Consider the following 43,373-nt stretch of genomic DNA (forward strand, 5'->3'; position numbering starts at 1 on the left):
GCGCGGCTTGAGCGGTACGGGGACCTGCTGGGGCCACTGCTCAACCCGAACCGGGCGCGGGCGCTGCCGCGGGTGGCGGGTCGCGGGCGTAGCGCGGGGCCGGTAGTCAGGTACGTGAGCCCGTGACCGGGGTGACCGGGTGTTACGCCCGTAGCCAGGTGTGGCGGTCGCGGGCGGATGCGTACAGGGACTCGATGTCGGCCGGTTTGAGTACGCCGCCGAGGCGGGCCAGGGTCGTACCCGTTTCGCCGTCGCGCAGGAGCTGTACGTCGCCCGGGGGCGGGCCGCCTTCGATGCGGGTCGCCCCGACGACGGCGAGCACCGGGCGTACGGCCGCGGCGAGGGCGAGCGCGGCCCGTTCGGCGTCGTGGGCGGCGCGGCGCAGGTGCGGGGCGTTGGCGGGGGCGTCGAGGCGGAAGCGGCGGTTGCGGGCGGGGACGGTGTGCACGGTGAGGATGCCGGCGGGGCCGACCAGGAGATGGTCGAGGTGGGACCGGCCGGGCAGCGGCACGCAGTGCAGGATGCGCCAGCCGACGCCCTCCAGGCCGTCCAGCTCCTCGCCGATGCGCTGGAGGGCGGCGAGGGTCTCGCGGCGCGGGTCGGAGCGGAAGCGGCGGACGGGCGGGGCTTCGTCCAGGGCGGTGTGCAAGTGCTCGCCCGGCCGGTTGGGAGCCAGGTCGTCGTCCGGGTGGAGGGCGAGGCGCACCAGGTCGGCGGAGGTGGGGACGGGCGGCGGACCGACGGTGAGGGGGCCGGTGACGTACGGGGCGAGGGCGGTAAGGACCTCCTCGCGGCGCCCTTCCGCCAGCAGGCTGACGCGGCCGGTGTCCCGGTCGTACCAGGCAATGCTCCGGCCGGTGGCGAGACTCACGTACAGTCGCGCGCCTCCGTGGCCGAAGACCGGTGTGACTCGCAGTGGCTTCATCGTCCATCACCCCCTGCCATGGGAACAGGCGAAGGGCCTCCTGGGCAACAACTGAACGTATACGGGTGGGAGTTGTCCGGGAGGAGATGTGGTGGGAACCCGTCGGGGGCGCCGGACGTTGCATCAGTACGGCCGGGGCTGTACCGGCCACGGGGGCGGGCGCGGGGCCCGCACCTGGGAAACGGGGGGCGCGCAATGATCATTTTCGGCACCAAGGGATATGTGTACCAGCTGGCGATGCTGATGCTGCTGTGCGGGCAGTGCGGCAATCCCGCGGCGCACACGCTGCGCAAGCGGGTCACGAAATTCACCCTGTTCTTCGTCCCGCTGTTCCCGGTCTCGTCGAAGTACGTCACACAGTGCACGTTCTGCGGGGCCGAGCGGCGGGTGGAGCCGGCGGAGGCGGAGCGACTCCAGGCACAGGGTGGGAACCCGGCGTACGGACAGGGGCCGGGTCCGGGACAGGGGCAGGGTCCGGGGCCCGGGGGGATAGGCCAGCAGCAGAATCCGTATCAACAGGGGTTCTGACCTGCGGTGCTGCTTGCCGTCGGGCGGCCGTTACACGAACGATGAACCTCCGCAATAGCGGACATTTAGGATTCATCACATGAGTACGACGACCAAGTCCGGCTCGACGACCGGGCCCAGCAAGCAGCAGCCCCGCACGGCCAGGTTCGTGGCCGCGTCCGCACTCACCCTCGCGCTCGGCGGTGGACTCGTCGCCTGCGGAGGCGGTTCCTCCACCGCACTGGCGCCGGAGGTGAACGTCAAGAACGTCGCGGCCCAGCCTGCCGACCCGGGGCGGCCACAGGGCCGGACCGGCGCCGGGACCCCCCTCAAGGCGTCGAAGCCGACCGGGCTGACCATCCCCTCGGCGGGCGTGCGGACCCACAGCATGCTCGACCTGGGCCTGGACAGGAACCAGGAGCTGGAGGTTCCGTCGGTCGCCGACGCGGAGAAGCCCGGCTGGTACACCGGCGCGGTCACTCCCGGCGAGAATGGCGCCTCGATCCTGGTCGCGCACTACGACACCGCCAGGGGTCCGGCCCTGCTGCGCAACGTCGCCAAGATGAAGGTCGGCGATGCGATCGAGGTGGGCCGGGCGGACGGCAGCACCGCCAAGTTCAAGATCCGCGAGGTTCAACAAGTGGACAAAAAGGACTTCCCTACGAATAAGGTCTATGGCAAGACCGAGCGTCCGGAGCTGCGCCTCATTACTTGCGGGGGCCCGATCCGCGACGGCCACCGTTCTGACAACATCATCTTCTTCGCCGACCTCGTGAAGTAGGGGTGGGCAGGGAGGGGAGTACTTGTTCCTCCGCCGACCCGATCGACGCGATCGGCCCGATGGCCGCGACCGGCCCGAGGGGCGCGGGGCCCCGGTCCGAGGACCGGTGGCGTTCCCCGGCCTGCCCCGCGCGCTGCCGGCCCGGACGGCCTGCGCCGCTGTGCTCGTGGCCGTGGTGTGCGGCGCGGTTTCGGGCTGCGGTCAGGCGGGCGAGCTGAAGAGCTCGGGGCCCGTGCGCACGGCCGTCGGGCCGGTGCGGCTGTGGCCGACGCTGCCGCCGGCGAAGGCTCCGGCCGAGGACTTCGGGATGGCCGAGACGGAGACCGCCAAGGGCATCAAGGTGCGGGACGGCGATGTGCACAAGGTCGATCCGGTCGCGGTGGTGCGGGCCGAGGTGGCCGCGCACCCGGACACGTACAGTGGATCCAGCGGGCTCTACGCGGAGACGGTGGCCAAGCTCAGCACCTGTGGCGAGAAGCGCGGGGAGTGCCCGGTGCTGCCGCCGTACTACCGCGATCTGACGGGCGACGGACGTGACGAGCTGATCCTCGGCATCACCATGCCGGAGGGCCAGCTGGCGATCCGCGCCTACCTCGCCGAGAAGGGCGGGCTGACCCGGATCATGGGCACGTCGGAGGCTGTGCTCAGCGTGGCATTCGCGGGCCGGGACCTGGTGCTGCGGGTGCCGTCCGGGATCACGGGCTACGAGTACCGGACCTCCTGGACCTGGGACGCGCGCCAGCACGCGATGCTGCCCACCCAGGACCAGATCGTGCACACACCGGGAGGCCCGCACCCCCAGCGCACCGGGCCGGGTACGGGGCCGGGCACAGGACCAGGCACGGGCCCCGGGACCGGCACGGGAGCAGGCCGCGGTACGGGCGCGGGCACCGGCACCGGCACCGGCACCGGCACGGGCACGGGCACGGGCACGGGCACAGGCCGCGGCACGGGAGCGGGAACGGGCCGCGGTTCGGGCGCGGGCCTGACCCCGGAAGCAGGAACAGGCTTGGACTTTGACTTGGGCCTGGGCTCCCACAAGGGCTCGGTGTCCGGCACCGGCTCTGGCCCTGGATCCGTCGCGGTATCCGGCACCGGAACCAGCGCCGGCTTGGGCTTGAGCTTGGGCTCGCGATCCGGCTCGGGCTCAACCACCAGCACCGGCGCCGGCTCGGGACCCGGCTCAACCACCAGCACCGCCACCGGCTCGGGACCCGGCACCGGCACCACCACCGACCGCACCCAAGCCACACCCCTCGCCCCCACCCGGCGCTCCCCGTGAAGCGCCTCCGTTTGCGGTTTCCCGCCTGGACCGCCTCGCTCACCTGGAAGGCCCTCGCCTTCCTCACCGTGATGTGCTGCGCCCTCGCCTTCTTCCTCGGTGCCCTGGTCCACGTGTCAGTGACCCACCAGACCGTCGGGCAGGCCCGCGAGAAGGCTCTGGAGAAGCTGGACCGGGCCGTCGAGGCGTACGAGGCGGGTGACGCCCTGCCGCCCGGCGCCGGGCTCGATCTCCCCGGGCTGCCCGACTCCCTGCAGGCCCTCGCCCGGGACGGCCAACAGGGCACCGTCGTGGAGAACGACCTGACGGGCCACCCCCGTATGTGGGCCGCCCGCCCCGCCGACGGCCGCGCCCTGGGCGTCGCGCTGGACTACGGCCCCAGCGCGGAAACCATCACCGGGCTCGACCGGGCCATCCTCGGTTCCTCCGTCCTGGCCATCGGCGCCACCCTGCTGGTCGGCGCCTTCGCCGTCACCCGCGTCACCCGCCGCCTGCACCAGACCGCCCGGGTCGCCCGCCGGATCGGCGCGGGCGACCTCGACGCCCGGGTGAACGACCCCCGCAACCGGGACCCCGGCCGCCACCAGGACGAGGTGTCCACCGTCTCCGGCGCCCTCGACACCATGGCCTCCACCCTCCAGGGCAAGCTGCTCAGCGAGCAGCGCTTCACCGCCGACGTCGCCCACGAGCTGCGCACCCCGCTGACCGGGCTGACCGCCGCTGCCGGGCTGCTGCCGCCGGGCCGGCCGTCCGAGATGGTGCAGGAGCGGGTGGACGCGATGCGGCGGCTGACCGAGGACCTGCTGGAGATCTCCCGGCTGGACTCGGGCACCGAGCAGGTCGAGCTGGACGTCCACCAGCTGGGCCCGCTGGCCGAGCGTGCCGGGCGCGGGGCGGGTGCGCCCACCGAGGTACGGGTCGTCAGGAGCGTCGGCGTGGAGACCGACCGGCGCCGTCTCGAACGGGTGCTGGGCAATCTCGTCGCCAACGCGCACAAGCACGGCCGGGCCCCGGTGGTACTGACCGTCGACGGTCAGACCCTCACGGTGCGTGACCAAGGTTCCGGTTTTCCCGCCTACCTGGTGGAGCACGGGCCGCAGCGGTTCCGCACCGAGGCGGGCGGCAGCAACGGCGGGCACGGCCTGGGTCTGACCATCGCGGCGGGCCAGGCGGAGGTGATCGGGGCCCGGCTGACGTTCACGAACGCGCCGGACGGCGGGGCGGTCGCCACGCTCGTACTGCCGGAATCCCCCGAGCTGGACAACTCACCAAAACGCAACACAAAGTGACGCATTGCGATCATTAAGTGACGATTTTAGGGTGAGCGGGCGAGTTGAGGGCCGCATTCCGCAACGGGACGCGGCCACTCCCTCCCCAGGAGGCAGCATGCTCACCCCCAAGAAGCCCGAGAAGCCCGAGAAGCTCAAGAAGCCCATGAAGTGCGCCCTGTACGTCGCCGCAGGGGCGCTGACCGCAACCCTCGCGACCACCCCCGCCCTGGCCGAACAGCGTCCCGCCGCCGACCAGTGGCCCGCCGCCGAGCAGCGTCCCGCCGCCGGCCAGCAGCCCGCCGCCCAGCACCCCCGGCACACCGAGGGCCGCGTCACCGCAAGGAGCGGCCTCAAGCTCCGCGACAAGCCCACCCGCAGCAGCCGCCTCATCCGTATCGAGCCCTACGGTGCGACGGTCCACATCTTCTGCAAGACCACCGGCGACCACGTCGAGGGCAACGATCACTGGTATCTGCTCACGGACGGCACCTGGGCCTGGGGATCCGCCCAGTACATCGTGGTGAGGGACGGGCACAGCCCCCGCTGGTGCTAGGTGCACCGGGGGGCGTCGGTGAGGTGCGGCGCCGTCGTGGCTGGTCGCGCAGTTCGCCGCGCCCCCATGGGTGCCCCCTGGTGACATATGCCGACATTCAGCACAAACGCTTGCTACGTTGCCGAGCATGACGGACACGCCGACGGGCAAACCGACGGGCAGGCTCACGGACGCGCCCCCACCCGATCTCCGCCTCCCCAAGCGTCGCGGCGTAGAGCTCTCGCTCCTCGTCGGCGCCGTCCTCATCGCCGTGCTCGGCTACTGCGCCACCGGCTTCGGCAAGACCGGCACCGCACCACCCGACGCCCTGAGCTACGGGGCGGGCCTCGGCGTCCTCGCACTCCTCGCCCACTTCGCGGTCCGCTTCCGCGCACCGTACGCCGATCCGCTCCTGCTCCCGATCGCCGTCCTCCTCAACGGCATCGGACTGGTCCTGATCTACCGCCTGGACCTCGAAACCCCCGCCGACCAGGCCGCGTTCACCCAGCTGACCTGGTCCACACTCGGTGTCGGCCTCTTCATCGCGGTGGTCGTGCTGCTCCGCGACCACCGGGTGCTCCAGCGGTACGCGTACCTCTCGTGCGCCGCCGCCCTCGTCCTGATGGCCGTCCCGATCTTCTTCCCGGCGATCAACGGGGCCAAGATCTGGATCCGGGTCGGCGGACTCTCCTTCCAGCCGGGCGAGTTCGCGAAGATCCTGCTCGCCGTGTTCTTCGCCGCGTACCTGGCCGCCAACCGCAACGCCCTCGCGTACACCGGCCGCACCCTCTTCTTCAAACGCCTCCAGCTCCCCACCGGCCGGGTGCTCGGCCCGATCGTCGCGATCTGGCTGCTGAGCGTCGGCGTCCTGGTCCTGGAACGGGACCTGGGCACCTCCCTCCTCTTCTTCGGTCTCTTCGTGATCATGCTGTACGTGGCGACCGGGCGGACCGGCTGGATCGCGGTGGGACTGCTGCTCGCCGCGGTCGGGGCGTACGCCGTCGGCTCGATCGAACCGCATGTGCACAGCCGGGTCACCGACTGGCTGAACCCCTTCGCCTCCATCGAGGCGGGCCAGGGTCCCGGCCAACTCGCCCAGTCCCTCTTCGCGTTCGCGGCGGGCGGCATGCTCGGCACCGGCCTGGGCCTCGGCCACTCCATCCTCATCGGGTTCGCCGCCAAGTCCGACTTCATCCTGGCGACGGCGGGCGAGGAGCTCGGCCTGTCCGGGCTCACCGCGCTCTTCCTGCTGTACGCGCTGCTGGTCGCCCGCGGCTACCGGGCGGGCCTCTCGCTGCGCGACCCGTTCGGCCGGCTGCTCGCCATCGGCCTCGCGTCGATCGTCGCGCTGCAGGTGTTCGTGATCGCGGGCGGTGTGATGGGGCTGATCCCGCTGACCGGCATGGCGATGCCGTTCCTGGCGCAGGGCGGCTCGTCCGTCGTCACCAACTGGATCATCGTGGCGCTGCTGATCCGGGTCAGCGACTCGGCCCGCAGCCCACGGCCGACCACCGCCGACACGGGGCAGATCGCGGCGGTGACGGTCACCGGCCTGGCCGAACTCGAATTCGTACAGGCAAGGCTGGAGGAGAAGAAGCCGTGATCCGCTACATCCGCCGGGCCGCCGCCTGCTGTCTGATCCTGCTGGTCGCCCTCCTCCTGAACGCCGCCCGCGTCCAGGTCTTCCAGGCCGACTCCCTCGACGACAACCCGGCCAACCGCCGCAAGAACATCGCCCGTTACGACCAGGCGCGCGGGAACATCCTCGTCGACGGGAAGCCGGTCACCGGCTCCAAGGACACCGGCGAGCAGCTCCGCTGGGAACGCACGTACACCCAGGGCCCGTTGTACGCACCGGTCACCGGTTACGCCTCGCAGACGTACGGCACCGCCTTCGTCGAGGCCGCCGAGGACGACGTCCTCTCCGGCACCGACCCGATGCTCGCCCCGTTCCCCTTCTGGGGGGAGATCACCCGCAAGCGGCAGCCCGGCGGACAGGTGGCCACCACGATCCGGGCGGCGGCCCAGCAGGCGGCGTACCGGGGTCTCGGTGGGCGGCGCGGCGCGGTCGCGGCGATCGAGCCGGCGACCGGGCGGATCCTCGCGCTGGTCAGCAGCCCTTCGTACGATCCGGGGCGGCTGTCGGGTACGGGGGCGTCGGTCGCCGACACCTGGTCGGGCCTCAATTCCGCGACCGGCCGGCCGATGCTGAACCGGGCGATCCGGCAGACGTACCCACCCGGCTCCACCTTCAAGATCGTGACGGCTGCGGCGGCGCTGGACGCGGGGGTGGTGACGGACGTCGACGCGCCGACGAACACTCCCGACCCGTACGTCCTTCCCGGCACGCGCACCTCGCTGCCCAACGAGGCGAGCGGCTGCGAGAACGCGTCGCTGGCGGAGGCGATCCGGGTGTCGTGCAACACGGTGATGGCCCACCTCGGGGTGAAGGTCGGGCTGGCCGGGATGCTGGACACGGCCGGGCGGTTCGGCTTCAACGACACGGGGATCCGAATCCCGTCGCCGGTGTCGGCGAGCAACTTCGACAAGAAGATGAGCGACGACCAGCTGGCGCTGTCGTCGATCGGCCAGTTCGACACGAGGGCGACGCCGCTGCAGATGGCCATGGTCGCGTCGGCGGTGGCGAACGGGGGCGACCTCAACAGGCCGCGCCTGGTGGAGAGTACGGCGACGGACGCGGGCAGCGTCGTCTCGCAGACGGCCACCCGTTCCTACCAGCAGGCGATGAATCCGGCGACGGCGATGCGGCTCCAGAAGATGATGGTCGACGTCGTCGAGAACGGCACGGGCGGCAATGCGGCGATCCCGGGCGTGACGGTCGGCGGCAAGACGGGCACGGCGCAGCACGGGGTGGGCAACGCCGGTATCCCGTACGCCTGGTTCATCTCCTGGGCGCAGAAGCCGGACGCCGGACAGGCCGGGGTGGCGGTCGCGGTGGTGGTCGAGGACTCGCAGGCGCGCCGCGGGGACATCACGGGCGGCGGCCTCGCGGCGCCGATCGCGAGGTCGGTGATGGAAGCGGTGCTGGGAGACTGATCGGCCCGATCACCGATCACCTGATCCACAGGGAGGTTCCAGGTGGACGTGAAGCAGTCTCTGAGCCGGATCGCGGAGCTCGATCCGCAGCTGTGCGCTTTCCTGGAGGTGTGGCAGGACGCGGCGCCGGCAGCCGCCGACCCCGAACTCCCGCTGCACGGGCTTCCGTTCGCGGTCAAAGGGCCTTCGGGGATACGTTCCTACGCCGCGCGGCGGCTGATCGCGGCGGGTGCGGTCCCGGTGGGCTCCACGGCGGTGCCCGGCCCGGGAACGTACTGGCAGACCTGGGGTCTGGGCGCACGCGGCCGCACCCTCAACCCGTACCGCGCCGACCGCACTCCCGGCGGCTCGTCCGCCGGGTCGGCGGTGGCCGTCGCCGCGGGGATGGTGCCGCTGGCCACCGGGAGCGACGGGGCGGGGTCGGTACGGATCCCGGCGGCCTGGTGCGGGGTGTTCGGCCTGCGGACGACCCGGGGCCTGCTGCCGTCGCCGGACCGTACGGGACTTGCGACGGCCGGGGTGCTCGGCAGGTCGGCGGCGGAGCTGGAGGTGTACCTGGGGTGCGTGGTGGACGGGTACGCACCCGTGGCGGAGCTGCCGAGGAGCGCGGTGTGGTCCGCCGACCAGGGTTTCGCGGCGGGCCCCGACCTCGACCCGGAGGTGGTGGCGGTGGCGCGGCGCGCGGCGGAACGGATCCTGACACTGGAGGAACCGCCGGAGGGCTTCGCGCTCCTTGACCCGAAGGAGGAGTGGTTCGCGATCCGGGCGGGGGCGCGGCCGGGAGCGGTGGCGGCGGAGAACACCGCCCGACTCCAACAACTCTTCACTCACACACGGCTGTTGGCGTCCCCGACCACTCCCTTCCCGCCGCACGGGCACGACGGGCCGGCCGGACGCTTCTCCACGGCCCTGACGTGGGCGTTCAATGTGAGCGGACATCCGGCGGTGAGCATTCCGGCGGGCTTCACGGCGGACGGCTGCCCGGTCGGGCTTCAACTCGTCTCGGAATTCGGATCGGAAGCACTGCTCGCGCGGGCGGCGGCTAGCGTGCCGCCATGGCCGATACCTCGTTCGAACTCGCGCAAGTGAACATATCCAGGCTCAAATTCCCGCTGGACTCACCGGAGTTGAAGGACTTCGTGGACGCGCTGGAACCGGTGAACGCGGTTGCCGACGCGGCGGACGGATTCGTCTGGCGCCTCCAGACGGACGGCGGTGACGCCACCGAGCTGCGGGTCTTCGGCGACGACTGGCTCATCATCAACCTGACGGTGTGGCGTGACGTCGACTCACTGAAGGCATTCATGTACGCCGGCCGCCACCGGGAGCTGCTGAAGCGGCGCAACGAGTGGTTCGAGCGGATTACGGAAGCGATGACCGCTCTGTGGTGGGTACCGGCGGGGCACCGCCCGAGCGCGCCGGAGGCGGAGAAGCGGCTCGTACACCTGCGTGAACACGGGGCTACGGAGCGGGCGTTCACGCTCCGGGCGGAGTTCCCGGCTCGGTAGGGCGGACATCAGCGGTCAGCGGCGCCGGTCGACGGCCGTCAGGTCAATGTCGACCGGGAACGGGACGGACAGCTTGAGCCGGTCGTGGAAGATTCCGGCCGCTCCGTAGGCGTGGGTCGCGGGGTCGAGTTCGTAGACGTAGACGACGGGGAGGCCGTGGTTCTCCTCGACGCGCCAGAAGTGGGGGATGCCGGCGGCGGCGTACTTGCGGGGCTTGGTCTCGCGGTCGCGTTCGGTGGATTCCTCGGAGACGATCTCGACGGCCAGCAGGAGGTGTTCCGGGGCGTACCAGGTCTGCGACGGCCCGGTGAAGCCCTCTTCCCGCACCAGCATGAGATCGGGCTCAGGCCGGTCACGCTTGGCGAGCTTGGTGGTCATTTCGCGTACGACGCGCCACTCCTCCGGAACCTGGCTCCACAGGGCGTTCTCCAGCACGCGCAGAGTAACCATGTGGAAGTAGGTCTGCGGACTCATGAAGACGAGGCTCCCGTCGATCAGCTCCGTGTGCGGAGGAAGATTCGGAAGCCGGTCCAGATCGTCAGCCGTCCACCCGCCGACAGGCGGACGGGCCCACTCGTAGCTCTCGTCCAGCCCGTACTCGCGTGCGGCGCTCATGATTGCTCCCATGGGGCGGAGTCCTCCTGACACTGAAAGCCTACCCAGAGTGATTGCCGATCCGCCCCTCGTACGAGTGGCCGACGCGTCCGCATTGACGAGGCTCCTCACCCCAGCCCCTCCCTCCTCTCCAGCCACTCCCCCGGCATCCCGCCCACGCCCACCCGCGCCCCCACGATTCCGCCCGTGATCGCGCAGGTCGTGTCCACGTCGCCGAAGCCCTCCGCCGTGGCCCAGAGGGCGTCCTCCAGGTCGTCCGGGTGGCGGGCGGCTGCCCACACCGCGAAGGGGACCGTGTCGTCGGCGCGGACGCGGGAGCCGTTGCCGAGGAGGTCGGCGGCTTCTCGGGGCGGGGCGGTGAGGGGCAGGGCGGCGGCCTTCAGCAAGCCGTCCCGTACGGGCCCCGGCGGGGTGCGGTCCGCGACCGCCGGGAGCGAGAGTTCGCCCCGTACCGAAAGAGCCGCAGCGATCGCGACGGCCACCGCGCCCGCGATTCCCTGTGGGTGCGCATGCGTGACTGCGGCCGACAACTCGGCTTGTGCGGCGGTCAGTTCGAGATCGTACGAGAACCAGGCGCCGAGCGGCGCCACCCGCATCGCCGCACCGTTGCCGAGGCTGCCGCCGCCTTCGAAGAGGGCGGGGGCGAGGGTGCGCCAGTCGGTGGGGCGGGCGAGGAGTTCGGGGAGGAGCAGGTGCATGCCGTGGCCGTAGCCGCGGCCCTGGTCGGCGTCGAAGGCGCGCGCGAAGCAGGTGGCGAGGCGGTCCTGGTCGATGCGGCCGTGCTCGGTTTCGGTGAGGACGCGGTGCAGGGAGAGGGCCATCGCCGTGTCGTCGGTCCAGGGCCAGAGCGGGCCGGCCGGGAGGCGACGGGCGCGTACATCCTCGTACGCGTCGTCGGGTACGAGGCCCTCGCGGAAGCGGAACAGCGGGAACCAGCGCTCCCCGAAGGCGTCCCCCAGGGCCAGCGCTTCGAGGCTGTGGCGGGCGGCGCGGCGGTTCGCGGCGGGCGCGGGCGGGATGCGGTCGGTGTCGGCCATGGTCACCATCGTGCCCGGAGTGCGAAAGGGCGTACATCCATTATGGGCCGGGGAACGGGCGGATTCCGTCGTCCGCGCGAATGATCTTCAACTCCCGCTCCCCGCCCTACCGTTGACGCCATGAGCAGCACACCACTCCACGTCCACGACCACGGCGGCGAAGGCCCCGCCCTCCTCCTCCTGCACGGCGCCGGCCGCTCGCACGCCGACTGGGACGCCGTCGTACCGTTCCTCCTCCCCCACCACCGGGTCCTCGCGGCCGATCTGCCGGGGCACGGCGGTTCGGCCGCCCCTCCCGCCGGCGGCTGGTCCTTCGAGTCGGCCGCCACCGCGATCGAGACCGCGCTCCGCGACCACGGCGCCCCGGACGCGGCCCTCGTCGGACACTCCCTCGGCGGCATGACCGCCGCCTTCTGCGCCGCGACCCGCCCCGGCACCCCCGCCGCCGTCAACCTGGACGGCTTCTGGTGGGGCACGCCCGGACGCTACGAAGCCGACGCACGCGTACGCGAGACCGTCCGCGCGGCGGCGGGTGCCGTCATGCCCGCCGAGTACATCGCCCAACAGGCCGCATACGCAGGGAAGTTCGGGATTCCGTACGGGAGGGCCGAGCGCGCCGCCCGCGCCGCCGCGCGCGAACTCCCCGACGGGCGGTGGCAGACGCTGCCCGAGCGGGACATCTCGCTCGCGATGTACGACGAGATGGACGCGCTCGATCTCTTCGCCCTGTTCAGGAAGGTGGAGTGTCCACTGCTGCTCGTCCGGGCGGGGCGGGAGCAGCCGCCCGGTCCGCCCGGGATGGAGTGGTTCGACGCTTTTCTGAGCGAGTACGGGGCAGGGCTGACGGACGACCTCGCCGCCCTGCGCGCGTACCGCCCGGAGACCGTCACCGTCGAGCGCATCGACGCCACGCACGCCCTGCTCCTGGAGGAGCCGGAGGCGGTCGCCGCCCTGGTGAGGGGCTTCGTCACGCGGCCTGGCCCACAGGGGAGCTAGGCAGCCCCGCCCGCGGCCCGACCGTCAGTCGCACCCGCCACCCCTTCACCGTCCTCCGCTGCCTCCGCTCCCTCCGCAATCGCGTCCCGTACCTCCTCCACCCGTACCCGCTCCTCCACCGCGAAGCGTTCCCGGTCGAGTTGTTCGGCGATTTCTTCGTCCTGGGTCATCAGGAGGTCGAGGTTGGAGTTGCCGAGTTCGAAGACGCCCATGTCGACGTACGCCTTCTGGAGGCGTTCGCCCCACAGGCCGATGTCCTTCACGCACGGCACGATGCGGCTGAAGAGCAACTTCCTGAAGAGGTGCAGGAATTCGCTCTGCTCGGTCAGTTCGTGGGCCTCCTGCTTGGGGACGCCGAAGTTCTCCAGGACCTCGACGCCGCGCAGGCGGTCGCGCATCAGGTAGCAGCCCTCGATGACGAACTCCTCGCGTTCCTTCAGCTCGGCGTCGGAGAGCTGCTGGTAGTAGTCGCGCAGGGCCATGCGGCCGAAGGCGACGTGGCGGGCCTCGTCCTGCATGACGTACGCGAGGATCTGCTTGGGCAGCGGCTTGTTGGTGGTGTCGCGGATCATGCCGAACGCGGCGAGGGCGAGGCCTTCGATGAGGACCTGCATGCCGAGGTAGGGCATGTCCCAGCGGGAGTCGCGGAGTGTGTCGCCGAGCAGCCCCTGGAGGCTGTCGTTGACGGGGTAGAGCATGCCGATCTTCTCGTGCAGGAAGCGGGAGTAGATCTCGGCGTGCCGGGCCTCGTCCATGGTCTGGGTCGCGGAGTAGAACTTCGCGTCCAGGTCGGGGACCGACTCGACGATCCGGGCCGCGCACACCATCGCCCCCTGCTCGCCGTGCAGGAACTGGCTGAACTGCCAGGCCGTGTAGTGCCTGCGCAGATCACCCTTGTCCTTGTCCGTCATGCGGTCCCAGTAGCGGGTGCCGTAGAGGTTCAGGGCCTCGTCGGGGGTGCCGAGGGGGTCCTGCGGGTCGACTTCGAGCGACCAGTCGATGCGGGTGGCGCCGTCCCACTGCTTGTCCTTGCCCTTCTGGTAGAGGGCGAGGAGGCGCGCGCGGCCTGCGTCGTAGTCCCAGCTGAAGCGGGCGGCGCCGGTGGCCGGGACCTGCCAGACCGGCTCGGACGGGCTTTTCGTGTAGAGCTCGTGCGTCGACATCCGCGACCCCTTCGCATCCCCAACAGCCTTGTTCGTACAGATAGTTGGCAGGCTCACACGTGGGTAGACGCACGGTCAACAAGCCGGACACAGGCCGCACAGGGGCCTGTCAAGAAGTGCCGCGCAGGGGATTGACGGCCTTGCTGACAGGGAGTCTCATAAGAGGTGACCCCCGGTAACCCCAATCACGAGGTGCTCCGACGATGACGACCGCGCCGAGCAGGACAGCAGAGCCGACCGAGACCGACTTCACCGCCCTTCGTGACGCCCTCGGAATGCTCAAGGACCGGGAGCAGGTCGCCAAGCGGCTGTTGGAGTCCTCGGCGAAGCACTCCTTCGACCCGGACAGGGAACTCGACTGGAACGCCCCTGCCGACGAGGGCAAGTGGTACTGGCCGCCGGAGCTGGTGTCCCTCTACGACACCCCGCTCTGGAAGAAGATGTCCGAGGACCGGCGGATGGAGCTGGCCAGGCACGAGGCCGCGGCCATCGCCTCGCTCGGCATCTGGTTCGAGATCATCCTGATGCAGCTGCTGGTCCGCCACATCTACGACAAGTCCGTGACCAGCAATCACGTCCGTTACGCACTCACCGAGATCGCGGACGAGTGCCGGCACTCGATGATGTTCGCGAAGATGATCCAGAAGAGCGGGACACCGAGCTACCCGGTCCCCCGCGTCTACCACAACCTCGCCCGCGTCCTGAAGACCGTTTCGACGACGCCTGGCTCCTTCGCCGCCACCCTCCTCGGCGAGGAGATCCTCGACTGGATGCAGCGCCTGACCTTCCCGGACGAGCGCATCCAGACCCTCGTACGCGGCGTGACGCGCATCCACGTCATCGAGGAGGCCCGCCATGTCCGTTACGCACGCGAGGAGTTGCGCCGCCAGATGGTGACGGCGCCTCGCTGGGAGCAGGAGTTCACCCGGCTGAGCTGCGGGGAGGCGGCCCGCGTCTTCTCCACCTGCTTCATCAACCCGAAGGTGTACGAGAACGTCGGCCTGGACCGCCGCGAGGCGATCGCCCAGGTGAAGGCGAGCGGACACCGGACGGAGGTCATGCAGAACGGGGCGCGGCGCCTGACGGACTTCCTCGACGACATCGGGGTGTTGCGGGGGGCCGGGCGCAAGCTGTGGGTCAGCTCGGGACTGCTGGCGCGCTGAGGTTCCTCCCGGGGGCGGGTGACTCGCGGGGGCGGTGACGTGTGATGCTCCGCCCCCGCACGAGCCCTGGACGTTTCCTCGGTTGGCCCTGGACCTCCCCGCACGAGCCCTGGACGTCCCCGGGTGTCCTCTGGGACCGTCGGTGTGCGCCCCCGCGTGGCGGGGAAAATCAGAGGGACGGTGAGGTCCGTGTCGGGGATCTGGATCGTGGGGCTCGCGGCGGCGGCACTCCTGGTGGCCTTGATCGCCATCGTCGAGAAGGCCAGGAAGAGGTCCGCGCGCAGTCCCGGCGGGTCCGCGCCGAGCGCGGTGCACCAGGGCAGTGCCACGAGCTGGGTCGCGGGCGGCGCGGTGGCGGGCAGCACCGCCTGGTGGCCCGGCCAGAGCCAGGCGCACGACAACGACTCGCCGTGCGACAACCACTCATCCTCGTACGGTGGATGTGGCGGATGCAGTGGATGTGGCGGGTGCGGTGGCTGCGGCGGGTGAGCCCGGGGCCGGCACTCCCCTCGTGCCCGCCCCGGTGGAGATCCCGCTCTCCCCCACCCCACCCCACCCCACCCCACCCCACCCCACTCCACCCCACCCCTCAGCGCAGCGCGCTCAGCCGCTGCCAGTCGGCCCACGGCAGGTTCCACAGGCCGAAACCGTTGTTCAGTGCGACGACGCCCTTGGTGTCCTTGCCGGTGATCTCGAACGGGTCGCCCGGCCGTACCTGGTCGTAGAACCAGGCCGCGTCGGCGCTGCTCATCCCTATGCAGCCCGAACTCTGGTTGGCGTTGCCGAAGTAGCGGGCGTTCCAGGGGGCGGCGTGCGCGTACATGCCCGACCAGGTGAGCCGCATCGAGTGGTCGACCATCTTGTCGTAGGCGTTGCCGAGGCCGACCGTCTCGGAGTTCATGTTGATGGTGCCTTCCTTCGCCATGAGCACGGCGGTCCCGCGCCAGGAGCGCCGGTCCCCACCGGGCGTGCCGCCGGAGACCGGGATGCGCCGGACCGTCCTGCCGTCACGCTGGAGCGTGAGGTGGTGGCTGTCCAGGTCCACCTTGACGATCTGCTGCGCGCCGATGGTGAAGGTGGACGTGTAGTCGCGTACGAACCAGCCACCGGCGCCCGAGTCGGTGCCGTTCAGCTCGGCGTTCACGGTGACCTTGGTGCCGGGTTTCCAGTACGCCTTGGGCCGCCAGTCCACCCGGTCATTGCCCGACCAGTCGCGCATCCAGCCCCAGGAACCCTCGGTGGGGTTCGAGGTGGTGATCTTCAGCTGCTTCTCGACCTCGGAGCGGTTCTTGACCGGGCGGTCGAAGACGAGCGAGACCGGCTGGGCCACGCCGACGGTGGTGCCGGTGCCGGGGCGCCAGTCGACCTTGTTGACCTTGGCGGCGGGGGCGGTGGTGAAGGAGGTCCGGCTCGTGGCGGCGGTGCCGCCCTGCGTCCGGGTCTCCGCCGAGACCGTGTACGCCGTGCCGGGTACGGCATTGCGCGCGGAGGTCCAGGTGCGGCCGTCGGCGGCGGCCTTCCCGGCGAGCGCGCGGCCCTTGGCGTCGGTGACGGTCACCGAGGTGAGACGTCCGCCCGTCGCGGTGACCTTCACCGGCTCCCCTGTCACGGCCTGCCGGCCCGTGGGGGTGACCTGCACGGTGACGGGGCGGTCGTTGTTCTTCGCTGCCGTGCCGGCGGCGTTCGTGGTGGCCGGCACGGGGTTCGCCGAACAGGCGGCCGTGAGCGGTACGAGCAGGGCCGCGGCGACGGCGGTACGTATCGAGGGACGGACGCGGACGCGTGTGCGGTGCAACAGGACCTCCGTGGCGGAAGCGGAAAGGGCGGCAAGAGCGGGAAGGAGCCTCAGAGGAGGCAGGGCCGGCAAGGAAGGCGCCGGCGGCCGGTGTTGCGACTGTAGGACCGGAGAAGCCCAGGTCAGCGGCTGCGGAGCGAGATGACGGCGACTGGTGAGAAACGGTCATGCTCCGGTCACATTCGTCGCGCGGGACGGTCACGGGCGGCTGTGAGCATCTCGTCCGACCCCGCGAACAGTCCGGGGAGAAGGAGAGGCCCAGACCGTGTCAGCGCTGCTCGTACCGACCCCGTCTCCTTACGCGGAGGACCGCCGGGCCCTCCGGCTGGGTTGCATCACCGCCGAGGCCTACCGTGCCTTCCTCGCCTCTTCCGAAGGTGCGGCGCTCGGCGCCGCGTTCCTGCAGTGCCCTTCCTGGGCCGACGTCAAGGAGGGCTGGCGTGCTCAGCTGCTCGGCTGGGGACCCGACCCGCAGGGCGGCCGGCTGACCGGGGTGGCGCTGGTGCTGCTGCGGCAACTTCCGGGCACCCGCAAGTACTTCGCGTACCTTCCCGAAGGGCCCGTCGCCGACTGGGCGGACCCGGACGTCGACAGCTGGCTCGGTCCGCTGCTTGAACACCTGCGCGGCGCGGGCGTGTTCGCCGTACGCATCGGGCCCTCGCCCGCTTACCGGCGCTGGAACGCGGCCCTGCTGAAGCCGCTCAGCCATCCGGGCAGGCGCCTGGGCGACGTCCTCGCCAGCGAGGTCGACCCGCTCGGCGCCGCGGTGGCCGAACGGCTGCGCGCCCGCGGCTGGCGGCGCTGCGGCGACGACGGTTCGGGGGGCGGCGGGGACGACGGGGACGCCCAGCCGCGCCACGTCTTCCACGTGCCGCTCGCCGGGCGCAGCACCGAGGACCTGTGGTCCGGGCTCAACCAGGAGTGGCGGCGCAATGTCCGGCGCGCCCGGAAGGAGGGCGTGGAGGTGGTGGTGGGCAGCGCCGCCGACCTGCCCGAGTTCTACCGGCTGCTGCGCATCACCGAGGAGCGCGACGGATTCCGGCTCGGCCGCTCGCTCGCGTACTACGAGCGCCAGTACGCGGCGCTCAACGCCGAGGAGCCGGGCCGGATGAAGCTCTACCTGGCCCGCCACCACGGGGAGGTCCTCGCCGCCCACACCATGATCACGGTGGGCCGGAGGGCCTGGTACCAGACCGGCGCCTCCGCCGACCACCGCCGGGAGGTACGGCCGTCCAACGCCCTCCAGTGGCGCATGCTGCTGGACGCCCACGCCCTCGGCGCTGACGTCTACGACATGCGGGGGGTACCCTCCACCCTTGACCCCGGCGAACGTGCGTACGGATTGCTGCGGTGGAAGCTCGGCACCGGTGGACAGGTCGTCGAGACGTTGGGGGAATGGGAGAGACCCTTGGGCGGCACCGCCAACCACACGCTTTACCGCGCCTTCCAGGCGTACCTGAACCGCCGGTGAGGCCGCCGGTGAAGCAGACGGCCACGGCACCGGACGGGGAGCGCGGTGCGGAGAGCCGCCCCGGAGACGGTACGGAATGCCGCCCCGGAGACGGTACGGAGAGCCGCCCCCGAGCCGTCCCCGACGGCGCCCCCAAGGCGGTCTCCGCAGCGCGCAGCAGTGCCGTCATGGCCGCGGGCTCCCTGGTGTCCCGAGGCACCGGCTTCGTGCGGTCCGCCGTGGTCGCGGCGGCGATCGGCACGATCGGGCTCGTCCCCGACGGCTACGCGGTCGGCAACTCGCTGCCCACCATCGTCTACATGCTGCTCCTCGGCGGCGCGCTCAACGCCGTGTTCGTACCCGAGCTGGTCAGGGCGGCCAAGGAGCACGCCGACGGCGGCGCCGCGTACACCGACCGGCTCATCACGCTCTGCGTCGTCGCCCTGCTGGCGCTCACCGCGGCCGCGGTGTGGGCGGCGCCCGCGATCGTCGGCGCGTACACCGACTACGGCGGCGCGCAGGCCTCGATGACGATCGCCTTCGCCCGCTACTGCCTGCCGCAGATCTTCTTCCTCGGCGTCTTCACGCTGCTGGGGCAGGTGCTCAACGCGCGCGGCCGGTTCGGCGCCATGATGTGGGCCCCGGTCCTCAACAACGTCGTCGTCATCAGCGTGTTCGGCCTGTTCCTGGCCCTGTCCCTCGGCGGCGGCGACACCCTCACCCCGTCCGAGACCGCGCTCCTCGGCTGGGGCACCACCGCCGGGATCGCCGTCCAGGCGCTCGCCCTCGTCCCTGCGCTGCGCGCGGCTCGCTTCCGCTGGCGGCCGCGGTTCGACTGGCGGGGCAGCGGGCTGACCCGGCCCCTGCGGGCGGCCGGCTGGCTGGTCCTCCTCGTCCTGGCCAACCAGGCCGCCTACTGGGTCACGACCCGGCTGGCCACCACCGCGGGCCGCGAAGGGGGCCCCGGGTACGGCGCGTACAACAACGCCTATGTCCTGTGGGTCGTACCGCACGGCATCATCACGGTCTCCCTGCTGACCGCGCTGCTGCCCCGGATGAGCGCGGCGGCGGCCGACGCGGACACCGCGGCCCTGCGTCGGGACGTCTCGCACGCCCTGCGCTCCTCGTCCGCCGCGATCGTCCCGGCCGCCTGCGCGTTGCTCGTGCTCGCCCACCCGGTGATGTCCCTCGTCTACGGCCACGGCAGGACGAGCGCGAGCGACACGGCCGCCATGGCCGGGATCATGATGGCGTTCGCGCCGGGACTCCTCGCCATGTCGGGCCAGTACGTGCTCTCGCGCACCTTCTACGCGCTCGGTGACACCCGTACGCCGTTCCTGCTCAACCTGGTGATCGTCGCCCTCAACGCGGGCCTGTCGGTTGCCGCCGCCCAGCTGCTGCCCGCCCGCTGGGCGGTGACGGGGATGGCGGCGGCGTACTCGGTGGCGCTGTTCGCGGGCTGGGTGGTCACGGGCCTGGTGCTGAGCCGCCGGCTGGCCGTGGGCCGGCCGTGGCGTTCGTCCGCCGTCGTGGCGCTGGCGCGGCTGCTGGCCGCCGCCGTCCCGGCCACCGTGCTGGCCCACTTCGCGGCGACCGGGGCCGCACGGGCGGGCGCCCTGGCCGCCGCGGCCGCCGGAGCAGCCGTCATTCTGCTCACCTTCGGGCTGCTCGCCCGGCCGCTGCGGCTGACCGAACTCGACGCGCTGATCTCCGGCCTGCGCCGGCGAGCGGCCCGGCGCTGAAACACCACCGACCCGGCGCTGAAACACCACCGAGGAGACTGCTGATGCCCCGCGTACTGCTCATCGAGGACGACCCCGCCGTGCGCGAGGGCGTCGAACTCGGTCTGCGCCGCCGCGGCCACGAGGTGCGGTCGGCCGCCACCGGCGAGGCAGGACTCGCCGCGCTGGGCGATTTCCGCCCCGATCTGCTGCTGCTGGACCTGATGCTCCCCGGGATGAACGGCGTACAGGTCTGCCGGCGCGTCCGCGAGGACAGCCAGCTGCCCATCATCATGCTCACCGCACGCGGCGACGACTTCGACATGATCGTGGGCCTGGAGGCCGGCGCCGACGACTACATCGTCAAGCCCGCCCGCCCCGACGTGATCGAGGCGCGGATCCGTGCCGTGCTGCGCCGTATCGAGGTCACCGGCACCGACCGGCCGGCCGTCGAGGTCCACGGCGACCTCACCGTAGACCGGGCCGGACTGACCGTCACCAAGGCCGGCCGGCGCCTGGCACTGGCCCCCTCCGAGCTGAAGCTCCTGCTGCACCTCTCCGCCGCCCCCGACCGGGTCTTCAGCCGCCAGCAACTGCTGGAGCACGTGTGGGAGCACGGCTACCACGCCGACGCACGGCTGGTCGACGCGTGCGTACGCCGCCTGCGCAACAAGATCGAGGACGATTCGGGCACCCCCCGGTACGTCCAGACCCTGCGCGGCTTCGGCTACCGCTTCGGGCCGCTGTGAGCGGGAAGCCCCTCGTGGACCGGGTGCCCCTCGTGGACCGGGCACCCCTCGTGGACCGGGCACCCCTCGCGGGCCGGGTACCCCCCGCCACCCGCGGGCGGCGGCTATGGGCATTCGGTCTGCGCACCCGCCTGGTTCTGGCGTTCCTGCTGGTCGCGGCCGTCGGCGCCGGTACCACCGCGGCGCTGACCTACCGGGAGGCCCGCAACGCCCTGCTGAAGACCGCCCAGGACACGGCCGTCTCGTCGTTCCGCGACCACGTCCAGCAGACCGGCTTCGACCTGCCCGTGCAGGCCGAGGGCATCGAGGAGGTCCTGCGCGACCTCGCACGCAAGGGCAAGCCGCGCCCGTGGGTCGTCTTCGCCGAGTACGGCTCGGTCCGTGCCTCGTCCGGCACCAGCCCCGTCTCCACCGTCATCACCCCGGAGCTGCGGAAGGCCGCGCTGGCCGACCCCCGCGGCAGCTTCCAACGGGTCGTCAAGGACGGTGTCCCGTATCTGACCATCGCCATGCCCACGGTCTTCCGGACCGGCACGCAGGGTGTGCTGCCCACCGGGCTGATCCTGTACGCCGTCATGCGGATGAGCGAGGAGCAGATCAACGTCGACGCGCTCCTGACCGCCGCCCGCGACGGGGCCCTGCCCGGACTCGCCGTCGGCCTGCTGCCCGGCCTGCTCGCCGCCCGCAGCGTGCTGCGTCCGGTACGGGAGCTGCGGCAGGCCGCCCGCAGCATGGGCAGCGGCAGGCTCGACACCCGTATCCGGGTACGCGGCAACGACGAACTGGCGGACCTTGCCCACACGTTCAACGAGTCCGCCGGCAGCCTTGAGCACTCCGTACGGGAACTGCGCCTGGCCGAGGCACGCGCCCGCCGTTTCGCGTCCGACGTCTCGCACGAGCTGCGCACCCCGCTCGCCGGCATGCTCGCCGTCACCGAGGTCCTCGACGAGGACGCGGGCCAACTGGACAGCGACACCGCACGGGCGGTGCGGCTGATCAGCGCGGAGACCGGAAAGCTCGCCGTCCTCGTCGAGGACCTGATCGAGATATCGCGCTTCGACGCGCGTGCGGCCGAGCTGAACACCGACGAGGTCGACGCGGCCGAGGCCATCCGCAAGACGCTGGCCAACCGGCACTGGACGGACGGCCGGGTCCTCGCCGAACTGCCCGACGGGATCCGGGCGCGGCTCGACCCGCGCCGCTTCGACATCGTCGTCGCCAACCTCGTCGGCAACGCGCTGCGGCACGGCGCAGCGCCGGTCACCGTACGGCTGCGCAGCGGGACGGACTCCGAAGGGGTGCCCGTACTGGTCACCGAGGTCGCCGACAGCGGACCCGGCATCCGGCCCGAGGTGCTTCCGCACATCTTCGACCGCTTCTACAAGGCCGACGCGGCGCGCACCCGCTCGGCAGGCAGCGGTCTGGGCCTGGCGATCACTCTGGAGAACGTCAGGCTGCACGGAGGGACGGTCCGCGCGGGGAACCGGCCCCAGGTAGGTGCCGTCTTCACCGTCGAGATACCGCTGCACACGGAGACGGGAGGGGACGACGAGTGAAGCAGGCGCACCTACGCCGCTGGGCGCTCGCCGCCGTTCCTGTGACCGCACTGCTGCTCGTCGGATGCGGCATCCGGGAGACCGACGTCATCGAGGCGGGCGATCCCGGCAGGGTGCAGAACTTCGTCAATCCCGACGGCGACGCGCTGCTGTTCTTCCGGCTGCCGCACGGAGAGCTGACACCGGTGCCCAGGCGCTTCAGACTCTCGGGGGCTTTCGGCGACGAGTACCGGCAGCCCGAAGGGGCGACCCGGCGCATGTCGACGGAGGAGGCGATCTCCGCGCTGCTCGGCGGCCCGGGGAAGGCCGAGAAGGCCGCCGGGCTCGGCACCGCCCTGCCCAGGATCACGACCGGCGGCATCCGGGTCCGGACCTCGGGTTCCGCGGGCGGTTCCGGGGGCGGTTCCGTGGCCGGTTCCGCGGCCGGGGAGGTCGTACTGACCCTCCCCCTCGCCGTCGGCCGGCTGGACGCGACAGCCGTACGCCAGTTGATCTGCACCGCCGCGTACAGCAGGGACCGCGACGGCCGGGCCACCGTGCGGATGACGGGCCAGGACGGTGTGTCGGCGTCCGGCACCTGCGACCTGGACCCTCAGCACGACGAATAGCGGAACGGTGCCAAAAGGACAGGACCGCACCGCCCGCCGCATGGGCGGGTCAGCCGCCCTGGCCCGCGCTGCCCATCGGGCCGATCTTCACCTGGGAGCCGCCGCCCTCCGTGACGGGCAGCGTGCCGCTGCCCGGCCAGGCGAGGGTGACCGACTTGGTCTCGTCCGGCGGGGTCACGACGAGGCCCGTGATGCGGACGCCGGAGCCGCCCGACTTGTTGACCGGGTAGTGGATGCCGAAGTACGTCGACTCGCCGCTCTTGAGGATGGCCGCAACGACCGGCTCACCACTGCGCTTCGCAGACAGCGCCCCCGAGTTGGTCTTGAGGTCGACGCCCGCGTACCCGGAGATCGCACAGTCGCTGCCGCCGGTGTTCTTCAGCTCCACGGCGACGGTGTTCTCGGCGTCGCCCCCGACGGTGGCGTCCGCCGCCGTGATCTTCAACCCGTCGGTACGGCACTTGTCGACCTTGCTGCCCCCGTGGGAACCGGACCCGGAGGCCGAACCCTTCCCGGCGGAGTCCTTCCCCGAGGAGTCCTTCCCTGCGGAGTCCTTCCCTGCGGAATCCTTCCCACCGTCCTGACCCGAACCGCCCGCGCCCGAACCGCCGTTGGACGAGGGCGCGGTGGGCGCGGTCGACGGGTCCTTCTGCCCCGTGACGTCATTGCCGTTCTGGCAGGCCGTGAGCGAGAGACCCGCGGCAACGGCCAGGGCGGCAAAGGTGAGCTTGTGAACGCGCATCGTTATTTCCTCAGCATCGGTGGGGGTGCCAGCCGCTCGGTACGGGTCGGTACGAGCGAGCGTCTCTGTCCACCAGGACCCACCCGACCCGGTGAACCGTTCCTCCCAACCACCCCCTAATACACCCCTGTTACACGCACAGTCAGCCACGAAGCACGCCTCCACCGGGCACACCGCGCCTGTATCGGCCCCACTCCCGTCTGCACACCTGTTCGCAACCGGCAACCGCTGGGACAGACCTGTAACCCGGCGGATCTTGACCCAACCGGTGGCATGCCCTCCTCAACCCGCCTCGCCGCGTGACCCGCATCACTGGAACTCGGTCGGGGGTTGCGGACAACTGATGACGTGACCCCCTCTTCTCTTCACGCCCGCATCCGGGCCGGCGACCCCGAGGCGTTCCGGGAAGTCTTCCGCGAGCACTCTCCGTTGGTGTACGGCCATGCCGTCCGCTACTGCGGCGACTGGGCCACCGCCCAGGACTGCGTATCGCTGACCTTCCTCGAAGCGTGGCGGCTGCGCGAGAAGCTGCGCGACGAGGGAGAGAGCGTGCGGCCCTGGTTGATGGGCATCGCCACGAACGTGCTGCGCAATACGAACCGGGCCATCCGTCGGCACCGGGCGGCCATGACCCGGTTGCCCGCCGTCGAGCCCGCCCCCGACTTCGCCGAGGAACTGGTCAAACGCATTGCCGACGCCGATCAACTGGCCGCAGCCCAGCGTGGGTTGGCACGGCTCCGGCGCGCCGATCGGGAAGTGTTCACGCTGTGCGTGTGGTCGGGGCTGGGGTACGCAGAGGCCGCCGAAGCGCTGGGCGTACCCATCGGCACCGTCCGCTCCCGGCTGTCCCGGGCCCGCACCCGGCTGCGGAAGCTGGCCGCGGAAGAACTGGCGGGCGTACGGAAGGAACCGGCCGCGAGTCGCGGACAAGTACAGGGTGGCCGCATCGGTGCGGCCCGGTCGGCTGAAGGGCGAAACCGATGAATCTGCACCCGTGGCGACGCGGCACCCGCAAGACGTACGGCCGCACAGAAGCCGACCTTGCGGAATTGGCCCGACTGCTCCCCGCGCCGGACTCGCCGGTTCTCCCCCACGACCGTCAACTCCAGCTGGAGGAACGGTTGATGAGTCACATCGAGGCACAAGAACGACCGGCTCGGTTCCGCAGCCGGGCCCGGTCCCGGTTTGTCATCGCGCCGATCGTGCTGCTCGCCCTGGGCGGCGGGGCAGTCGCCGCGCAGCGGCTGCTCCCGGACACACCCGCAGAGGCTACTGGTCTGGTCCGATGCTTCCCGACGGCTTCGCTCAAGGGGCCCACGACCCATTCCGAAGCGATGCCGGAGGACGGCGGGCTTGAGAGGGACCCCAGCAACGCGGTCGGAGCCGCGGTGCGTACCTGCGCACGGCTGTGGGAGGCGGGCCTGATCAACCCTTCGGGCAGCGTCGACACTTCAGGCTGGAAACAGCCCATCGTCATTCCGTCCGCGACCCCGGGCCGGGGCAAGGTTCCCCCGCTCGCCGCGTGCGTTCTCAGCGACGGGCAGGCCGCCGTCTTCCCGGGCGACGAGCGGCGCACCTGCCCGAGCTTGGGACTCGCCCGCCTGACAGACCGGTAGTACGCCTGGACTGCCGCTCAGATCAAGCGCCGTACGTCCGTGATGAAGTCGGCCCATGCCTGCGGTGCGTGGAACTGCACACCGTCAGCAGGCGGAACGACTCGACGAGAGAGGCGCCCCCAAGCCGAGCCGACTGCGCCCGAGCACCCGTGGCAGGGTGGGCGAATGACGACGAACCGCGACCACCCGTCCGATCTCCGTCCCCCACCGTGGTCGGACACCGCCCCGGCCCACGGAGATCTCATTGCGGCGAAGACGCTCGTCTACGACCCCTGTGGGTTCACCTGCTCGCAGCCGGTGCCCGAAGCCGAGGGCGCCGCTTACGCCGCCCACGAATTCACCCTTGACGGCCTCTCCGTCCGGTTCCGCGCAGCCAAGACGACCCCCACCAAGGTCGGCCAATTCGTCACCGTCTGGAAGAGGTCCCCGGCCGGGCCCATCCAGCCCTTCGACGCCACGGACCCCGTCGACCTCTTCGTCATCAGCACCCGTGACCATCACCGCTTCGGCCAGTTCCTCTTTCCCATGGACGCGCTCCGCCGGCACGGTGTCGTATCAGCAAACGGTTCCGGCGGGAAACGAGCCTTCCGCGTCTACCCTCCCTGGGTGACCACTGCCAACCGCCAGGCCGGCAGTGCGCAGGCGTGGCAGCTGGACTTCTTCCTGCACCTGCACCAGGACGGGCCTGTCGACCTGGCCCGCGCCCAGAAGCTCTACCACCCTCAGGACGGGAGCTGACACCACCACAAGACCGGTTGGCCCCTCGCACGCTCACTGATCACCTGGCCGACGATCACGCGCATTGCCTGCATCACGCCTGGTGGGCGCGGCTTCGTGCTGCCCCCTCCCGGCCTCAGCCAACAGGGCGCCGTGTCCCGGACCAAAAGGCTCGGCCATACTGGCGCGCGTATCGCGAGGGGAGGCGGGCAGCGCATGGCATTCGGAGTGGAACTGCCGGAGCATATCGGTGTGTACGCCGTGGAGCGGGAACTGGGCGCCGGCGGTATGGGGATGGTCTATCTGGCACGATCACGCGGTGGTCGTGCCGTGGCCGTCAAGGTGGCGCGCCCCGAGTTGGCCGCTGATCCTCATTTTCGTCAGCGGTTCCGGGCCGAGGTCGATGCCGCCCGCAAGGTCGGCGGATTCCACACGGCGCCGGTTGTCGACGCCGACCCGGACGCGGAGGCGCCCTGGCTGGCCACTGCGTACATTCCGGGACCCACGCTGTCCGGGCTGCTCGCGGACCAGGGACCGATGGGCGGACACCAACTGAGGCTGCTGGGTGCCGCCCTGGCGGAGGCGCTGCAGGCCATCCACGCCTGCGGCCTCGTCCATCGCGACCTCAAGCCGGCCAACATCATCATGGCCGAGGACGGCCCGCGGGTCCTTGACTTCGGTATCGCGCGGGCTGTGGAGTCCACCCGGCTGACGTCCACCGGCACGGCCTTCGGTACTCCCGGGTTCCTGGCGCCCGAGCAGGCGCAGGGCCTCGAAGTCGGCGGCGCCGCCGATGTGTTCGCGCTCGGTGCGGTCCTGGTCTCGGCAGCCGGCGGCAGCGCGTTCGGCGCCGGTACGCCGATGGGGCTGATGTACCGCTCGGTGCACGAGCCCGCGGACCTGTCCGCGGTGCCGCAGGACCTGCGCCCCGTGGTTGCCGCCTGCCTGTCCAAGGACCCGGCTCACCGGCCCACCCCGGACCGGCTCCTGGACCTGTTCGCACCCGGCTCGGACCCGTCCACGCCCACCCTGGCCGCCCCCGCGGAGCACGTTCCCACGACACCGTTGGTCTCCGGGGACCGGGCCGAGAAGGGCGGCGGTCCGGCCAGTACCGAGATCGCCTTCACTGCCCCGCCCACCCCGGCCGGGCGTTCCCGCAGGCGCATGGTCTCCGTGGCACTCGCGGTCACGGTCGGGATCGGTGCACTCGTCGGCGGCACGGTCTACCTCGCGACCAAGGACGACACCCCCGGCAGGCCTCCCGCCTCCGCGCCGCAATCACCGCAGTCGCCGCGAGCGTCGTCGGCCGACCCGGCACCCACCCCCGCAGACAGCCCGACCGCCGACTCGCCCAAGGACAAGGACAAGGGCGGGGACAGGGACAGGGACAAGGTCACGGTGCTGATCAGCCACAAGGGCCCGGACAGCTGGATCTCGGCCAAGGAATCCCACGGCCGACTGCTCTTCGACGGGATGCTCCACCAGGGCGAGACCAAGACCTTCACGGACAAGGAGCGAATCGACCTCGTCCTCGGCGACGCGAGCGCCGTCCAGCTCGTCGTCAACGGCAAGAAGATCGAAAGGGGCCAGCCAGGTCAGGTAGAGCGCTTGACGTATACGAAGCGCTACTAGGGCCCGGCCGGCGGGCAGCTCGATGCACAGGAGTTCCACACCACCGACTCCGCCCGCCGACCACCCGATTACGCTGCGAAACATGACCACCGCCGCTTCCTCCCCCGCGTACCGCCGTCTCAGCGTGGAACAGCGTCGCCTTCAGCTCATCGGTGCGGCGCTGTCGCTGTTCGCGCACCGGGCGCCCGAGGACGTGTCGCTCGATGACGTGGCGGAGGCGGCCGGGGTGTCCCGGCCGTTGGTGTACCGCTACTTCCCCAGGGGAAAGGTCCAGTTGTACGAGGTGGCGCTCGGGTCCGCCGCCGATGAGCTGAAGCTGTGCTTCGCCGAGCCGCAGAGTGGGCCGCTCACCCAGCGGCTGGCGAGTGCGCTGGACCGGTATCTGGGGTTCGTGGACACGCACGACGCCGGGTTCAGTGCGCTGCTGCAGGGCGGGAGTGTGGTGGAGACGTCTCGGACCACCGCCACCGTGGACGGGGTGCGGCGGGCCGCGGCCGAGCAGATCCTGCTGCATCTGGGGGTGACTGCGACGGCCGGGCCCCGGCTGCGGATGATGGTCCGGACGTGGATCTCGGCAGTCGAGGCCGCCTCGCTGATCTGGCTCGACGAGGGCAAGCAGCCGCCGCTGCCCGAGTTGCGGGACTGGATGGTCGACCACTTCATGGCGCTGCTCATCGCCACCTCGGCGACGGATCCGCAGGCGGCGGACGTGACACGGGAGGCGCTGGCGCTGGAGACCTCCGACGGGGCGGCGGGCGTGCTGGCGCGGCGGGTGGTCCCGGTCATCTCGGAGGCCGCGCATCTGCTGTGAGCCCGGCCGGACAACGGCGAGTGGATGAGCCTGTGACACTGGAAGCGTGAGAAGCGAAAAGACCCCCTTCGTCGGCGGGCCGCTGGACGGCCAGGCCCTCGACGTCCTGACCGGACCGACCGGCAATCCGCCCAAGTGGTACGAGGTGCCGGTGCCGGACGCCGAGGGCGGTGCGCCGGCCGTGTACGCGTACGAGCGCCGGCCGGCCGGGTACAGCAAGCGGCTCGGGCTGCAGCGCGGCTGGAAGTACGTGTACGTGGCGGAGGGCCGGGAGCCGTGGAGTCCGAAGTGGCCCTGGTCGAAGTCCACGCGCCACGCCGGGGGCGGACAATCTTCGACCGGTACGGGTGACTGAGCTGCGCCGCCCCGCCCACCTGCCGGGCTGACGGGCCGTCATCGGAGCACCATCGGGAGGAGCCGGGCGTTCCGTCCGGCGTGGTACCCGGAGGTGATGGTGTGACAGGACGGCTCAGGACCGCCGTGGTGGTCGCGGCGGCGGCGACCGTGTGGGCGACGGGCACGGTGGGAGGCGCGTACGCCGCACCGGGCGACCCGGATCCGGTCGTCGAACCGAGCACTCCGGCCGTCGGACCGAGCACCCCGGCCGTCGAACCGAGCACTCCGGCCGTCGAACCGAGCATTCCGGTCGTCGAACCGAGCACCCCGGCCGTCGGACCGAGCGCTCCGGCCGTCGATCCCGTCGGCGCGAGTACCGGTGACGGTGACGCTGTCGGCGCAAGTACCGGTGTCGGGAAGCTGCTCGGCGATCTCCAGAAGCTGTACCAGCAGACCGAGGAGGCCACCGAGGCCTTCAACGCCACCGAGGAGAAGCTGAAGGCCCAGCGGGCCGAAGTGGTCAGGCTGAGCAACGAGTTGGGGAAGGCGCGGGTCACCCTCGCGGAGGGCCGGCGGGCCGCCGGGCAGCTTGCCCGGGAGCAGTACAAGGGGCGTGGCGACTACGCCTACTCCTCCTTCGTACGGCTGCTGACGTCGAGCGATCCCGAGCACGCACTGATGCAGGGCCACGCCTTGCGCCGGGCGGCGGCGGACCGGGCGGTGAAGGTGGCCCGGCTGGAGAGCAGCGAGAAGCGGGCCGACGACCTGGCGACGCGGGCGCGGGCCGCGCTGGACGTCCAGCAGACCCTCGCCGCGAAGCAGAAGAAGGAACGGGACGCCGTGCAGGCCCGGCTGAAGAAGGTCGAGGCGGCGCTGGCCGCACTGAGCGCCGACCAGCTGGCGGAACTGGCGGCGCTGGAGACCCGCTCGGTGGACCAGGCGCAGCGGAAGCTGCTCGGTTCGGGGGCCTTCGGGCCCGGTGGCGTACGGGCCTCGCGCGCGCCCTCGCGGGAGGGCGACCGGGCGCTAAAGTACGCGACCCGGCAGCTCGGGAAGCCGTATGTGTGGGGTGCGGAGGGGCCGGGGTCCTTCGACTGTTCCGGGCTGACGCAGCAGGCGTGGGCGGCGGCCGGGCGGACCATTCCGCGCACGAGTCAGGAGCAGTGGAAGGAGCTGCCGAGGGTGCCGCTTTCGGCGTTGCGCCCCGGTGACCTGGTGATCTACTTCCCGAAGGCGACCCATGTGGCGATCTACCTGGGGAACGGGCAGGTCGTGCAGGCGCCGCGCCCCGGCGCCCATGTGAAGGTGTCGCCGCTCGCGTCGAACCCGGTCCTGGGCGCCGTCCGCCCCGACCCCGCACTGGCCCCGCTCCCTTCGTACGTACCGCAGGACCTGCCGACGGGACGCACGGTGGAGGGGAACGAGTCCGATGCGGGGTACGGGGCGGAGCAGGCCCCGGATTAGGCGCTCGCGGACTCCGCGACCGAGGCCAGGTACGCGTTCGTCTTCTCCGGCTCGTAGAAGAAGTTCTCGAAGTCGGCCGGGTCGTTGAAGCCGTTCGCGAACCGCTGTGCCACCGGCGGGAGTTGACCGGCCGCACCGATCAGGTTGAGGACGTGCTCCGGCGGGACGCCCAACATCGCGTTGGTCCACTTGGTGACGTGCTGGGCGGTGTCCCAGTAGCGGTCGAAGGTGCGCTGCATCCACGTCTCGTCGAAGTCGCCCTCGCCGTGCGAGACGATCGAGTCGAGGTACGAAGCGGCGCACTTGGAGGCCGAGTTGGAGCCCTGTCCGGTGATCGGGTCGTTGGCGACGACGACGTCCGCCACGCCGAGGACGGCACCTCCGCCGGGGAGGCGGCCGATCGGGTTGCGCACGGTGGGCGCGTAACGGCCGCTCAACGTGCCGTTGGCGTCGGTGAGTTCGACGTTCGTGGCGCGTGCGTACTCCCAGGGCAGGAACTTCTCCATCAGCTCCAGTGTGAGCGCGAGGTGCTCGGAGGGGTCCTTGACGCCCTTGAAGGCGTCGATGGGGCCGTCCGGGATGCCCTCCCAGAAGAGGATGTCCGCGCGGCCGGAGGTGGTGAGGGTCGGCATGACGAACAGCTCGCCGACGCCGGGCACCAGGTTGCAGCGGACCGCGTCGAAGTCGGGGTGCTCGGGGCGTGGGCCCATGCCGTGCACGTACGCGACGGCGAGCGCGCGCTGCGGGGCGTCGTACGGGGAGCGGTCGGCGTCCCGGCCGAAGAGCTGGACCAGCTCGCCCTTGCCGGCACTGACCAGCACCAGGTCGTACGTACGGGAGAAGAAGTCCAGGTCGGAGACTGCCGCGCCGTGGATGACGAGCTGGCCGCCGCGCTGCGCGAAGGTGTCCATCCAGCCGGCCATCTTCACGCGCTGGTCGACGGACTGGGCGTAGCCGTCCAGCCTGCCCACCCAGTCGATCGGGCGGGAGCCGTCAGGGGCGGCGACGGAGACGCCGACGCCCTCGATGCGCGGGGCCTGGGACTCCCAGAAGTTGAGCTGGAGGTCGCGCTCGTGCTGGAGGGCGGTGTGGAACATGCACTGCGTCGACATGACCTTGCCGGCCCGGATCTCGTCGGCCGTGCGGTTCGACATCAGGGTGACTTCGTAGCCCTTGGACTGCAGGCCCAGGGCGAGCTGGAGGCCGGACTGACCGGCTCCGACTATGAGGATCTTCCGCATGGGGTGGGGCTCTTTCACTCGGCGAAAAGCTGTGGGGCGGGGGTGGCGTCCAGGGCGTGGGAGACCATACCGAGGAGGGTCTCGACCACCGAGATGCGGCTGCGTGCGTCCATGATGACGACGGGTACGTGCGGTGGCACGGACAGCGCCTCGCGGACGTCCTCGCTCGCGTAGCTCTCGGTGCCCTCGAAGTGGTTGACGGCCACGATGTACGGGAGGCCGTAGCTCTCGAAGTAGTCGAGCGCCGGGAAGCAGTCGGTGAGGCGGCGGGTGTCGGCGAGGACGATCGCGCCTACCGCGCCGCGCACCAGGTCGTCCCACATGAACCAGAACCGCTGCTGGCCCGGCGTGCCGAACACGTACAGGACGAGGTCGTCGTCGAGCGTGATCCGGCCGAAGTCCATCGCGACGGTCGTCGTCGTCTTGTCCGGCGTCGCGGACAGGTCGTCGGTGTCCTCGCTGGCGGTGGTCATGACGGCTTCGGTCTTGAGCGGGGTGATCTCGGAGACCGAGCCGACGAAGGTGGTCTTGCCGACGCCGAAGCCGCCCGCGACCACGATCTTGGTGGCGGTGGGGGCGCGGGTGTGGTCCAACTGCCAGGCGGCCGGATCCTGTTCGGCAGCCGGGTCTTGTCCGCGAACCGGAGCCGGCTCAGGAGCCGGACGTTGTCCGGGAGTGGTGGCCTCAGAGGCGACGGAGCCCATTGCGGACCCTTTCCAGCAGTGCGCGATCGGGGCGGCCGGCGCCGTGGCCGGTTCCGTACACGCGGATCTTTCCCTGGTCGGCCAGGTCGCTCAGCAGCACCCGGACTACACCCAGCGGCATCTTCAGCAGAGCGGCGATCTCGGCGACCGTACGCATCCGGCGGCACAGCTCGACGATGGCCTGCATCTCGGGGCCTACCCGCCTGCCGGGGGTGCGGCCGGTCAGCTCGGGCCGCTCGGGCGACGCTTCGATGGCGGGGGTGTCGAGGGCCGCCACGAACGTCTCCACCAGGAGTACGTGCGTGAACCGCGTCCGCCCCCCGGTGAGGGAGTACGGGCGGACGCGGGCGGGCCGGCGGCCCTCGCCGCGTATCGGCAGACGGGACGGGGCCGGCGGAGAGCTCTGCGGGATCAACTGGCACTCTCCAGCGATTTGCGCAGCTCGCTGCGGAGTTCGGGGGTGAGGACGTGTCCGGCGCGACCCACGAAGAGCGCCATGTGGTAGGCGACGATGCCCATGTCGCAGTCGGGTGCGGCGTGCACGCCGAGCAGCGAGCCGTCGCTGATCGACATCACGAACAGGCTGCCGTGCTCCATGGCGACCATCGTCTGCTTGACGCCGCCGCCCTCCATCAGGCCGGCGGCCCCGACGGTGAGGGAGCCGAGGCCGGAGACGATGGTGGCGAGGTCGGCGGTGGAGCCCTTGGGGCTCACCAGTGCCGGTGCGGAGTCCACGAGCATGTGGTCAGGGTCCGAGGACAGCAGCAGGAGCCCGTCCGAGGACACGACGGCGACCGAGACGAGGCCGGGCACCTCCTCCACCAGATTCGTCAACAGCCAGTGCAGATTACGGGCTTCACTGCTCAGCCCGTATGTGATCGGCGCGGTCAACTGCGTGCCTCCTCGACGGTGTCCCCCTCGGTGTCGGGCCGGTTGGTCCTGTCGGTCTTGGTCGTGCCATGGGTGGTGCTGGTCGTACTGGTCGTACTGGTGATGCTGGTGGTGCCGGTCGTGCTCCTGGTCTCGGCACCGGGTTCCCCGTCTACCCCGTGATCCCCGTTGTTACCACTACTTGCGATCTCCGCTTCGACGTCCCGCCTGCCGTTCTTCGCTCCCTGGTGGAATCCGCCCAGGCGACGGCGCAGTGCGTCGGCGTCAACTCCGCCTGAGCGCTGCGGCGTGGCGTCGGCCGCCGGCTTGACGATTTTGGGGGTGCGCTTGGGGAGGCCCTTGTCGGTGAGACGCTCGGCGAGAGGCTCGGTGGTCGGCTCCGGGGCGGGGGAAGGCTTGGGGAGGCGGATCTCCCGGGTGGGCTGGTCGCCCTGCGGCTGGTCGCTCTGCGGCTGGTCGCCCTGCGGCTCGCCGTCCTCCGCTTCTGCTTCCGCTTCCGCTTCCGCTTCCGCTACGGCCTTTTCGGCGACCGCGATCAGCGGGTCGACGGCAGGAGCCGCGGGGGCAGCCGGGGCTGCAGGGATCGGTTCCGGTCGGGCCGCGCGGCCCGGCAGGGTGTTGGAGTTGGCCTCGGCGACCGAGCCCGGCAGCTGGTGCAGGACCTCCGTCCCCATCGGCACGGCGGGCGGCTCGGCCGGCAGCAGCGCCTTGGGGAGGACCAGGACGGCCGTCGTGCCGCCCTGCTTCTGCTCGCGCAGCTGGATGCGTACGCCGTGCCGGGCGGCCAGCAGCGCGGCGACCTGAAGGCCGAGGCCCTCGCCGTCGCCCACCGGGGTGTACGTCGCCGGCTGCGACAGCCGCGAGTTGAGGTCGGTGAGCCGGTCGGGGGCCATGCCGATGCCCTCGTCCTGAACGGACAGCATGATCTCGCCGCTCTCCAGGAGCCAGCCGGACAGCTGGACGTGCGCGTCCGGCGGCGAGAACGAGGTGGCGTTCTCCAGGAGTTCGGCGAGGAGGTGGCTGAGGTCGTCGGCCGCGTACCCGGCCACCTGGGCGTGCGGCGGGAGTGCCTGCAGGGTGACCCGCTCGTACCGCTCGATCTCGCTGATCGAGGCGCGCAGCACGTCGACGAGCGGGACGGGCCCGGTGTGCGCGACGCCGTGCTCGGTGCCCGCGAGGACCAGGAGGTTCTCGCCGTGGCGGCGCATCACGGTCGCCATGTGGTCGAGCTTGAAGAGGGTGGCGAGGCGGTCCGGGTCCTGCTCGCGCTCCTCCAGCGTCTCGATGACGGCGAGCTGCCGCTCGACGACGCCGAGGGTGCGCAGCGAGAGCTTGACGAAGGAGGAGTGCACGGTGGCACGGAGGTCGGTCAGCTGGGCCGTGGCGTCCTGCTCGCGGGCCAGCAACTCGGCTTGTTCCGCGGCGAGTTGGCTGTTCTCGGCGGCGAGCCGGCTGTTCTCGTCGGCGAGAGTACGGCGCTGGGCGTCGAGGGTCTCGCGCTGGCCGACCAGGTGGGTGCGGTCGCCCGCGAGCTGTTCGGTGCGGGCGCCGAGGTCGAGCAGCTTGCTGTGCAGGCTGTTGAGGGACCGTACGACCTGGGCGTACTCGTCGTTGCGCCCGGTGTAACGGACCGGCTCCTCGGTCTCGGGGGCCGCGGCGAGGCGGGCGGCGCCCAGGCGCAGCACGGCGAGCGGCTGGGTGAGCGTACGGGCGACGGCGGTGGAGACGCCGACGGCCAGCAGGAAGCAGGCGGCGAGCAGGCCGATGCGGAATTCGAGGGCGGAGACGTCGTCGTCGCGCAGGGCGGCGAGGTTCTCGGTCTGTGCGGAGGCGAGGGCGGCCTCGGCGCCGCGCATCCGGTCGACGCGGGCGGTCAGCGCCGCATCGACCTTCTCCGCACTGAGGCGGCGGTCGGTGGTGCTGAGGACCGGCTGGTCGGTGAGGGTGTTCAGGTACTGCTCGGCGCTCTTGACCTCGGGGCCACTGACGGTCGCGGCGAAGGAGTCCCGGTCCTTGGCGGGCGCGGCGAGGGCGAAGTCGGCGAGGGCGGCCTGCTCGCGGTGGCGGGCCTGCTGGGCGGCGGCGCTGAGGGCGTCGCGGACCTGCTTGCCGTTGCCGCTCTCGCTCCGTACGAGCAGCCCGGTGGCCGGGTCGAGGCGGAGCTTGGACTCGCCGCGCGGCACGGCGAGCGCGGCGAGCAGCAGGCCGCGGGTGGCGGCGGCCTGCTCGACGGCGTTGCCGAGGGTTGCGGGCGCGGGGCCGGAGCCGCCGGCGCGGGGCGGGGTCTTGCGGGCGAGGTCGCGGGAGAGGCTGCGGAGCTCGTCGAGGACGGCGGAGTACGCCTTGTGGAGGTCGAGGGGGGTGGTCCCGGCGGTACCGGACCCATTCGCGCTTCCGCTTCCGGGTCCCGTATTTCCGCTTCCGGATCCGTTTCCGCTTCCGGTTCCGCTTCCGTTTCCGGTCTGGCCGCTGTCTGCGGCTCGGCGGAGGGCGGGAATCTTCGCGATCGCGGTGCGTACGGAGGCGGGCAGATCGGCGGCGTCGTACGCGGTGAGTTCGGCGATCTGGCGGTCCACGCGGGAGGTGCGCTCGCCCTGCGGGGTGCCCTTGTCGCGGCTGTTGGCGCTCGCTTCGGCCGAGGCGGGGTCCGCCGCACGGGCGGTCGTCTCGTCGCGCTCGTCCGCGAGGGAGTGCGCGAGGGCGAGGGCCTGCCGGTTGAGCTCGGACAGGTCCAGCAGGTTCTGGGACCGGGTCAGTTCGTCGGAGGCGGTGATCAGGGCCGGGGCTCCGGCCGCCAGTACGACGATGCCGACGGCGGCCACGGAGGCGACGAGGCGGTTGCGTACGCGCTTGGGGCGTGGCTGCTTGGGGGCGCCGGAGGTCTGCTCGCTCTGGAGGCCCTCATTGTTGACGCTGCCGCCCCGAGGCCGCTTGTTCTGCACCGGTGCTCGCATTCTTGGTTCGTCCGCCCAGGTGGCCGAGGTCTTCGACCATTCCAGCCCCCGGGGAGGGAAGCGTGCATCAACCGCTCCGCCACCCGAACGAGTGAACATCACTCGGGAGTTGGCGAACAAGTTCCGTCACGGTCCGTCAGCCGCCCTTTCGGTGCGCCGGTTGGAAGTTCCGTGCGGGCTTTGGCAGGATGCACCCCCGCAGCTTCCCGGAATGGATCATTCCATCCAAAAGCAGGCAGCTGACGCGCTACTGACCTGCTGGTATGGGCCAATTCGCGCCTCTGGGGGCGGCCGGGCGGGGTCCGGCAGACTGGCTCTCATGCGCATCGAACTCGCCACCGCCCCCGGAGATCCCGAACGCCCCAACGAGGACTGGACGTCCGTGGCGCTGCCTGCGGCGGGGCCGACCGGCCAGGGCGGGACCCTCGTCGTCCTGGACGGGGTGACCCCGCCACCGAGCGAGACGGGGTGCGTGCACTCCGTGCCGTGGTTCACGGCACGGCTCGGCGGCGCGCTGATCGAATTGTCCGGGTCCCGGCCGGAATTGACCCTCTCGGAAGTGCTGGCCGACGCGATTTCACGGACTGCGGACGCCCACCGGGAGACCTGTGACCTTTCTCACGTACGTACGCCTCAGGCAACCGTGGTGATGGTGCGTTGGGGGGCGGCGACCGTCGAGCACCTGGTGCTTTCCGATTCGGCACTGCTCGTGGAGGGGGCGGACGGGGTGGTACGGGCGGTACTGGACGACCGGCTGGACCGGGTGCCCAGGGAAGCACTCCGCTCGCATGCGACCGCCGACGTCTACCGGAACGCGGAGGGCGGCTTCTTCACGGCGGCGGCGGATCCCGGGGTCGCGGGGAGGGCGGTCGTCGGGGAGACGCCGAGGGATGAGGTGCGGGCGGTGGCGGCGATGACGGACGGGGTGACGCGGTGGGTGGACACGTTCGGGGCCGGGGACTGGGGGGATTGCATGGGCGTGCTGCGGAAGGAGGGGGCGCAGGGGCTGATCGACCGGGTGCGGGAGTTGGAGCGGGGGGAGGTCGTGAGCCGGGGCAAGCGGCACGATGATGCGGCGGTCGTGTACGCGGAGCTTTAGCCTGCGGCGGGCGGCGGGCGGGGGCGTCGTGGTGGGGCGGTGGGGCGGTGGGCTTCGTCGGGTGCGTCGTGGCTGGTCGCGCAGTTCCCCGCGCCCCTAACTGCCTGCCCCTCAGCCCGCTAGCCTCCTAGCCTCCTTGGGCAGCGGGGCTTCCCCCGCCCTACCCCTCCGCCCGCGTGTTCAACTGGTTGAGGAGGCGGGCCAGTTCCGCTACCTCCGTGCGGTCCCAGTCCGCCAGTTTCTGGACGTAGCTTGCCCGGCGTGCGTCGCGGACGCGGCGGAAGCGGTCCCGGCCCTCCTGGGTGAGGAGGACGAGCGACGCGCGCCCGTCCGCCGGGTCCGGCTCGCGGGCGACCAGTCCCAGCTCCTCCAGCGCCCGGAGCTGCCGGCTCATCGTTGCCTTGCCCACGCCGAACCAGGCCGCCAGTTCCGTGGCCCGCTGCCGGTCCACCTCGTCCAGGCGGACGAGAAGGCCGTACGCGGCAGGCTCCAGTTCGGGGTGGACCTCGCGGGCCAGAACCCCCGACGACGCCCGCGCCCTGCGCAGGAAGAGCGCCAGCTCCCGCTCCAGCGCGAGGAATTCCTGATCCACGATGACCTCTCCTGTCGACTCCGCCACCGGCTCCGCGCCGGTCCGGAAACTTTCAGCGGCAGGCATCACCGCAGTTCGTCCAGTATTTCGCAGGTGTGGACCAATGTCGGCGCAGTGGCCCTCTTCCGTCCCACCGGTCTACGTGCGTAGCTTTCGTTCGGCAAGGCCACTTCAGTCGCTTTGTCGATCTTTCGGAGGCACGCAATGCACGTGCTCAGAGCAAGATCCGTGGCAGTGACCGTCGCGGCAGCCGCCGCACTCGGGCTGACGCTCACCGCAGGAGCAGCAGGAGCAGCAGGAGCCGTCGGCGCGGCCCCCGCTCCCCCCACTCCCCCAACGCCCCCGCCCGGCTCCGCCCACATGGGCATGGGCGTCGTCCAGCACGACGGGCAGGGCCCACTGCCCCCGTCCACCACCCCCCTCGCCGTACAGACCGAGGGCGTGGACGTCTCCAGCCACCAGGGGAACGTCAACTGGGCCGCCCTGTGGACCAGCGGGGTCAAGTGGGCCTACACCAAGGCCACCGAGGGGACCGGCTACAAGAACCCCTACTTCGCGCAGCAGTACAACGGCTCGTACAACAGCGGGATGATCCGCGGGGCGTATCACTTCGCCCTGCCCGACAGCTCCAGCGGCGCCACCCAGGCCACCTACTTCGCGGGCAACGGCGGCGGCTGGTCGCGCGACGGCCGCACGCTGCCCGGCGCGCTGGACATCGAGTGGAACCCGTACGGGGCACAGTGCTACGGCAAGACGCAGTCCCAGATGGTCGCCTGGATCCGGGACTTCCTCACCACCTACAAGTCCCGCACCGGCCGCGACGCCGTCATCTACACCGCGACCAGCTGGTGGAAGAGCTGCACGGGCAACTACTCGGGCTTCGGCGCGAGCAACCCGCTGTGGGTGGCCCGCTACAACACCACCGTCGGCGAACTCCCGGCCGGCTGGGGCACGTACACGATGTGGCAGTACACCTCGTCGGGCCCGATCGTGGGCGACCACAACAGGTTCAACGGGGCCATCGACCGCGTGGAGGCCCTCGCCAACGGCTAACGGCTAGCGGGAAGAACGTGCAGGACCCCCGGCGCAACGAGCACCGGGGGTCCAGTTTCACGGGTTCACGGGTTCACGGGTTCACGGGTTCACGAGAGGCGAAGGCGAAGGCGAAGGCGAAGGCGAGAGCCGTCAGCAGCGGCCCGCCGCGCGGTCCCGGACCACCAGGTCCGTGTTGCTCGTGGTGCCGTCGATCCAGACGACCCGCTTGCCGGTGTCGGCCGCCGCGAACGACTGGTCCCCACGGTTGCAGGAGACCCTCTCGCCCTCCCGGGTGCCCGCCGCGTCGAACTGCCACAGCTTCGGCAGCGTCTCGTTGCGGTACACCGAGTCGGGCAGCAACGCCCCGACCGTCACGGCCTCCTCCGACGCGGTCAGGTCCAGGGCGAAGAGCGCCTTGGCGCCGGCCTCGGGGCTGAGGTCGTAGAGCTTGCTGCCGTCCAGGTTGGCACGGCGTACGGCCATCTGGCCCGCGTCCTCGATCTCGTCGACCAGCCAGGAGACATGGGTCCGGGAGATGCCGGTCTGGCCGAGGCTGTTCACGACCGCTTTCTGCGGCAGGACGTTCGTCTTGCCCGTGCTGGCGTCGAGGACCTCGACGTCCAGCTTGTACTCGCCGTTGACCGGCCACAGCTTGGCGTACGCGACCTTGCCGTCCTTCACGGAGGGCAGCGCGGAGCTGAGGTGGTAGCGGCCGCCGTCGACGTAGGCCTGCACGCCCGTCTTCAGGTTCTTGTACGCGGCGTGACGCCCGCCGAACGGATCGCTCTCCTCCCAGACGACCAGGTCACCGTCGATCCGGAGGCCCTGGAGGTTGGTGGAGGAGGACCAGATCTTCTTGGCCGGGCCGCCCGCGACGGGGCGGACCATGACGTCGATGCTGGTCGTGCCGAAGGCCGCCCAGACGACGTTCTTGCCGTCGGTCGCCGGGTAGACGTGGAACTTGCCGTCGTTCGGGCTGATCAGCTTGGGCGCACCCTTGCCGTCGGTGCGGCCCGCGTAGATCGAGTACGGCTCGGAGCCGTCGTCGTTGGACTTCGACACGGCGTACCAGCCGCCGCCCGCGCCCGCACCCGTGCCCGAGGTGTTGAGCTTGCCCAGGAGGGTGTCGGAGTCCACGCCGAGCGCGTCCTCCCAGCCCGGGACGATGCCGTGGGCGTTGAAGGAACGCTTGATGACGTTCTGTTCCTTCGCCGTCGCGCCCAGGTCCTTGGCGGCGGCGACGATCGCGTTACGGCCCTCGGTGAAGCCGTCCAGCGGGGTCAGGTACTCGGCGAGCGCCTTGTAGACGATCCGGTCGGCGAGGTCCTTGTCGAGGTCCTGGCGGATGTCCCACAGGGCACCCGAGAAGATCGTCGAGTTGAGGTGCACACCGCCGTTGTCGACGTCGTACGAGACGCCGAGGAAGTCCTTGGAGGTGGTGCGGCCGTCATTGAGGTCGCGCAGTGCGCAGTCCCGGGCGGGGAGCGTGCGGCACAGGTTCTCGCCGAGGAGGCCCGAGTTCGGGTCGTCCATGGCGGTGCCGGAGGCGTTGGTGTCGATGGCGTTGCCGAAGTAGTCGGCCAGCCCCTCGTTGAGCGCGCCGGACTGGCCGACGTACACCAGGTTGGCGGTGTTCTCGACGACGCCGTGCGTCATCTCGTGGCCGACCACGTCGACGTCGGAGGCGAGCGGCTTGTACTCGTCGTCGCCGACGCCGTACACCATCTTCTGGCCGTCCCAGAAGGCGTTGACCCACGGCTGGCCGCCGTTCGTCACGCCCACCAGGGAGTTGATGGTCATGCCGCGGCCGTCGAGGCTGTCCCGGTTGTGCTTCGACTTGAAGTAGTCGTAGACCTGGGTACCGGCCCACTGCGCGTCGATGGCGCCCGCGTCGGTGGCGTCCTTGCCGAAGGCCTGGACGGGCGAACCGAATTCCTTGATGCCCGCCGGCCACTTGCCGCCCGCGTCGTCGGCCTCGACGCCGCGCGCGTCCCACGTGGTGATGGGGCTTTTGCTGCTGCCCTGCATCCGCACGTAGTCGCTGAGCGTGTACTCCTTGCGGGAGGAGTCGAAGTACAGGTTGAGGTCAACCTTGGTGCCGTCGGTCTTGACGCCGGTGCCGGTGGCGTCACCGGGGCCGAACGCCTTCACCGGGGCCTTCGCGGCGGCGGCACCCTTCGGGGCGGCGCCCTTCGGGGCGGCGCCCTTCGCCTGCTTCGTGCCGAACGTCTTGATGCTGCTGTACTGCAGGACCGGGAAGCCGGCCTTCGCGTCGATGTAGACCTGGCGCAGCACGGCCTCGCCGGTCACCGGGTGGTTGCCCTTGACCGTGACCTGGCGGGTCAGGACGCCCTTGCCCTGCGGGAGGACGACGAGCTTGCCCGCGGTGCCGGTGAGCGCGGTGGCGGCCCTGGACTTCTGGCCCTGGGCCTTCCGCAGGTCCTTCTTGCTGAGGTTCTTGCCGTTCAGCTCGCGGTTCACGGCGGCCACGGCACGCTCGACGGCGGTCTTCTCGGAGACCGAGGCGGTGGTGGAGGTGGCCAGCTTCGTGAAGTACTTGCCCGAGGTGCCGACGACGGAACGCTTTCCGGCCTTGTTCTCCATGCGGACGACGTACTGGCCGCCGAGGACGTCGAGGCCCTTGTACTTCTGCTGGAGGCGTACGGTCTCGGTGCCGCCCTTGGCCTGCGTACCCACGGCCAGCAGGTCGCCCTTGGGGTTGCCGATGCGGTACCGGCTCTGCTTGTCGGCGAGGTGGCCGACGGCCGCGTCGGCGGCGCTGCCGGTCGCCTTCACGGGCTCGTTGATGCCGTCGACCAGGGCCGGGGTCGCTGTGTCGGTTCCCGGGATCACCTCGGCTGCGGGCGCCGCCGGCGCCACGGGTGCGGCCTGCGCGGTGGGTACGACGCCTGCGAGGAGGGCTGCCGCCGCGAACGTCGCGGCAACCCCCTTGGATATACCGGCACTTGTGATGCCATGTCTTGCTGCACGCACTCGGGTGTTGTGCACGCTTTCCCTCCCACGGTACGGACGAGCTCTGGTCATGGAGCTCTTGAGCACGACCATGCAAGTCGCTGTGTGTTCAAGTCGGCAATGTTTCCTGTGTGTTCAGATGTGGACACGCACACTTGTGTGCATGGTGTGCACACGAAAGAATCCGGCCCATGATCGAGGGGGAAGAACTGCACAGCCTCGGCCTGGGTGAGGTCGAGGGACGTGTCTACGAGGCCCTGTTGAAGGAACAGGCCTCCTGCGCAAGCGAGTTGGCAAGACTCCTGGAAGTCCCCGTTCTGCGGATCGACGAGGCCCTGACCAGCCTCTCCGTATCCGGTTTCACCGTCCCCGCCACGGACGGGGCACCTCGCCCGGCCGCCCCGGCCGCCGCGATCCGCACACTCATCCACCGACGTCAAGCCGAACTCCATATCCGGTCAGCGGAGTTGGAGCAGTTAATGATGTCCGCCGACCGCATCGCGGGCCGCCTCACGGCAGGTTCACAGAGCGCGTCGGAGGGCGGCATCGAAATCGTCACCGGCCACCGCCAGATCGGCGAGCGCGCCGAGTCGCTCCTCGCCTCCGCCGAACAGGAAGTGGTGATCCTGGACCGTCCCCCCTACGCGAAGGCCGACGCGGACCATCCCGACCGGCCGCCCGCCCTGGACATCGAGGCCCTTCTCGCCCGGGGCATCACGGTCCGCGCGGTCATCGACCGGGAGGGCCTGGGCCTCCCCGGCCGGATGCGCTCCCTGACCGCGCTGGCGGCCCGCGGGCTGCGGGCCCGCGTCACCTCGGGCGTGCCGACGAAGCTCATCGGCATCGACCACCGCATCACCCTGCTGCCGCCCTCGGAGTCGGCGGACCCGACCGCCTCCGCCCTGGTCGTCGGCGACGCACTGCTCCGCAACGCCCTGCTCCCGCTCTTCGAGACGGTGTGGGACCGGTCCATTCCGCTGGGCAGCAGCGGCGGTACGGGGCCCACCGCCGACCCCGTCTCCGGCCAACAACGGGAATTACTCGGCCTGTTGGCGGCAGGACTCAAGGACGAGGCGATAGCCCGCCGACTTGGCGTGCACGTCCACACGGCCCGCCGCCGCATCACCCGCCTCCTGGCGGCCCTGAACGCGGAGACCCGCTTCCAGGCGGGGGCACAGGCGGCGACAAGGGGGTGGCTGGCCTGAAACGGGTGGGACGGACGGGCTGAAAGTCGATCTGGACATCCGTCCCACCGCTCCCCTAACCTCGCCGGACGGCATCGCGCGTCGGCCACCGGCCGGGTGGGGCGTGGAGGTAGCCCGTGAGTTTGCCCTACGGAGGCATTCCACAGTGTCTGTACAGCTGAATCACACGATCGTCTTCTCCCGTGACAACCGGGAGTCCGCGGACTTCTTCGCACACATCATGGGCCTCGAAGTGGGCGTCACCTGGGGCCCGTTCGTTCAGGTCACTCTCGCGAACGGCGTCGATCTCGACTTCGCGACGCTCCCGCCCACGCAGGAAGTCTTCCCGCAGCACTACGCGTTCCTCGTCTCCGAGGAAGAGTTCGACGAGGTCTTCGGCCGCATCAAAGCCAAGGACCTGAAGTACACGGCGGACCCGCACGGCAAGAAGCCGGGCGAGATCAACCACAACGACGGCGGCCGGGGAGTCTACTTCCCCGACCCCTCGGGCCACGGCATGGAGATCATCACCGTGCCGTACGGCGGCTTCTAGTCGTTACGCAGGTGGGGGGGCCGCGCGGCCCGGGGACGGCCGCCCCCCCCACCACAGCCGGCACAGCAAACACCACCCCCCCCACAAAAAAAAAAAGAGCCCGGGCCCCGCGC

Annotated in this window: 42 protein-coding genes (1 of these 42 only partly in view); 29 read left to right on the plus strand and 13 right to left on the minus strand. The window is 71.0% G+C overall.

Translation table 11 applies throughout. The features are described 5' to 3' along the window. Positions 1-126: the final stretch of a non-homologous end-joining DNA ligase gene (gene ligD, locus AB0D18_RS23025; RefSeq protein ID WP_362421496.1), read on the plus strand. 816 nt of this gene lie to the left of the window's left edge; the window shows 126 of its 942 coding nt (coding positions 817-942); its start codon lies beyond the left edge, outside the window; its stop codon occupies positions 124-126. A gap of 16 nt (positions 127-142) precedes the next feature. On the opposite strand, the gene AB0D18_RS23030 is transcribed toward ligD, so the two are convergent. Next, positions 143-871: a nuclease-related domain-containing protein gene (locus AB0D18_RS23030; protein WP_362421499.1), complete on the minus strand. Its 729-nt coding sequence runs from the start codon at positions 869-871 to the stop codon at positions 143-145. A 249-nt stretch (positions 872-1,120) separates the two neighbouring features. On the opposite strand from AB0D18_RS23030, the gene AB0D18_RS23035 reads away from it, so the two are divergent. The 9 genes from AB0D18_RS23035 (at position 1,121) to AB0D18_RS23075 (ending at position 9,863) form a co-directional block, all read left to right on the plus strand. Continuing rightward, complete coding sequence (locus AB0D18_RS23035; RefSeq protein WP_362421502.1) at positions 1,121-1,453, plus strand: zinc-ribbon domain-containing protein; 333 nt, start codon at positions 1,121-1,123, stop codon at positions 1,451-1,453. Between the two features lie 79 nt (positions 1,454-1,532). Continuing rightward, positions 1,533-2,213: a class F sortase gene (locus AB0D18_RS23040; RefSeq protein ID WP_362421505.1), complete on the plus strand. Its 681-nt coding sequence runs from the start codon at positions 1,533-1,535 to the stop codon at positions 2,211-2,213. A gap of 106 nt (positions 2,214-2,319) precedes the next feature. Further along, entirely contained in the window at positions 2,320-3,495 is a 1,176-nt protein-coding gene (locus tag AB0D18_RS23045; RefSeq protein ID WP_362421508.1) for a hypothetical protein, read from the plus strand. Continuing rightward, entirely contained in the window at positions 3,492-4,784 is a 1,293-nt protein-coding gene (locus AB0D18_RS23050; protein ID WP_362421511.1) for a HAMP domain-containing sensor histidine kinase, read from the plus strand. Before AB0D18_RS23045 ends, AB0D18_RS23050 begins: the two co-directional genes overlap by 4 nt. Positions 4,785-4,881: 97 nt before the next feature. Then, positions 4,882-5,319, plus strand: coding sequence for an SH3 domain-containing protein (locus AB0D18_RS23055; RefSeq protein ID WP_362421514.1), 438 nt, complete (start codon positions 4,882-4,884; stop codon positions 5,317-5,319). Positions 5,320-5,446: 127 nt separating this feature from the next. After that, positions 5,447-6,901 (plus strand): FtsW/RodA/SpoVE family cell cycle protein, encoded by a 1,455-nt coding sequence (locus tag AB0D18_RS23060; protein ID WP_362421517.1) that lies wholly within the window; start codon positions 5,447-5,449, stop codon positions 6,899-6,901. Continuing rightward, positions 6,898-8,355: a penicillin-binding transpeptidase domain-containing protein gene (locus tag AB0D18_RS23065; RefSeq protein WP_362421520.1), complete on the plus strand. Its 1,458-nt coding sequence runs from the start codon at positions 6,898-6,900 to the stop codon at positions 8,353-8,355. Before AB0D18_RS23060 ends, AB0D18_RS23065 begins: the two co-directional genes overlap by 4 nt. Positions 8,356-8,403: 48 nt before the next feature. Further along, positions 8,404-9,444, plus strand: coding sequence for an amidase (locus tag AB0D18_RS23070; protein WP_362421523.1), 1,041 nt, complete (start codon positions 8,404-8,406; stop codon positions 9,442-9,444). Then, a complete protein-coding gene (locus AB0D18_RS23075) occupies positions 9,411-9,863 on the plus strand; it encodes a DUF3291 domain-containing protein (protein WP_362421525.1) in 453 nt (150 codons plus the stop codon). Before AB0D18_RS23070 ends, AB0D18_RS23075 begins: the two co-directional genes overlap by 34 nt. Positions 9,864-9,878: 15 nt before the next feature. On the opposite strand, the gene AB0D18_RS23080 is transcribed toward AB0D18_RS23075, so the two are convergent. Both AB0D18_RS23080 and AB0D18_RS23085 read right to left on the minus strand, forming a co-directional pair. Continuing rightward, positions 9,879-10,478: a Uma2 family endonuclease gene (locus AB0D18_RS23080; RefSeq protein ID WP_362421528.1), complete on the minus strand. Its 600-nt coding sequence runs from the start codon at positions 10,476-10,478 to the stop codon at positions 9,879-9,881. 107 nt (positions 10,479-10,585) lie between these two features. Continuing rightward, the gene (locus tag AB0D18_RS23085) at positions 10,586-11,515 is read right to left on the minus strand and encodes an ADP-ribosylglycohydrolase family protein (RefSeq protein ID WP_362421530.1); all 930 of its coding nucleotides are present in this window, start codon (positions 11,513-11,515) and stop codon (positions 10,586-10,588) included. A gap of 120 nt (positions 11,516-11,635) precedes the next feature. Between AB0D18_RS23085 and AB0D18_RS23090 the strand changes: the two genes are divergently transcribed. Then, a complete protein-coding gene (locus AB0D18_RS23090; RefSeq protein ID WP_362421533.1) occupies positions 11,636-12,511 on the plus strand; it encodes an alpha/beta hydrolase in 876 nt (291 codons plus the stop codon). On the opposite strand, the gene AB0D18_RS23095 is transcribed toward AB0D18_RS23090, so the two are convergent. After that, on the minus strand, positions 12,508-13,674 hold the full coding sequence (locus AB0D18_RS23095; protein WP_362421536.1) for a ferritin-like domain-containing protein: 1,167 nt from the start codon (positions 13,672-13,674) through the stop codon (positions 12,508-12,510). The genes AB0D18_RS23090 and AB0D18_RS23095 overlap by 4 nt on opposite strands. Before the next feature lie 203 nt (positions 13,675-13,877). Here AB0D18_RS23095 and AB0D18_RS23100 point away from each other — a divergent pair, with 203 nt between their 5' ends. Together AB0D18_RS23100 and AB0D18_RS23105 are read left to right on the plus strand one after the other, a co-directional pair. After that, positions 13,878-14,837 carry a diiron oxygenase gene (locus tag AB0D18_RS23100; RefSeq protein ID WP_362421538.1) on the plus strand — a complete coding sequence of 320 codons (960 nt, stop codon included), beginning with the start codon at positions 13,878-13,880 and terminating at the stop codon, positions 14,835-14,837. Between the two features lie 189 nt (positions 14,838-15,026). Next, complete coding sequence (locus AB0D18_RS23105) at positions 15,027-15,326, plus strand: hypothetical protein (RefSeq protein ID WP_362421541.1); 300 nt, start codon at positions 15,027-15,029, stop codon at positions 15,324-15,326. Between the two features lie 100 nt (positions 15,327-15,426). Here AB0D18_RS23105 and AB0D18_RS23110 read toward each other — a convergent pair whose 3' ends face one another. After that, positions 15,427-16,632, minus strand: a complete 1,206-nt coding sequence (locus tag AB0D18_RS23110) for an Ig-like domain-containing protein (protein WP_362421544.1) — start codon at positions 16,630-16,632, stop codon at positions 15,427-15,429. A 265-nt stretch (positions 16,633-16,897) separates the two neighbouring features. On the opposite strand from AB0D18_RS23110, the gene AB0D18_RS23115 reads away from it, so the two are divergent. The 5 genes from AB0D18_RS23115 to AB0D18_RS23135 are packed head-to-tail and all read left to right on the plus strand — an operon-like array spanning position 16,898 to position 22,716. Further along, positions 16,898-18,103 (plus strand): peptidoglycan bridge formation glycyltransferase FemA/FemB family protein, encoded by a 1,206-nt coding sequence (locus AB0D18_RS23115; RefSeq protein ID WP_362421547.1) that lies wholly within the window; start codon positions 16,898-16,900, stop codon positions 18,101-18,103. Positions 18,104-18,111: 8 nt separating this feature from the next. Next, a complete protein-coding gene (gene murJ / locus AB0D18_RS23120; protein WP_362421549.1) occupies positions 18,112-19,824 on the plus strand; it encodes a murein biosynthesis integral membrane protein MurJ in 1,713 nt (570 codons plus the stop codon). Between the two features lie 44 nt (positions 19,825-19,868). Next, positions 19,869-20,552, plus strand: a complete 684-nt coding sequence (locus AB0D18_RS23125) for a response regulator transcription factor (protein ID WP_362421552.1) — start codon at positions 19,869-19,871, stop codon at positions 20,550-20,552. A gap of 50 nt (positions 20,553-20,602) precedes the next feature. Beyond that, a complete protein-coding gene (locus AB0D18_RS23130) occupies positions 20,603-22,108 on the plus strand; it encodes a HAMP domain-containing sensor histidine kinase (protein ID WP_362421635.1) in 1,506 nt (501 codons plus the stop codon). Beyond that, on the plus strand, positions 22,105-22,716 hold the full coding sequence (locus AB0D18_RS23135; protein ID WP_362421555.1) for a hypothetical protein: 612 nt from the start codon (positions 22,105-22,107) through the stop codon (positions 22,714-22,716). The genes AB0D18_RS23130 and AB0D18_RS23135 overlap by 4 nt, the downstream gene beginning before the upstream one ends. 49 nt (positions 22,717-22,765) lie before the next feature. On the opposite strand, the gene AB0D18_RS23140 is transcribed toward AB0D18_RS23135, so the two are convergent. After that, positions 22,766-23,458 carry a DUF4232 domain-containing protein gene (locus AB0D18_RS23140; RefSeq protein ID WP_362421558.1) on the minus strand — a complete coding sequence of 231 codons (693 nt, stop codon included), beginning with the start codon at positions 23,456-23,458 and terminating at the stop codon, positions 22,766-22,768. Positions 23,459-23,806: 348 nt separating this feature from the next. On the opposite strand from AB0D18_RS23140, the gene AB0D18_RS23145 reads away from it, so the two are divergent. The 7 genes from AB0D18_RS23145 to AB0D18_RS23175 all read left to right on the plus strand — a co-directional run bounded on the left by AB0D18_RS23145 (position 23,807) and on the right by AB0D18_RS23175 (position 30,034). After that, positions 23,807-24,442 (plus strand): RNA polymerase sigma factor, encoded by a 636-nt coding sequence (locus tag AB0D18_RS23145; RefSeq protein ID WP_362421561.1) that lies wholly within the window; start codon positions 23,807-23,809, stop codon positions 24,440-24,442. Continuing rightward, positions 24,439-25,074, plus strand: a complete 636-nt coding sequence (locus AB0D18_RS23150; protein WP_362421564.1) for a hypothetical protein — start codon at positions 24,439-24,441, stop codon at positions 25,072-25,074. Before AB0D18_RS23145 ends, AB0D18_RS23150 begins: the two co-directional genes overlap by 4 nt. 165 nt (positions 25,075-25,239) lie before the next feature. Further along, positions 25,240-25,812, plus strand: a complete 573-nt coding sequence (locus AB0D18_RS23155; RefSeq protein ID WP_362421566.1) for a MepB family protein — start codon at positions 25,240-25,242, stop codon at positions 25,810-25,812. Positions 25,813-26,007: 195 nt separating this feature from the next. After that, positions 26,008-27,423 (plus strand): RodZ domain-containing protein, encoded by a 1,416-nt coding sequence (locus AB0D18_RS23160; protein ID WP_362421569.1) that lies wholly within the window; start codon positions 26,008-26,010, stop codon positions 27,421-27,423. A gap of 82 nt (positions 27,424-27,505) precedes the next feature. Continuing rightward, positions 27,506-28,234: a helix-turn-helix domain-containing protein gene (locus tag AB0D18_RS23165; protein ID WP_362421572.1), complete on the plus strand. Its 729-nt coding sequence runs from the start codon at positions 27,506-27,508 to the stop codon at positions 28,232-28,234. 46 nt (positions 28,235-28,280) lie between these two features. Further along, positions 28,281-28,589, plus strand: coding sequence for a hypothetical protein (locus tag AB0D18_RS23170; RefSeq protein ID WP_362421574.1), 309 nt, complete (start codon positions 28,281-28,283; stop codon positions 28,587-28,589). A 101-nt stretch (positions 28,590-28,690) separates the two neighbouring features. Further along, positions 28,691-30,034, plus strand: a complete 1,344-nt coding sequence (locus AB0D18_RS23175) for an NlpC/P60 family protein (RefSeq protein WP_362421577.1) — start codon at positions 28,691-28,693, stop codon at positions 30,032-30,034. Here AB0D18_RS23175 and AB0D18_RS23180 read toward each other — a convergent pair. From AB0D18_RS23180 to AB0D18_RS23200, 5 genes are read right to left on the minus strand one after another with little or no spacing between them, the layout of a single operon-like run. Beyond that, on the minus strand, positions 30,031-31,275 hold the full coding sequence (locus tag AB0D18_RS23180) for a styrene monooxygenase/indole monooxygenase family protein (protein ID WP_362421580.1): 1,245 nt from the start codon (positions 31,273-31,275) through the stop codon (positions 30,031-30,033). The two genes, AB0D18_RS23175 and AB0D18_RS23180, sit on opposite strands and share 4 nt — an antisense overlap. 14 nt (positions 31,276-31,289) lie before the next feature. Further along, on the minus strand, positions 31,290-31,979 hold the full coding sequence (locus AB0D18_RS23185; RefSeq protein ID WP_362421583.1) for an ATP/GTP-binding protein: 690 nt from the start codon (positions 31,977-31,979) through the stop codon (positions 31,290-31,292). Continuing rightward, positions 31,960-32,394 (minus strand): DUF742 domain-containing protein, encoded by a 435-nt coding sequence (locus tag AB0D18_RS23190; protein ID WP_362421585.1) that lies wholly within the window; start codon positions 32,392-32,394, stop codon positions 31,960-31,962. The genes AB0D18_RS23185 and AB0D18_RS23190 overlap by 20 nt, the downstream gene beginning before the upstream one ends. After that, positions 32,391-32,870: a roadblock/LC7 domain-containing protein gene (locus tag AB0D18_RS23195; protein WP_362421588.1), complete on the minus strand. Its 480-nt coding sequence runs from the start codon at positions 32,868-32,870 to the stop codon at positions 32,391-32,393. The genes AB0D18_RS23190 and AB0D18_RS23195 overlap by 4 nt, the downstream gene beginning before the upstream one ends. After that, positions 32,867-35,824 carry a nitrate- and nitrite sensing domain-containing protein gene (locus AB0D18_RS23200; protein ID WP_362421591.1) on the minus strand — a complete coding sequence of 986 codons (2,958 nt, stop codon included), beginning with the start codon at positions 35,822-35,824 and terminating at the stop codon, positions 32,867-32,869. The genes AB0D18_RS23195 and AB0D18_RS23200 overlap by 4 nt, the downstream gene beginning before the upstream one ends. 319 nt (positions 35,825-36,143) lie before the next feature. Between AB0D18_RS23200 and AB0D18_RS23205 the strand changes: the two genes are divergently transcribed. Beyond that, the gene (locus tag AB0D18_RS23205) at positions 36,144-36,923 is read left to right on the plus strand and encodes a protein phosphatase 2C domain-containing protein (protein ID WP_362421594.1); all 780 of its coding nucleotides are present in this window, start codon (positions 36,144-36,146) and stop codon (positions 36,921-36,923) included. A 160-nt stretch (positions 36,924-37,083) separates the two neighbouring features. Here the strand turns inward: AB0D18_RS23205 and AB0D18_RS23210 are convergent, their stop codons facing one another. Next, a complete protein-coding gene (locus AB0D18_RS23210) occupies positions 37,084-37,581 on the minus strand; it encodes a MarR family transcriptional regulator (protein WP_362421597.1) in 498 nt (165 codons plus the stop codon). 162 nt (positions 37,582-37,743) lie between these two features. Between AB0D18_RS23210 and AB0D18_RS23215 the strand changes: the two genes are divergently transcribed. Further along, complete coding sequence (locus AB0D18_RS23215; protein WP_362421600.1) at positions 37,744-38,568, plus strand: lysozyme; 825 nt, start codon at positions 37,744-37,746, stop codon at positions 38,566-38,568. 132 nt (positions 38,569-38,700) lie between these two features. On the opposite strand, the gene AB0D18_RS23220 is transcribed toward AB0D18_RS23215, so the two are convergent. Beyond that, the gene (locus tag AB0D18_RS23220; RefSeq protein ID WP_362421603.1) at positions 38,701-41,559 is read right to left on the minus strand and encodes a M4 family metallopeptidase; all 2,859 of its coding nucleotides are present in this window, start codon (positions 41,557-41,559) and stop codon (positions 38,701-38,703) included. Between the two features lie 155 nt (positions 41,560-41,714). Between AB0D18_RS23220 and AB0D18_RS23225 the strand changes: the two genes are divergently transcribed. After that, entirely contained in the window at positions 41,715-42,728 is a 1,014-nt protein-coding gene (locus AB0D18_RS23225; RefSeq protein WP_362421606.1) for a helix-turn-helix domain-containing protein, read from the plus strand. 145 nt (positions 42,729-42,873) lie between these two features. After that, positions 42,874-43,260, plus strand: coding sequence for a VOC family protein (locus tag AB0D18_RS23230; protein WP_362421609.1), 387 nt, complete (start codon positions 42,874-42,876; stop codon positions 43,258-43,260). Positions 43,261-43,373 lie beyond the last annotated feature (113 nt).

The sequence above is a fragment of the Streptomyces sp. NPDC048442 genome (assembly GCF_040651475.1).
GTDB lineage: Bacteria > Actinomycetota > Actinomycetes > Streptomycetales > Streptomycetaceae > Streptomyces.

Bases quoted from the DNA above. Each gene is read 5' to 3' on its own strand.
- AB0D18_RS23035 (WP_362421502.1), top strand. From the start codon at position 1,121: ATGATCATTTTCGGCACCAAGGGATATGTGTACCAGCTGGCGATGCTG.
- AB0D18_RS23040 (WP_362421505.1), top strand. From the start codon at position 1,533: ATGAGTACGACGACCAAGTCCGGCTCGACGACCGGGCCCAGCAAGCAG.
- AB0D18_RS23055 (WP_362421514.1), top strand. From the start codon at position 4,882: ATGCTCACCCCCAAGAAGCCCGAGAAGCCCGAGAAGCTCAAGAAGCCC.
- AB0D18_RS23060 (WP_362421517.1), top strand. From the start codon at position 5,447: ATGACGGACACGCCGACGGGCAAACCGACGGGCAGGCTCACGGACGCG.
- AB0D18_RS23075 (WP_362421525.1), top strand. From the start codon at position 9,411: ATGGCCGATACCTCGTTCGAACTCGCGCAAGTGAACATATCCAGGCTC.
- AB0D18_RS23080 (WP_362421528.1), bottom strand. From the start codon at position 10,478: ATGAGCGCCGCACGCGAGTACGGGCTGGACGAGAGCTACGAGTGGGCC.
- AB0D18_RS23085 (WP_362421530.1), bottom strand. From the start codon at position 11,515: ATGGCCGACACCGACCGCATCCCGCCCGCGCCCGCCGCGAACCGCCGC.
- AB0D18_RS23090 (WP_362421533.1), top strand. From the start codon at position 11,636: ATGAGCAGCACACCACTCCACGTCCACGACCACGGCGGCGAAGGCCCC.
- AB0D18_RS23095 (WP_362421536.1), bottom strand. From the start codon at position 13,674: ATGTCGACGCACGAGCTCTACACGAAAAGCCCGTCCGAGCCGGTCTGG.
- AB0D18_RS23100 (WP_362421538.1), top strand. From the start codon at position 13,878: ATGACGACCGCGCCGAGCAGGACAGCAGAGCCGACCGAGACCGACTTC.
- AB0D18_RS23125 (WP_362421552.1), top strand. From the start codon at position 19,869: ATGCCCCGCGTACTGCTCATCGAGGACGACCCCGCCGTGCGCGAGGGC.
- AB0D18_RS23140 (WP_362421558.1), bottom strand. From the start codon at position 23,458: ATGCGCGTTCACAAGCTCACCTTTGCCGCCCTGGCCGTTGCCGCGGGT.
- AB0D18_RS23150 (WP_362421564.1), top strand. From the start codon at position 24,439: ATGAATCTGCACCCGTGGCGACGCGGCACCCGCAAGACGTACGGCCGC.
- AB0D18_RS23155 (WP_362421566.1), top strand. From the start codon at position 25,240: ATGACGACGAACCGCGACCACCCGTCCGATCTCCGTCCCCCACCGTGG.
- AB0D18_RS23160 (WP_362421569.1), top strand. From the start codon at position 26,008: ATGGCATTCGGAGTGGAACTGCCGGAGCATATCGGTGTGTACGCCGTG.
- AB0D18_RS23165 (WP_362421572.1), top strand. From the start codon at position 27,506: ATGACCACCGCCGCTTCCTCCCCCGCGTACCGCCGTCTCAGCGTGGAA.
- AB0D18_RS23180 (WP_362421580.1), bottom strand. From the start codon at position 31,275: ATGCGGAAGATCCTCATAGTCGGAGCCGGTCAGTCCGGCCTCCAGCTC.
- AB0D18_RS23185 (WP_362421583.1), bottom strand. From the start codon at position 31,979: ATGGGCTCCGTCGCCTCTGAGGCCACCACTCCCGGACAACGTCCGGCT.
- AB0D18_RS23200 (WP_362421591.1), bottom strand. From the start codon at position 35,824: ATGCGAGCACCGGTGCAGAACAAGCGGCCTCGGGGCGGCAGCGTCAAC.
- AB0D18_RS23205 (WP_362421594.1), top strand. From the start codon at position 36,144: ATGCGCATCGAACTCGCCACCGCCCCCGGAGATCCCGAACGCCCCAAC.
- AB0D18_RS23210 (WP_362421597.1), bottom strand. From the start codon at position 37,581: ATGCCTGCCGCTGAAAGTTTCCGGACCGGCGCGGAGCCGGTGGCGGAG.
- AB0D18_RS23225 (WP_362421606.1), top strand. From the start codon at position 41,715: ATGATCGAGGGGGAAGAACTGCACAGCCTCGGCCTGGGTGAGGTCGAG.